Annotated in this window: 53 protein-coding genes and 1 tRNA gene; 35 read left to right on the forward strand and 19 right to left on the reverse strand. The window is 66.0% G+C overall.

The genetic code is table 11. The annotated features are described in order from the left end of the window. Nucleotides 1-288: 288 nt before the first annotated feature. Nucleotides 289-1674 (forward strand): hypothetical protein, encoded by a 1386-nt coding sequence (locus I55_RS20880; protein ID WP_044562520.1) that lies wholly within the window; start codon nt 289-291, stop codon nt 1672-1674. A gap of 152 nt (nt 1675-1826) precedes the next feature. On the opposite strand, the gene I55_RS20885 is transcribed toward I55_RS20880, so the two are convergent. Beyond that, nucleotides 1827-2033 carry a hypothetical protein gene (locus tag I55_RS20885; protein WP_044562521.1) on the reverse strand — a complete coding sequence of 69 codons (207 nt, stop codon included), beginning with the start codon at nt 2031-2033 and terminating at the stop codon, nt 1827-1829. Between the two features lie 672 nt (nt 2034-2705). Here I55_RS20885 and dnaK point away from each other — a divergent pair. The 3 genes from dnaK to I55_RS20900 all read left to right on the forward strand — a co-directional run bounded on the left by dnaK (nt 2706) and on the right by I55_RS20900 (nt 6591). Then, entirely contained in the window at nt 2706-4625 is a 1920-nt protein-coding gene (gene dnaK, locus I55_RS20890) for a molecular chaperone DnaK (RefSeq protein WP_044562522.1), read from the forward strand. Between the two features lie 164 nt (nt 4626-4789). Further along, on the forward strand, nt 4790-5932 hold the full coding sequence (gene dnaJ / locus I55_RS20895; RefSeq protein WP_044562523.1) for a molecular chaperone DnaJ: 1143 nt from the start codon (nt 4790-4792) through the stop codon (nt 5930-5932). A gap of 77 nt (nt 5933-6009) precedes the next feature. After that, entirely contained in the window at nt 6010-6591 is a 582-nt protein-coding gene (locus I55_RS20900; protein ID WP_044562524.1) for a TIGR00730 family Rossman fold protein, read from the forward strand. 79 nt (nt 6592-6670) lie between these two features. Here the strand turns inward: I55_RS20900 and I55_RS20905 are convergent, their stop codons facing one another. From I55_RS20905 to hisB, 7 genes are read right to left on the reverse strand one after another with little or no spacing between them, the layout of a single operon-like run. After that, a complete protein-coding gene (locus I55_RS20905) occupies nt 6671-7033 on the reverse strand; it encodes a histidine triad nucleotide-binding protein (protein WP_044562525.1) in 363 nt (120 codons plus the stop codon). A 34-nt stretch (nt 7034-7067) separates the two neighbouring features. Beyond that, nucleotides 7068-7385 (reverse strand): phosphoribosyl-ATP diphosphatase, encoded by a 318-nt coding sequence (locus tag I55_RS20910; RefSeq protein ID WP_252181241.1) that lies wholly within the window; start codon nt 7383-7385, stop codon nt 7068-7070. A 2-nt stretch (nt 7386-7387) separates the two neighbouring features. Next, nucleotides 7388-8149: an imidazole glycerol phosphate synthase subunit HisF gene (gene hisF / locus I55_RS20915; protein ID WP_044562527.1), complete on the reverse strand. Its 762-nt coding sequence runs from the start codon at nt 8147-8149 to the stop codon at nt 7388-7390. Continuing rightward, entirely contained in the window at nt 8149-8889 is a 741-nt protein-coding gene (hisA, locus tag I55_RS20920) for a 1-(5-phosphoribosyl)-5-[(5-phosphoribosylamino)methylideneamino]imidazole-4-carboxamide isomerase (protein WP_044562528.1), read from the reverse strand. Before hisA ends, hisF begins: the two co-directional genes overlap by 1 nt. Before the next feature lie 18 nt (nt 8890-8907). Beyond that, nucleotides 8908-9492, reverse strand: coding sequence for a GNAT family N-acetyltransferase (locus I55_RS20925; RefSeq protein WP_044562529.1), 585 nt, complete (start codon nt 9490-9492; stop codon nt 8908-8910). A gap of 31 nt (nt 9493-9523) precedes the next feature. Then, nucleotides 9524-10189 (reverse strand): imidazole glycerol phosphate synthase subunit HisH, encoded by a 666-nt coding sequence (gene hisH, locus I55_RS20930; protein ID WP_044562530.1) that lies wholly within the window; start codon nt 10187-10189, stop codon nt 9524-9526. Between the two features lie 32 nt (nt 10190-10221). Continuing rightward, nucleotides 10222-10845 carry an imidazoleglycerol-phosphate dehydratase HisB gene (gene hisB, locus I55_RS20935; protein WP_044562531.1) on the reverse strand — a complete coding sequence of 208 codons (624 nt, stop codon included), beginning with the start codon at nt 10843-10845 and terminating at the stop codon, nt 10222-10224. A gap of 307 nt (nt 10846-11152) precedes the next feature. On the opposite strand from hisB, the gene I55_RS20940 reads away from it, so the two are divergent. The 4 genes from I55_RS20940 (at nt 11153) to I55_RS20955 (ending at nt 14623) form a co-directional block, all read left to right on the forward strand. Then, a complete protein-coding gene (locus tag I55_RS20940) occupies nt 11153-11992 on the forward strand; it encodes a hypothetical protein (RefSeq protein ID WP_044562532.1) in 840 nt (279 codons plus the stop codon). Between the two features lie 176 nt (nt 11993-12168). Then, nucleotides 12169-12729 carry an ATP-dependent protease subunit HslV gene (hslV, locus tag I55_RS20945; RefSeq protein ID WP_044562533.1) on the forward strand — a complete coding sequence of 187 codons (561 nt, stop codon included), beginning with the start codon at nt 12169-12171 and terminating at the stop codon, nt 12727-12729. Between the two features lie 8 nt (nt 12730-12737). Next, the gene (gene hslU, locus I55_RS20950; protein ID WP_044562534.1) at nt 12738-14048 is read left to right on the forward strand and encodes an ATP-dependent protease ATPase subunit HslU; all 1311 of its coding nucleotides are present in this window, start codon (nt 12738-12740) and stop codon (nt 14046-14048) included. A 299-nt stretch (nt 14049-14347) separates the two neighbouring features. Then, nucleotides 14348-14623, forward strand: a complete 276-nt coding sequence (locus I55_RS20955) for a hypothetical protein (protein WP_148293879.1) — start codon at nt 14348-14350, stop codon at nt 14621-14623. Between the two features lie 151 nt (nt 14624-14774). Here the strand turns inward: I55_RS20955 and I55_RS20960 are convergent, their stop codons facing one another. The 3 genes from I55_RS20960 to I55_RS20970 all read right to left on the reverse strand — a co-directional run bounded on the left by I55_RS20960 (nt 14775) and on the right by I55_RS20970 (nt 17835). Then, nucleotides 14775-14975 (reverse strand): hypothetical protein, encoded by a 201-nt coding sequence (locus I55_RS20960; protein WP_044562536.1) that lies wholly within the window; start codon nt 14973-14975, stop codon nt 14775-14777. A 395-nt stretch (nt 14976-15370) separates the two neighbouring features. Next, nucleotides 15371-16621, reverse strand: a complete 1251-nt coding sequence (locus I55_RS20965; protein WP_044562537.1) for a dicarboxylate/amino acid:cation symporter — start codon at nt 16619-16621, stop codon at nt 15371-15373. A gap of 170 nt (nt 16622-16791) precedes the next feature. Further along, complete coding sequence (locus I55_RS20970; RefSeq protein WP_044562538.1) at nt 16792-17835, reverse strand: amino acid ABC transporter substrate-binding protein; 1044 nt, start codon at nt 17833-17835, stop codon at nt 16792-16794. Between the two features lie 536 nt (nt 17836-18371). On the opposite strand from I55_RS20970, the gene I55_RS20975 reads away from it, so the two are divergent. Together I55_RS20975 and I55_RS20980 are read left to right on the forward strand one after the other, a co-directional pair. Then, nucleotides 18372-18848: a (2Fe-2S)-binding protein gene (locus I55_RS20975; RefSeq protein ID WP_044562539.1), complete on the forward strand. Its 477-nt coding sequence runs from the start codon at nt 18372-18374 to the stop codon at nt 18846-18848. Nucleotides 18849-18850: 2 nt separating this feature from the next. Continuing rightward, on the forward strand, nt 18851-21046 hold the full coding sequence (locus I55_RS20980) for a xanthine dehydrogenase family protein molybdopterin-binding subunit (RefSeq protein WP_085940069.1): 2196 nt from the start codon (nt 18851-18853) through the stop codon (nt 21044-21046). A gap of 45 nt (nt 21047-21091) precedes the next feature. On the opposite strand, the gene I55_RS34955 is transcribed toward I55_RS20980, so the two are convergent. Further along, nucleotides 21092-21304 (reverse strand): hypothetical protein, encoded by a 213-nt coding sequence (locus I55_RS34955; RefSeq protein ID WP_252181242.1) that lies wholly within the window; start codon nt 21302-21304, stop codon nt 21092-21094. Nucleotides 21305-21323: 19 nt separating this feature from the next. Next, on the reverse strand, nt 21324-21800 hold the full coding sequence (locus tag I55_RS20985; RefSeq protein ID WP_044562540.1) for a MarR family winged helix-turn-helix transcriptional regulator: 477 nt from the start codon (nt 21798-21800) through the stop codon (nt 21324-21326). 343 nt (nt 21801-22143) lie between these two features. Between I55_RS20985 and I55_RS20990 the strand changes: the two genes are divergently transcribed. The 4 genes from I55_RS20990 (at nt 22144) to I55_RS21000 (ending at nt 25760) form a co-directional block, all read left to right on the forward strand. After that, nucleotides 22144-23235: a fumarylacetoacetate hydrolase family protein gene (locus tag I55_RS20990; protein WP_044562541.1), complete on the forward strand. Its 1092-nt coding sequence runs from the start codon at nt 22144-22146 to the stop codon at nt 23233-23235. A 108-nt stretch (nt 23236-23343) separates the two neighbouring features. After that, the gene (locus I55_RS36175) at nt 23344-24219 is read left to right on the forward strand and encodes a hypothetical protein (protein ID WP_148293880.1); all 876 of its coding nucleotides are present in this window, start codon (nt 23344-23346) and stop codon (nt 24217-24219) included. A gap of 32 nt (nt 24220-24251) precedes the next feature. After that, nucleotides 24252-24905 carry a maleylacetoacetate isomerase gene (gene maiA, locus I55_RS20995; RefSeq protein WP_044562542.1) on the forward strand — a complete coding sequence of 218 codons (654 nt, stop codon included), beginning with the start codon at nt 24252-24254 and terminating at the stop codon, nt 24903-24905. Between the two features lie 108 nt (nt 24906-25013). Further along, nucleotides 25014-25760, forward strand: coding sequence for a DUF599 domain-containing protein (locus I55_RS21000; protein ID WP_049974360.1), 747 nt, complete (start codon nt 25014-25016; stop codon nt 25758-25760). 142 nt (nt 25761-25902) lie between these two features. Here the strand turns inward: I55_RS21000 and I55_RS21005 are convergent, their stop codons facing one another. Next, nucleotides 25903-26991 carry a lysine-2,3-aminomutase-like protein gene (locus I55_RS21005; RefSeq protein WP_044562543.1) on the reverse strand — a complete coding sequence of 363 codons (1089 nt, stop codon included), beginning with the start codon at nt 26989-26991 and terminating at the stop codon, nt 25903-25905. 218 nt (nt 26992-27209) lie between these two features. Here I55_RS21005 and I55_RS21010 point away from each other — a divergent pair, with 218 nt between their 5' ends. The 5 genes from I55_RS21010 to I55_RS21025 all read left to right on the forward strand — a co-directional run bounded on the left by I55_RS21010 (nt 27210) and on the right by I55_RS21025 (nt 34501). Continuing rightward, nucleotides 27210-29234, forward strand: coding sequence for a prolyl oligopeptidase family serine peptidase (locus tag I55_RS21010; protein WP_199902666.1), 2025 nt, complete (start codon nt 27210-27212; stop codon nt 29232-29234). Nucleotides 29235-29510: 276 nt separating this feature from the next. Beyond that, nucleotides 29511-30737, forward strand: coding sequence for a DUF6538 domain-containing protein (locus I55_RS21015; RefSeq protein ID WP_044562544.1), 1227 nt, complete (start codon nt 29511-29513; stop codon nt 30735-30737). A gap of 554 nt (nt 30738-31291) precedes the next feature. After that, a complete protein-coding gene (locus I55_RS34960) occupies nt 31292-32290 on the forward strand; it encodes a ParA family protein (protein WP_083901304.1) in 999 nt (332 codons plus the stop codon). 170 nt (nt 32291-32460) lie between these two features. Next, nucleotides 32461-33015, forward strand: coding sequence for a recombinase family protein (locus tag I55_RS21020; RefSeq protein WP_044562545.1), 555 nt, complete (start codon nt 32461-32463; stop codon nt 33013-33015). A 244-nt stretch (nt 33016-33259) separates the two neighbouring features. After that, nucleotides 33260-34501: an AAA family ATPase gene (locus I55_RS21025; RefSeq protein WP_148293881.1), complete on the forward strand. Its 1242-nt coding sequence runs from the start codon at nt 33260-33262 to the stop codon at nt 34499-34501. Between the two features lie 153 nt (nt 34502-34654). Here the strand turns inward: I55_RS21025 and I55_RS36180 are convergent, their stop codons facing one another. From I55_RS36180 to I55_RS21035, 3 genes are all read right to left on the reverse strand, one after another. Further along, on the reverse strand, nt 34655-34882 hold the full coding sequence (locus tag I55_RS36180) for a hypothetical protein (protein WP_148293882.1): 228 nt from the start codon (nt 34880-34882) through the stop codon (nt 34655-34657). 222 nt (nt 34883-35104) lie between these two features. Further along, nucleotides 35105-35181, reverse strand: a tRNA-Arg gene (locus tag I55_RS21030). A gap of 76 nt (nt 35182-35257) precedes the next feature. After that, complete coding sequence (locus tag I55_RS21035) at nt 35258-35728, reverse strand: hypothetical protein (protein WP_044562547.1); 471 nt, start codon at nt 35726-35728, stop codon at nt 35258-35260. Nucleotides 35729-36081: 353 nt separating this feature from the next. On the opposite strand from I55_RS21035, the gene I55_RS21040 reads away from it, so the two are divergent. Both I55_RS21040 and I55_RS21045 read left to right on the forward strand, forming a co-directional pair. Then, nucleotides 36082-36477: a hypothetical protein gene (locus I55_RS21040; RefSeq protein WP_044562548.1), complete on the forward strand. Its 396-nt coding sequence runs from the start codon at nt 36082-36084 to the stop codon at nt 36475-36477. Continuing rightward, nucleotides 36477-36689 carry a helix-turn-helix transcriptional regulator gene (locus I55_RS21045; RefSeq protein ID WP_044562549.1) on the forward strand — a complete coding sequence of 71 codons (213 nt, stop codon included), beginning with the start codon at nt 36477-36479 and terminating at the stop codon, nt 36687-36689. Before I55_RS21040 ends, I55_RS21045 begins: the two co-directional genes overlap by 1 nt. 42 nt (nt 36690-36731) lie before the next feature. Here I55_RS21045 and I55_RS21050 read toward each other — a convergent pair whose 3' ends face one another. Then, nucleotides 36732-37604, reverse strand: a complete 873-nt coding sequence (locus I55_RS21050; protein ID WP_252181243.1) for a pirin family protein — start codon at nt 37602-37604, stop codon at nt 36732-36734. Between the two features lie 226 nt (nt 37605-37830). On the opposite strand from I55_RS21050, the gene I55_RS21055 reads away from it, so the two are divergent. Together I55_RS21055 and I55_RS21060 are read left to right on the forward strand one after the other, a co-directional pair. Further along, complete coding sequence (locus tag I55_RS21055; protein ID WP_044562550.1) at nt 37831-40275, forward strand: glycoside hydrolase family 31 protein; 2445 nt, start codon at nt 37831-37833, stop codon at nt 40273-40275. Between the two features lie 127 nt (nt 40276-40402). Continuing rightward, a complete protein-coding gene (locus I55_RS21060; protein ID WP_044562551.1) occupies nt 40403-41110 on the forward strand; it encodes a glutathione S-transferase N-terminal domain-containing protein in 708 nt (235 codons plus the stop codon). 233 nt (nt 41111-41343) lie between these two features. On the opposite strand, the gene I55_RS21065 is transcribed toward I55_RS21060, so the two are convergent. Further along, a complete protein-coding gene (locus tag I55_RS21065) occupies nt 41344-41682 on the reverse strand; it encodes a GIY-YIG nuclease family protein (protein WP_044562552.1) in 339 nt (112 codons plus the stop codon). 260 nt (nt 41683-41942) lie between these two features. Here I55_RS21065 and I55_RS21070 point away from each other — a divergent pair, with 260 nt between their 5' ends. The 12 genes from I55_RS21070 to dnaA all read left to right on the forward strand — a co-directional run. After that, nucleotides 41943-42656, forward strand: coding sequence for an SDR family NAD(P)-dependent oxidoreductase (locus I55_RS21070; protein ID WP_044562553.1), 714 nt, complete (start codon nt 41943-41945; stop codon nt 42654-42656). 20 nt (nt 42657-42676) lie between these two features. Beyond that, nucleotides 42677-43546, forward strand: a complete 870-nt coding sequence (locus I55_RS21075) for an NAD(P)-dependent oxidoreductase (RefSeq protein WP_044562568.1) — start codon at nt 42677-42679, stop codon at nt 43544-43546. Nucleotides 43547-43944: 398 nt separating this feature from the next. Continuing rightward, entirely contained in the window at nt 43945-45216 is a 1272-nt protein-coding gene (coaBC, locus tag I55_RS21080) for a bifunctional phosphopantothenoylcysteine decarboxylase/phosphopantothenate--cysteine ligase CoaBC (RefSeq protein WP_044562554.1), read from the forward strand. Continuing rightward, on the forward strand, nt 45216-45686 hold the full coding sequence (gene dut / locus I55_RS21085; RefSeq protein ID WP_044562555.1) for a dUTP diphosphatase: 471 nt from the start codon (nt 45216-45218) through the stop codon (nt 45684-45686). Before coaBC ends, dut begins: the two co-directional genes overlap by 1 nt. Before the next feature lie 18 nt (nt 45687-45704). After that, nucleotides 45705-46160: an Rrf2 family transcriptional regulator gene (locus I55_RS21090; RefSeq protein WP_044562556.1), complete on the forward strand. Its 456-nt coding sequence runs from the start codon at nt 45705-45707 to the stop codon at nt 46158-46160. Between the two features lie 17 nt (nt 46161-46177). Then, a complete protein-coding gene (gene cysK / locus I55_RS21095) occupies nt 46178-47149 on the forward strand; it encodes a cysteine synthase A (RefSeq protein ID WP_044562557.1) in 972 nt (323 codons plus the stop codon). 194 nt (nt 47150-47343) lie between these two features. Next, a complete protein-coding gene (locus I55_RS21100; protein ID WP_044562558.1) occupies nt 47344-48162 on the forward strand; it encodes a molybdopterin-synthase adenylyltransferase MoeB in 819 nt (272 codons plus the stop codon). Beyond that, complete coding sequence (locus tag I55_RS21105; RefSeq protein WP_083901306.1) at nt 48152-48574, forward strand: DsrE family protein; 423 nt, start codon at nt 48152-48154, stop codon at nt 48572-48574. The genes I55_RS21100 and I55_RS21105 overlap by 11 nt, the downstream gene beginning before the upstream one ends. Before the next feature lie 26 nt (nt 48575-48600). Then, complete coding sequence (gene mutM, locus I55_RS21110) at nt 48601-49443, forward strand: bifunctional DNA-formamidopyrimidine glycosylase/DNA-(apurinic or apyrimidinic site) lyase (protein ID WP_044562560.1); 843 nt, start codon at nt 48601-48603, stop codon at nt 49441-49443. 85 nt (nt 49444-49528) lie between these two features. Next, a complete protein-coding gene (locus I55_RS21115; RefSeq protein WP_044562561.1) occupies nt 49529-49906 on the forward strand; it encodes a hypothetical protein in 378 nt (125 codons plus the stop codon). Between the two features lie 262 nt (nt 49907-50168). Continuing rightward, nucleotides 50169-50432, forward strand: a complete 264-nt coding sequence (gene rpsT, locus I55_RS21120; protein ID WP_044562562.1) for a 30S ribosomal protein S20 — start codon at nt 50169-50171, stop codon at nt 50430-50432. A 916-nt stretch (nt 50433-51348) separates the two neighbouring features. After that, nucleotides 51349-52852, forward strand: a 1504-nt coding sequence (dnaA, locus tag I55_RS21125; RefSeq protein WP_044562563.1) for a chromosomal replication initiator protein DnaA, incomplete at its 3' end; no start/stop codon positions are given.

Below are 52852 nucleotides of genomic sequence, written 5' to 3' on the forward strand. Positions count from 1 at the left end.
CTGGTGCTGGTGGCGGTGAACGTCGTGCTGCTGGCCATCGCCGGCACGCTGCTCCACCGGGGCTATCGCCTGCGGAACTGATGCCTGTTCCCTCGGGGGGGCCGGGCCTTGGCGATCCTCGTTTTGCGCCAAGTCTTCGCCTAATGCCGTTGGTTGGGCGGGCATTTTCGCGGAATCGCCGCCCCCAGCCATGTGCTGGGGGCGCGGCTGTACTGGCTGGCCTGCTGGCGGAGGGTTTGCAACCGGGGGCCGGCTTGCCTAGAGTGCCGCGCCATGGGACAGCGGACTTTGGATATTGACCTCGCCGGCGGTGACTGGCAGTGGACGGCCGTGCATGGCGGGGCCGTGCGCATTTGCCTGCCCGCGACATGGACCCGGGTTTATCGCGATGATGGCGGCCTGGCCCTGCAATCCCCCATCCTGTGGGCTTCCACCGATGGGCGCGCCGTTGGCGGCCATCCGCTGGATCTGCTGGTCTCGGTGACCACCTACGCCAACGATTACGGCGTGGAGCCCGAGGACGCGCTGCAGTACCTGGACCGTGATCACTTGCTGCCGCCCGGCGTGACCGCCATGGCCTCGGGCGACCGGCGCTGGATCGCCTATTGCGCCTCCCTGCCCGCCGCCCCGCAGGCCGAACAGGCCACCGCCGAGGCCCTGGGCGCCGGCGCCCGCATCCCCGAGGCCCAGATCTTCGTGTGGAAGATGGCGGAGTTCCGTCCGCCGGACCGGGTGTGCGTGGCCACCCTGCAGCTGTACGTCCCGGGTGAGGAGTTCTGGGTGCCTGGCCTGGGCGCGCTGCTCGATCGCCTGGGCGACGAGATCGGGCGCATGGAGTTCGGTAACGCCGAACAGGGGCCGGTCAGCACCGTCACCATGCGCAACATCGTGCATGCCGATATCCTGCGCTTCCGCCTGCCCTGGGATTGGCGGACCAGCGACGAGGAGGCGGACGACCTGGCCGGCGGACCGGAGACCAGCCATTTCCGCCGCCCCGACGCGGGCGAGTCGGATGAATTGCTGCGGGTGGTGGTGCACGACTATCCCCCGCCCGAGGACATGGAGCCCGAGTCGGCCTTGGAAGCGGCGCTGGCCGCCGGGTTGGATTGGGAAGCCGTCACCGCCGAGGAAGGCGACGGCGTGCCCCCGGCCGTGCTGCTGCGCCGCATCGCCGCCCAGTTCGCCGACGGGCCGGACGGCCAGGTGGGACTGGGCAGCGTGGACACCCTGTCGGATGACGAGGTGCTGGCCCGCTTCACCCACACGGCGGTGGAGGATGGGCGCCGCCGGCGCTGCCATTCGTGGCTGCGTGGCGCCGTCGTCGGCGGCCGGGCCACGCTGGCGGTGTTTTCCTACGGCCTGCCGGAAGGGCTGCACGGTTCCCCCATGGCGGTGGACGCCGTGGCCATGCTGGAACGTGAAATCCGCCGCGCCCAGATTGGCGGCTATGAATCCCTGCCCGCTGGCGAGGCCTCAGGCAATGGTGACGATGGGGTGCCGCCGGTCCTGTCCGCCGACTGGCCAGCCGGCGGCTGGGGGGCGAGCGCCTGGGATGATGCCGGCGACGTCCTGGACGGCGATGACGAGGATGGGGAGGGCGATGGCCTTCCCGACTCGGATGAAGAAGACGCTGGGTACCGCCGCCGCAAGGGCGACGACCCCGCCAAGAACTGATCCGGCTTTAAAAAACAGATGAATACCAATGGCCGGGGCGGTCAGTTCAACCGCCTCGGCTATTGGTATTGACGCATGCACGGCTTAAAGGCCCGTCCCCGATCCCCCCGGGGAACGGCCTGCCGGCCGGTGGCGCGGGTCAGCAGCGCTGATCAGCAACGCCCTTGGGGGGTGCCGTCCAGCAGGGACTGCAGGCCGGCGCCACGGGTGTCGGCGCCCTTGGCGGCGTCCTCCGCGGCCAGGGAGGCCAGGCCCAGCAGGTGGACCAGTTCCCCCATGTTATTGCGGCGGGCGTCCAGCGCCAGGTTGTCCAGGCAATGCTTGATGGCGATGGCGGTAGAGCGGCGCGTGTCGGTCATGACTTTGTGCCCCAGGTGTTCGGGCGACCCCTCGCCCGGAGGTCGCGTGACCTCTGAAGTAATTACAGCACAGATCTGGGGATGCAAGTCAACAGGAAGAATAAAACCTCAACCACCGGTACGCAAAGTTGCCGTTGGCGGGGCCGATCTGGTTGTAACAGGGATTAAGTTAAATTTTTGCAGCAATAACGGTCTGTGAATTGGCTTGTTAAATCGCCGTTAATTCTAACTGGAGGTGAACACCCTGGTATTCATACGACATTCACTTGGTACCGATCAGTTCTGACAAATTGTAACTTGGCGAATGAAAGTGGCCGCCTGGCGGCGGCCCCAGCAATGGTGGTGGCATTGCCCGCCGCCCCCTATCGCTGGCCTGGTGGCAGGCTCCTTCCCATACGCGGTAAGGAATAGCGGGACGTATGCCAGGGGTGGAACGGCGCGGATTCCAGCGGCGGGATGCCTCAAAGCCGGTTGCAGCCGGCGCCGGCCCTGCCTATATCTGCGTTGCGATGCGGTCGCTCCCGCTTCCTGGTTTGGGAGGGCCGTTCCGTGGCAGGTGTCCGGAAGGGGCGCTGGGCCATGATCGTGTTGAACGTGTCTCGTTTTAACAGGGGGACCGCCCCGGTGCCGGAAGGGCCGTCGCGCGTCAGCCACATTGGAAGGGTTTGAGCTATGAGCAAAGTCATCGGTATCGATCTGGGAACCACCAATTCCTGCGTGGCCGTGATGGAAGGCACGTCGGCGAAGGTGATCGAGAACGTCGAGGGTGCCCGCACCACGCCGTCCATGACGGCCTTCACCCAGAGCGGCGAGCGTCTGGTCGGCCAGCCGGCGAAGCGCCAGGCGGTGACCAACCCCGAGAACACCCTGTTCGCGATCAAGCGCCTGATCGGCCGCCGTTACGACGACCCGCTGACCCAGAAGGACAAGGGCCTGGTGCCCTACAAGATCGTTTCGGGCGACAACGGCGACGCCTGGGTGGAAGCCCACGGCGACAAGTACAGCCCCAGCCAGGTGTCCGCCTTCATCCTGCAGAAGATGAAGGAAACGGCCGAGAACTACCTCGGTGAAAAAGTGACCCAGGCCGTCATCACCGTCCCCGCCTACTTCAACGACAGCCAGCGCCAGGCGACCAAGGACGCCGGCCGCATCGCCGGTCTTGAAGTGCTGCGCATCATCAACGAACCCACGGCCGCGGCGCTGGCCTACGGCATGGAGAAGAAGGGGTCCGGCATCGTCGCGGTCTACGACCTGGGCGGCGGCACCTTCGACGTGTCCGTGCTGGAAATCGGCGACGGCGTGTTCGAGGTGAAGTCCACCAACGGCGACACCTTCCTGGGCGGCGAGGACTTCGACGCCCGCGTCATCGACTATCTGGCCGACGAGTTCAAGAAGGAGAACGGCATCGATCTCCGCAAGGACCGGCTGGCCCTGCAGCGCCTGAAGGAAGCCGCCGAGAAGGCCAAGATCGAGCTGTCTTCCGCCATGCAGACGGAAGTCAACCTGCCGTTCATCACCGCCGACCAGACCGGTCCGAAGCACCTGAACGTCAAGCTGACCCGCGCCAAGCTGGAAGCCCTGGTCGAGGATTTGGTGGCCCGCACGGTCGAGCCCTGCAAGGCCGCCCTGAAGGACGCCGGCCTGAAGGCCAGCGAGATCGACGAGGTGATCCTGGTCGGCGGCATGACCCGCATGCCCAAGATCATCGAGACGGTGAAGCAGTTCTTCGGCCGGGAGCCGCACCGCGGCGTGAACCCGGACGAGGTGGTGGCCGTCGGCGCCGCCATCCAGGGCGCGGTGCTGAAGGGCGAGGTGAAGGACGTCCTGCTGCTGGACGTGACCCCGCTGTCCCTGGGCATCGAGACCCTGGGCGGCGTGTTCACCCGCCTGATCGACCGCAACACCACCATCCCGACCAAGAAGAGCCAGACCTTCTCCACCGCCGAGGACAACCAGACGGCCGTCACCATCCGCGTCTTCCAGGGTGAGCGCGAGATGGCGGCGGACAACAAGATGCTGGGCCAGTTCGATCTGGTCGGCATCCCATCGGCCCCGCGCGGCGTGCCGCAGATCGAGGTCACCTTCGACATCGACGCCAACGGCATCGTCAACGTCCAGGCCAAGGACAAGGCCACCGGCAAGGAGCAGGTGATCCGCATCCAGGCCTCGGGCGGCCTGTCGGATGCCGACATCCAGCGCATGGTCAAGGAAGCCGAAAGCCACGCCGCCGACGACAAGAAGCGCCGCGAGCTGGTGGAGGCCCGCAACCAGGCCGATGGCCTGATGCACTCCACCGAGCGCACGCTGAAGGAGAACGCCGACAAGCTGCCGGCCGCCGAGAAGGCCGCGGCCGAGAAGGCCGTCGCCGAGCTGAAAACGGCGCTGGAGGGCGAGGACGTGGCCGACATCAAGGCCAAGACCGAAGCCCTGGCCCAGGTCTCCATGAAGCTGGGCGAGGAGCTGTACAAGTCCGGCCAGGACGCCTCGGCCGCTGGTGGTGAAGACCACGGTGCGGCCCACGGCGAAGGGTCGGAGAAGGTCGTCGACGCAGACTTCGAGGAAGTCGACGACGACAAAAAGAAGTCCGCCTAAGTCTTTGTTAAGACGATCCGGGCAATGACTGACTAGGGAATCGGGCCCGTTCTCCGGCGAAACCGGGGGGCGGGCCTGAACCCGATCAGGGCCCCAGGCGGCCCGGTCGGACCCGTCGACAAGATCCCGGTTCCGGCAATTCCCTGAAGGGGCTTAGGGCCGACATGGCGAAACAGGATTATTACGAACTTCTGGGCGTGGCCAAGACCGCCACGGCCGACGATCTCAAAAAAGCGTATCGCAAGCTGGCCATGCAGTATCACCCTGATCGCAATCAGGGCGACAAGGCGGCCGAGCAGAAATTCAAGGAAGTCAGCGAGGCCTACGAGGTCCTGAAGGACGAGCAGAAGCGGGCGGCCTATGACCGCTTCGGCCACGCCGCCTTCGAGAACGGCGGCGGGCGCCCCGGCGCCGGTGCCGGCGGCTTCGACTTCGGCAGTGGCTTCGCCGACATCTTCGAAGAGATGTTCGGCGACTTCATGGGCGGGCGCCGGGGTGGCGGCCAAGGCCCCGGCCGTGGCAGCGACCTGCGCTACAACCTGGAAATCTCGCTGGAGGACGCCTTCAAGGGCACCTCTACCGCCGTGCGCGTGCCGACCTCCGTCGGCTGCGAGGTCTGCAACGGCACAGGCGCGGAGTCAGGGACGCAGCCCGTCACCTGCCCCACCTGCAATGGTGCCGGCAAGGTGCGGGCGCAGCAGGGCTTCTTCACCATCGAACGCACCTGCCCCGCCTGTTCCGGCGCCGGCCGGGTGATCAAGGACCCCTGCCGCAACTGCGGCGGCCAAGGCCGCGTGCGCAAGGAAAAGACGCTGCAGGTCAACATCCCGGCCGGTGTCGAGGACGGCACCCGCATCCGCCTGTCAGGCGAGGGCGAGGCCGGGGCCAGGGGGGCGCCGCCCGGCGACCTCTACATCTTCCTCGCCATCGCCCCGCACGCGCTGTTCATCCGCGACGGCGCCAACATCCAGTGCCGGGTGCCCATCCCCATGACCACGGCGGCCCTGGGCGGCACGGTCGAGGTGCCGACCATCGACGGCAGCCGCGCCCGCGTCTCCATCCCGCCGGGCACCCAGAGCGGCCACCAGTTCCGCCTGAAGAGCAAGGGCATGAGCGTGCTGCGCAGCAGCCAGCGCGGCGACATGTATGTGACCGCCCTGGTGGAAACCCCGGTCAACCTGAACAAGCGCCAGCAGGAACTGCTGCGCGAGTTCGAGAAGGCTGGCGAGGAGAAGGGCGGCACCCATCCCGAGTCGGAAGGCTTCTTCGCCAAGGTGAAGGAGCTGTGGGCCGACCTGAAGGAATAAGGTTTTGGCATCGCGCCGGCGCGCCGCCCCTCCGTTGAGGGGGACGCGCCGGCGTTTTCATTTGTGGGGGGCACCACATGCGGCGTCTGTGCGTTTTCTGCGGTTCCAGCCCCGGCTTCGAGCCGCACTTCCTTGAGGCCGCGCGCGGCCTGGGCCGGGCCCTGGCCGAGGCCGGCATCGGCCTGGTCTACGGCGGTGCCTCCGTCGGCCTGATGGGCGCCGTGGCCGACGCCGTGCTGGCGGCCGGCGGCGACGTCATCGGCGTCATCCCGGAATCCCTGAAGAAGAAGGAAATCGCGCACGCCGGCCTGACCGACCTGCGCGTCGTCGCCTCCATGCATGAGCGCAAGGCCCTGATGGCGGAGCTGTCGGACGGCTTCATCGCCCTGCCCGGCGGCATCGGCACCTTCGAGGAACTGTTCGAGGTCTGGACCTGGGCCCAGCTGGGCCACCACCAGAAGCCCTGCGCCATCTACAACGTCGCCGGTTTCTATGATGGCCTGACCGCCTTCCTGGACGGCGTAGTCACGGCCGGCTTCATGAAGCAGAACCACCGCGACATGCTGGTGACCGCCGATACCGCCGAAAGCCTGCTGGACAAGCTGCGCGCCTATGAGCCGCCGGCCGTCACCAAATGGATCAAGGCGGACGAGCGCTGACCGGCACATGGATGCCCAAATGAAAAAGGCCGCCAGGGCAACCCCGGCGGCCTTTTTTTCATTCGGAATAATCTGCCCTTTACAGCGGCGTCACCAGCCGGCCCAACTGTCGCCCGCCCAGGATGTGGACATGATAGTGCGGCACTTCCTGGTGGCTGTCGGGGCCGTGGTTGGAGATCAGGCGGTAGCCCGAGCCTTCCACGCCCGCCTCCGCCGCGATGCGGCTGACGGCACGGGTGAAGGCGGCGATTTCCGCGTCGCTGGCCGTGGCGCCGAAGTCGGCGGCGCTGACATAGGCGCCCTTGGGGATCACCAGGATGTGCGTGGGCGCCTGCGGGTGGATGTCGTGGAAGGCCAGGACGTGGTCGTCCTCATAGGCCTTCCTGCACGGGATCTCGCCCCTCAGGATGCGGGCGAAGATGTTGTTGGAATCATACGCCATGGCACTTCCTCGTCAGCGGATGGTTGAGTAGGGATCAGCCCTTGCGGTTCTTCTTCTCATCGATGCCGCTGACGCCCTGGCGGGCGGCCAGCACGGTGTAGACGTCGTCGGGCGTCAAGCCTGCGTCGGCCCACAGCACCAGCAGATGATAGAGCAGGTCGGCCGATTCCGATGCCAGCTTGTCGCGGTCGCCGCGCATGGCCTCGATCACCGCCTCCACCGCCTCCTCACCCACCTTCTGGGCGATCTTGGCGGTGCCCCGGCTGAACAGGCGGGCGGTGTGCGATTTCTCCGGATCCCCGCCCTTGCGGGCCAGGATGGTGGCGTAGAGGTCCTTCAGGGGATCGGCCACGATCACGCCCCCCGCATGGGAATGCCGGCGGCGGCCATGTGGGCCTTGGCCTCGGCGATGGAATAAGTGCCGAAATGGAAGATGCTGGCGGCCAGCACGGCCGAGGCATGGCCCTGGGTCACGCCGTCTACCAGATGGTCCAGGGTGCCGACACCGCCCGAGGCGATCACCGGCACCGGCACGGCGTCGGCCACGGCGCGGGTAAGTTCCAGATCAAAGCCGCTCTTGGTGCCGTCGCGGTCCATGGAGGTCAGCAGGATTTCGCCGGCGCCGTATTCCGCCATGCGTTGGGCCCACTCCACCGCGTCCAGCCCCGTTTCCTTGCGGCCGCCGTGGGTGTAGACGCCCCAGTGCCCATCCGGGCCACGCTTGGCGTCGATGCCGACCACCACGCACTGGGCGCCGAACTTCTGCGCCGCCTCGCGCACGAATTCCGGCCGGCTGACGGCGGCGCTGTTGATCGAGACCTTGTCGGCGCCGGCCAGCAGCAGCTTGCGGATGTCCTCCACCGTGCGCACGCCGCCGCCCACGGTCAGGGGCATGAACACCTGTTCCGCCGTGCGGCGCACCACGTCGAAGATTGTGTCCCGGCCCTCGTGGCTGGCGGTGATGTCCAGGAAGGTCAGCTCGTCCGCCCCGGCGGCGTCATACAGCCGCGCCTGTTCCACGGGATCGCCCGCGTCCACCAGGTCGACGAAGTTCACGCCCTTGACGACGCGCCCGTCCTTCACGTCCAGGCAGGGGATGATGCGGCGCTTCAGCATCACGCGTCTCCCAAGGGGCGGTTCAGCAGGCCCAGCGCCGCCACGGGGTCGATGCGGCCGTCATAGAGGGCGCGGCCGCAGATGACGCCGGTGATGCCGGTGGCCTCCTGCCGCTTAAGCGCCGCCAGGTCGGCGATGCTGGACACCCCGCCCGAGGCGATGACCGGGGTGGTGAGGTGGGAGGCCAGGTCGGCCGTCGCTTCCACGTTCACCCCGCCCAGGGCGCCGTCGCGGTCGATGTCGGTGTAGATGATGGCGGCCACGCCGGCATCCTCGAACTTCAGCGCCAGATCCAGGGCCGTGAGGTCGGAGGCCTCGGCCCAGCCCTCCACCGCCACCCGGCCCTCGCGGGCGTCGATGCCCACGGCCACGCGGCCGGGGAACAGGCGGCAGGCCTGCTTCACCAGGTCCGGGTCGCGCACGGCGATGGTGCCCAGGATCACCCGCTCCACCCCGCGCTTCAGCCAGTCCTCGATGGTGGCGAGGTCGCGGATGCCGCCGCCCAGCTGCACCGGCAGCTTCACCCGGTTCAGGATGGCGGCCACGGCGTCGCCGTTGACCGGCCGGCCGGCGAAGGCGCCGTTCAGGTCCACCAGATGCAGCCATTCGAAGCCCTGGGCGGCGAACCGCGCCGCCTGGTCGGCCGGGTCGGTGTTGAACACCGTCGCCTGGTCCATGTCGCCGCGCACCAGGCGCACGCAGTTGCCGTCCTTGAGGTCGATGGCCGGATAGATGATCATGGGGTCGCCCTGGTCCTGCTATTGGGGCCGGTCTTCGTGCCGGCTGGTCTCGGTTTCCGTCAGGTCTTTATAGAAGAACAGGCCGGGGACATCCCGGCCGTCCACCCGCGCATAGTGGGGATGGCTGCCCCATTCGATGTACCCCAGCGCGCGGTACAGCGCGATGGCGGCGTGCTGCGTCGCCCGCACGTCCAGGTTCAGGATGCGGAAGCCGGCCTTGCGGCCCTCTTCTTCGACCGCCAGGGTCAGGGCCCGGGCCAGGCCGTGGCCGCGTGCCCAGGGGGCGACGAAGCTGGTGGTCAGGGTGCAGGCGAAGCTCTGCGCCTCATTGTTGCGGGTTGGGCGCACCAGCTGGGCCGACCCGGCGATGACACCGTCCAGGCGGCCCACCACCAGCGTGCGCTCCGGCACCACCATCACGCCCTTCCAGTAGCGCTCCATGGCCTCGCGCGCCGGCGGCGTCACCCAGCCGAAGCCGCCGCCGTCGCGGATGGCCAGGTCGGCGGCGTCGCACAGGTCGTCCATGTCGCCGGCCCGAATACGCTCCACCACCTCCACGGTGACCTGGGCGCTGGGGGAGGCCGGCTGGTGGGAACCGGTCATGGGCTACCTCGGGTTGGGTGACGGGGGCGGGTCAGGGCGTCCAGGCCAGGAAATTGGCGATCAGCTTCAGGCCGGTGGCCTGGCTTTTCTCCGGATGGAACTGGGTACCCGCCAGGTTGTCGCGGCCGACCAGGGCGGGAATGGACCCGGCGTAGTCGGCATGGGCCTTCAGCAGGGCGGGGTCGCCCACCTTCAGGCCATAGGAATGGACGAAATAGACATGGGACCCGGCCGCGATGCCGGCCAGCAGGGGGTGGTCCGGCTGGTCCAGCACCAGCTCGTTCCAGCCCATGTGCGGAATTTTCAACGCGGGATCGGCCGGCGCCAATCGTTCCACCACCGCATCGATCCAGCCCAGGCCTGGGTGAACGCCATGCTCCCGGCCCTCGCGCGCCATCAGCTGCATGCCGACGCAGATGCCCAGGAAGGGCTGGCCGCGGCGGATCACCGCCTCCTCCAGCGCGTCGCGCAGGCCGTCCACGGCCAGCAGTCCGCCCATGCAGTCGGCGAAGGCGCCCACGCCCGGCAGGATGACGCGGTCGGCCTTGGCGATGGCGTCGGGGTCGGCGGTGACGGCGACCGTCAGGCCATGGTGCCCCGCCTCATGCGCCGCGCGCTCCACCGCCTTGGCGGCGGAACGCAGGTTGCCGGAGCCGTAGTCGATCAGCGCCACGGAAGCGGGGGAGGTCGCGGTCATGGGGGCGAACCCTGGCTGGCAAGAAGGAAGGATTAGAGCGAACCGCCCAGCACACCCTTGGTGGAGGGCACGGCGTCGGCCTTGCGCGGGTCGATCTCGATGGCGGCGCGCAGGGCCCGGGCCAGGGCCTTGTAACAACTCTCCACGATGTGGTGGTTGTTCTCCCCGTACAGGTTTTCCATGTGCAGGGTGGCACCGGCGGCGAACGCGAAGGCCTGGAACCATTCCTTGAACAGTTCCGTGTCCATCTCGCCCAGCTTGTCGCGGGTGAACCCGACCTTCCAGATCAGGTAGGGCCGGTTGGACAGGTCGATGGCCGCGCGGGTCAGCGTCTCATCCATGGGGATGTAGGCGTGGCCATAGCGGTTGATGCCGCGCCGGTCGCCCAGCGCCCTGGCCACGGCCTCGCCGATGGCGATGCCGGTGTCCTCGGTCGTATGGTGGAAATCGATGTGCAGGTCGCCCACCGCGCGCACCGTCAGGTCGATGAGCGAATGGCGCGACAGCTGCTCCAGCATATGGTCAAGAAAGCCGATGCCGGTCGACACGTCGTAGCGGCCGGTACCGTCGAGATCCACGGTCACGCTGATCTGCGTTTCCTTGGTCTTGCGCTCCACAGTGCTGCTGCGGGCGCCTGCTGGTTCGTTCCTGTCCATAAACACTACTTAGCAGCAAGGCTGTTACCGTGAAAGGGCCGCAAGGCCCTGTTTGGCGCATGGGTGGTCGTTGCGGGCGGTGATTTACGGCACCATTTTCGTGCAGGGGGCGCATGTGCCCGTCGAGGGGTTTGGGGCGGCCCCGAACGACGGCGTTGCCGACCCGTTCACAAACGATAGTCCATTTTATTTTTTCTCTCTTTGATGGAATGTCTTGGGCCGGATGGTGTAGCCTTTGATCGTAAAAGCTTGTGTATCGTCAACCCGATTGATCTCGATCTGAATGTCAGGGCAGAGGGATGTTGACATGACCAGTTCCGATTTATTCAGCGTGATGAATGCCGGCGCTGGTCAGTCGGTTCTCAAATTCGCGCTGGGTAAAAAAGGCCAAGCCACGATGTCCGATACGGCAAGCGCCTTGTTCCAGCCCGGCAAGGCGTCCGCCGTCGCGAAGACGTTTGGTACCGTGTCGACCCAGGGCAAGAGCGGTGTCTCCGCGGCAAGCGGCGATGCGGTGACGGTTAGCAAGTTGGGGGTGGCCTTGACCGGGCGGGCCGCGGATTTCTTCAACGTGATGGACGACAAGGCCAAAGCGAAGCTGGAGGGCTTGGTGAACAGCGGCCAGGTCAGCGCTGAAGACGCCGTGAAGGGCCTGCAATATTGGGCGGACAGCACCAGCTTCTACAAGGCGATGGAACAGGTGCCGCTGTCCAGTGATGAGAAGGTTCTGGCGACGCGGCGGGATGACCAGCAGGCGGCGGCGCAAGCCGCGTATGGGGCGGTGTTTTCAGCCGTCGAGGATACCGGTGCCATTCAGCAGCAAATCCAGAATCTGACCGACTCGGGAAAGGCCATACCCGACGACTTGATGGCACAATATCAGGCCTCTGTGACCCAGGCGTCGGCGCTGGGGGTGACGGCCGCCGCCGCCCAGGATCAAGCCGCGAACGCCCGATCCGCTAACGCTACGATCTTCCAGGATCATTTCAAAGTCGTTGCCGCCGCGAAGGCGGCTTCCGGCCACCCCGACGGTGCCGTCCTTTACAATCCCGACGATAAGGCCGCAGCCGACCGCCTCGGGGCGGCCGGGTTCACCCAGTTGGATCTGAGGGGCACCAACGACGCCTATCCGGCCATCGCGCTTTAAGCGCTCACGACCTTTCTGACGCCATCAAGGCCGGGCCCCATCCCAGGGGTCCGGCCTTTCGGTTTTGGGCGGGAGCCAGGGCGGCGACCGCCGCCCTGGCTTGACCCGCATCATCGCCATCCCACATACCGTGGGCCCTTATCCGATTTCCCGTTTTCCAACCGGAACCGCTTCCCATGTCCGACTACGGCAAGACCCACGACCCCATCCAGTGGCACGGCACCACCATCCTTTCCATCCGCAAGAACGGGCAGGTGGTGGTGGCCGGTGACGGCCAGGTGTCGGTGGGCAACACGGTGATGAAGTCCAACGCCCGCAAGGTCCGTCCCCTGGCCGGCGGGTCCGTCATGGCCGGCTTCGCCGGCGCCACGGCGGACGCCATGACCCTGTTCGAACGCCTGGAAGCCAAGCTGGAACAGTATCCGGGCCAGCTGACCCGCGCCGCCGTGGAGCTGGCCAAGGACTGGCGCACGGACCGTTACCTGCGCCGGCTGGAGGCGATGATGGCCGTGGCCGATAAAAACGCCAGCCTGATCCTGACCGGCAACGGCGACGTGCTGGAGCCGGAGGACGGCATCATCGGCATCGGCTCCGGCGGCGCCTATGCCCTGGCCGCCGCCCGCGCCCTGATCGACCTGCCCGACCTGGACGCGGAGGCCATCGCCCGCAAGGCGCTGGGCATCGCCGCCGACATCTGCGTCTACACCAACCGCAACATCACCCTGGAAAAGCTGTGAGCCCGGCGATGACCTCGTTCTCCCCCCGCGAAATCGTCTCGGAACTGGACCGCTACATCGTCGGCCAGAAGGACGCCAAGCGCGCCGTCGCCATCGCGCTGCGCAACCGCTGGCGCCGCCAGCAGCTGCCCGAAGGGTTGAAGGAGGAGGTTTTGCCCAAGAACATCCTCATGATCGGCCCCACCGGCGTGGGCAAGACGGAGATCGCCCGCCGCCTGGCCAAGCTGGCCCAGGCCCCCTTCCTGAAGGTGGAGGCGACCAAGTTCACGGAGGTGGGCTATGTCGGCCGCGACGTGGAGCAGATCGTCCGCGACCTGGTGGAGATCGCCATCACCCTGACGCGCCAGCGCCTGCGCAAGGAAGTGGCGGCCAAGGCCGAACTGCGCGCCGAGGAACGGGTGCTGGACGCCCTGGTGGGAGAGGGCGCCTCGGCCGAGACCCGGCAGAAGTTCCGCAAGATGTTGCGCGAAGGCCAGCTGAACGACAAGGAGATCGAAATCCAGGTGCAGGACAACGCCGCGTCCGCCCCGGCCTTCGACATCCCCGGCATGCCCGGCGGCAGCATGAGCATGATCAACCTGGGCGACATCTTCGGCAAGGCCTTCGCCGGCCGCACCAAGCCCCGCCGCATGACGGTGGCCGAAAGCCACACCGTGCTGATGGCCGAGGAATCCGACAAGCTGTTGGACAATGAGACGGTGGTGGCCGAGGCCATCCACGCCGTGGAGCAGAACGGCATCGTCTTCCTGGATGAGATCGACAAGATCACCGCCCGCTCCGAGAACCGGGGCGGCGGGGACGTCAGCCGTGAAGGCGTGCAGCGCGACCTGCTGCCGCTGATCGAAGGCACGACGGTCAACACCAAGCACGGTGCGGTGAAGACCGACCACATCCTGTTCATCGCCTCCGGCGCCTTCCACGTCGCCAAGCCGTCCGACCTGCTGCCGGAACTGCAGGGCCGCCTGCCCATCCGTGTGGAACTGAAGCCCCTGACCGAGGAGGATTTCCGCCGCATCCTGACCGAGCCTGAGGCCAGCCTGATCAAGCAGTACGTGGCCCTGCTGAAGACCGAGGACGTGACCCTCAGCTTCACCGACGACGCCATCGACGAGCTGGCGCGCCTGGCGGTGCAAATCAACAGCACGGTGGAGAACATCGGCGCGCGGCGCCTGCACACCGTGCTGGAACGCCTGCTGGAGGAGATCAGCTTCACCGCCGCCGACCAGGGCGGCAGCACCGTCGCCATCGATGCGGCCTATGTGCGGGGGAAGGTGTCGGACCTGGCCAAGAACGCCGACCTCAGCAAGTTCATCCTGTAAGCCATCCCCTGCGGAAGGCATAGATAAGGGCGGGGCCGCAAGGTCCCGCCCTTTTGCTATCAGGGCGGGTGTCTGTCCTTCAACCCCATCCCGAAACGGTGGTGGACGGGGCCCCATGCCTGGGGATGGACGCCAGGATGCCGCCGCGCTGCTGTGCAGCAGACAACGGTGTCTGTGCCATTTAATCCATTAACAGGTCATTTGACTTAAATTTCTCTTGGGGCCGAAGGTGTGTGATCTATGACACAGAGAATCTCTTTAATGAAAATATAGACTAACTATACCTAAAGGGGGGTTTGATGACCCCGCCGCGTAACTTTATTGTTCACGCACAGGATCAACCCAGGAAGCGGACATCCGGGGGCAAGATGAACGGCGACGCGAGCGAGACGGTGGCGGATCTGCCACTGGTGCAGATGGGACCCAGAACGGACAAAAGCGCCGGCCGCTGGCTGCTGCTGCTGCTGACCGCCGTGGGCATGATCCTTTTCGCCGCATGGTCGTCGTCTGGTGAAAGCAACGCCGCGCAGTCCAAAGTACCCGCCCAACTATCGGATGCCCCGGCTGAACGCTGAACTTGCGCAACAAGCAGGCGTTTACCGGGCGGCCTTGGGGCCGCCCTTTTCATTTGGCGATGTGCGCGACATCAGGCCGGCGCTTCATCGGCGGGATGCTGCCAGCCTGCCCACTGGCAGCTCATCCCGGGGTTAATCAACGGTCCTTGATTCAGGCATGCCCCAGCGCCGGTTCCGGCACGGGGGGCTTCACCGGTGCCGCCTTGACGGCGGGCTTGGCGGTCTTCTGGGCCATGCTGCGCATCAGCTTCAGGACATCGTCGCGGTAAACGCCATCGCGCTCCATCACCAGACGGACAACGGGGTCCTCCAGCAGGTCGGTCAGGCGGGGTTCGTGGTGCGCCATCATCATGTCTCACCCTCCCTTCTTGGGCTTGGTCCAAGCCTGTTCCAGGCTTCCGGGTTCCAGGCCCACTCCGTCTTTAAAAGCACGCGGAATGGGCCAGCCGTCGCCATGGGGCATATATGAGCATGGCAGACGGCTATGACAGGGGGATGTCGGGTTTATGGCCGCTGATGTCAGCGGCCATGCGGCATACCCTTACTGTACATGCGGTTCCACGGCGGCACCCGCCCCAAACCATCGCCCATCGAACGGGGTAGGGCACCTGGCCGCAGGCGGCCGGGGCAAGGCCCGGCAAAGCAAGGGCTTGGGCGAAGGTGCCCCAAGCAAAAACGGCGAGCCCGGAGGCTCGCCGTTGGTGGGCGCGCGCCATTCCGCCGCCCCGGGGACTTTCGAGCGCCTGGTTAGATGTCTTCTTCCCCGTCGGCCAGGTGCCCCTTGCCCAGCAGGCCCTCCCACTTGGCGATGACGGCGGCGGCGACGGAGACGCCGACCACGTTGGTGGCGCTGCGGCCCATGTCCAGCAGATGGTCGACGGCCAGGACCAGCAGCATGCCCTCCTGTGGGATGTGGAAGTAGGGCAGGGCGGCGGCGATGACCACCAGCGAGGCGCGCGGCACGCCGGCGATGCCCTTGCTGGTCAGCAGCAGCAGGCCCAGCATCTCCACCTGCTGACCGATGCTGATGTGGATGCCATAGGCCTGGGCGATGAACATGGTGGCGAAGGTGCAGTAGATCATCGAGCCGTCGAGGTTGAACGAATACCCCAGCGGCAGGACGAAGCTGACAACCTTGCGGGCGGCGCCAAAGGCCTGCAGCCGTTCCAGCGTGCGGGGGTACGCCGCCTCGGAACTGGCGGTGGAGAAGGCCAGCAGCACCGGCTGGCGGATGGCGCCCACCAGTTCGCGCACCCGGCCGCCGATGAAGGGTACCGCCGCCAGCAGCAGCAGGGCCCACAGCATCGCCATGGCGATGTAGAAGCCGCCCACGAACTGGACGTAGGTGCCCAGCACCTGCAGGCCCTGCTTCGTCACCGTGACCGCCAGTGCCGCGAAGATGGCGAAGGGCGCGAACATCATGACGTAGCTGGTGATCTTCAGCATGACGGTGGCGATCTGTTCCACCAGGTGGACCACCGCCGGCACCTTCTCCTTCACCGAGGCGATGGCGATGCCGGCGAAGATGGAGAAGACGACGATCTGCAGGATCTCGTTGTTGGCCATGGCCTCGATCACCGAGCGGGGAACCGTGTGCTCGATGAAATTCTTTAGGGTGAAGACGGCGGCATCCGGCGCCTTGCCCCCGGCGGTGGGGTCGGGCAGGGCCATGCCCACGCCAGGTTGCAGGATCTGCACCATGACCAGGCCCAGGGCCAGCGAAACGATACCGGCCAACAGGAACCAGCCCAGCGTCTTCACACCCACCCGGCCGATGGCGGCCACATCCTCCATATGCGCGATGCCCACCACCAGGGTGGAGAACACCAGGGGCGCGATGATCATCTTGATCAGGCGCAGGAAGACGTCGGTGACGATGGACAGGGTGCTGGCCAGGGCATCGCCGTCGGCCGCGGGCAGGCTGTGGCCCACCGCCCCGACCGCGATGCCAGCGACCATCGCGCCCAGGACGAACAGGGTGAAGCGCTTTTGCTGCATTGAAACCTATCCCCCGGTGGCCGGCCCGCCCCCGGGGGCGAACCCGCGGGCGCTGTTAAGGCCGGTCAAATTTTCTGTTGCTGTCTACTTGCCCTGAAACCGCTTCCGACACAATCGCCGCCTGCGGCCCATGCCCCATCCCTGTCGAAATCGCCAGCTTTTCCCGGTCCCTACCGGATGGGCATGGCATACATCAGGCCGCCCCGGTTCCAGAGGGCGTTCAGCCCCCGCTCCAGCCGCAGGACGGAGTTCCGGCCCACGTTGCGCTCGAACACCTCGCCATAGTTGCCCACCTGGGTGATGATGCGCACGGCCCACTGGTCATCCAGGCCCAGGGCCTTGCCCAGGCCAACGCCGGCGCCCACGCCCAGCAGGCGCTGCACGCCCGGCGCGCTTGAGGCCAGGTTGTCGCGCACGTTGGCCTTGGTGACGCCCCGTTCCTCCGCCTCGATCAGGGCGAACACCGTCCATTTGACGATGTCGAACCACTGCCCGTCGCCCTTGCGCACGGCCGGCGCCAGCGGCTCCTTGGAGATCAGCTCGGGCAGGATCAGATAGTCGTCGGCGCTGACCGTCTGCGCCGCCCGGGTGGCGGCCAGGGCCGAGGCGTCGGTGGTGTAGGCGTCGCAGCGGCCCTGGAAGAAGGCGTCCACCAGTTCGCGCAGGTCCTCGATGGCCAGCGGCTTGTAGCTCATGCCGGTGGACTGGAAGTAATCGGCCAGGTTCAGCTCTGTGGTGGTGCCCTGCTGCACGCAGATGGTGGCGCCGTTCAACTCACGCACGCCGCGGGCCCCGAGCGAGCGGCGGATCATGAAGGCCTGGCCGTCGTAATAGACCGGCGGGGCGAACTCCATGCCCTCGGTGTCGCGGCTCAGCGTCCAGGTGGTGTTGCGCGACAGCAGGTCGATCTCCCCCGACAGCAGGCTGCTGAAGCGCTGCCGGCCGCTGAGCGGGATGAACTGCACCTTGCGGGCGTCGCCCAGCACGGCGGCGGCCACGGCGCGGCAGATGTCCACGTCCAGGCCCGTCCACTCCCCCTGGCTGTCCGGCGCGCCAAAGCCCGGCAGCCCGGTGTTGACGCCGCAGCGCAGGGTGCCGCGCTGGCGCACCTGCTCCAGCGTGCCGGTAGTTGTGCCGGTGGTGGTTGGGGCGGCGGCCGATGCCGCGCGCGAGGCCGGCGAACCGGTCGCCAGGGCCAGGCCCAGGATCAGCATCCCCACCGGACGCGCCCACCGCTGCCGCATCATATCCCCCATGCCCGGCCAGACGCCTAACCATTTGGCGCCCAAGGCTTCACCGCCGTCACTGGGGAAGATACAAAAGGCCCGCGCGCGCGCCTAGGGTGCAATGGCTGGCGCCGGCAGGAAAGCCGCGAACGAACAATGGACCCCGCTGTTGGGAAGACGCGAAACAAACGCTATATTTGAATGGAAATAACGGGCATCGCCAAGTAAAGGCGTGGAACGATGCCGCGATTGGTCCCCATATGGGAAGAATTAGACCAATCCGCAAGTCCTCCAATTGGCCGAATTGGCCATTTCTACACCGATGTGGTAAATGCAGTTCTTACGACGGGCGTGGGGCTGCCCGCCGTCCGCATCCCGTATTCCCTGCCGCCTTCCTCTCCCGTCCGCCCGCATCGGTACTGGAACCACGAAGGCGTTCGCCCGCGCGGCCCCCGCAGGGGTGGCGTTGGCGGCGGGAAGGGGGATGTCCAACACGACCTGCCCCCAGGATTGGAATCCAACCCATGCCGCCCATCAAACTCACCCTCAATGGAAAGCCCTGGTCGGTCGACGCCGATCCCGACATGCCCCTGCTCTGGGCGGTGCGGGAAATCGCGGGCAAGACGGGGTCCAAGTTCGGCTGCGGCGCCGCCCAGTGCGGTGCCTGCACCATGCATGTCGACGGCCAGCCCGTGCGCTCCTGCTCCACCCCCATCGGGTCCATCGCCGGGTCCAAGGTGACCACGATCGAGGGCATAGCGGAAGGCCCGCAGGCAAAGGTGGCCAAGGCGGTGCAGGACGCCTGGATCAAGTTGGACGTGGTCCAGTGCGGCTACTGCCAGTCCGGCCAGATCATGTCCGCGGTGGCGCTGCTGACCGACACGCCCAAGCCCACCGACCAGGACATCGACAGCGCCATGAACGGCAACCTGTGCCGCTGTTCCACCTATGTCCGCATTCGCGCCGCCATCCACGAGGCGGCCAAGGCGCTGGAGATCTGACCATGCCCGATGGACACATGCCCGAGAATCTTGACAGCACGTCGCGCCGCCGTTTCCTGCAGGTCACCGGCGGCGCCGGGGTGGGCCTGATGGTGGGCTTCACCTGGACCGCCACCGGCCGGCGCGCGCTGGCCGCCCCGGCCGCCAAGGGCTTAGAGCCCAACGCCTTCGTCAAGGTGGCGCCCGACAGCACGGTCACCGTGCTGGTCAAGCACCTGGAGATGGGGCAAGGCGTCTTCACCGGCCTGACCGCCATCGTGGCGGAGGAAATGGACGCCGACTGGGCGCAGATGCGGGCGGAGCACGCCGCCGCCAACGCCAAGCTGTACAACAACAGCGCCTTCGGCCCCATCCAGGGCACCGGCGGATCCACCTCCACCTACAATTCCTGGACCCAGCTGCGCCAGGCCGGCGCCACCGCCCGCGCCATGCTGGTGGCCGCGGCCGCCCAGACCTGGGGCGTGTCGGCATCGGACATCACCGTGTCCAAGGGCGTGATCTCGTCCGGCACGCACAGCGCCAAGTTCGGTGAGCTGGCGGCCAAGGCGGCGGCCCTGCCCGTGCCGGCCGACGTGCCGCTGAAGGATCCGAAGAATTTCACGCTGATCGGCACCCGGCTGCCGCGCAAGGACAGCGTGGAGAAGAGCACGGGCAAGGCCGTGTTCGCCATCGACGTCGTCCAGCCCGACATGCTGGTGGCGGTGGTGCGGCGCCCGTCCAAGTTTGGCGCCAAGGCCCAGGCCGTGGACGCCAAGGCCGCCAAGGCGGTGAAGGGCGTGGTCGAGGTGGTGGAGATTCCGCGCGGTGTGGCCGTGGTGGCCACCTCATACTGGGCAGCCCACCAGGGACGCGAGGCGCTGAAGGTCACCTGGGACGAAAGCCAGGCGGAGAAGCGCGGCACCGACGCCATCATCGCCGACTACAAGGCCCTGCTGCCCAAGCCGGGTGAGCTGGTGACCAAGGAAGGCGACGTGGACGCGGTGAAGGCGGCCAAGGTGGTGAAGGCGGAATTCAGCTTCCCCTTCCTGGCCCACGCGCCGATGGAGCCGCTGACCTGCGTGGTCAAGCTGGGCAAGGACGGATGCGAGATCTGGGCCGGGGACCAGTTCCAGACGGTGGACCAGGCCAACGCCGCCCAGGCCGCCGGCCTGAAGCCGGAACAGGTGACCATCAACACCGTCTACGCCGGTGGCAGCTTTGGCCGCCGCGCCAACCTGGAATCGGATTACATCGTCGAGGGGGTCGCCATCGCCAAGGCGCTGTCGGATGCCAAGGTGCAGGGCGGCAAGCTGGCCGGGCGGCCGGTGAAGCTGATCTGGTCGCGGGAGGATGACATCCGTGGCGGCCGCTACCGCCCCATCTACGTCCACGGCATGGAGGCCAAGCTGGGCGCCGATGGCTCCCTGCTGGCCTGGAAGCATCGCATCGTCGGCCAGAGCATCATGGCGGGCAGCATGTTCGAGCAGAAGGGCAAGCCGGACAACACCTCGGTGGAAGGGGCGGCGGAGATCCCGTACGACATCCCCAACCGCCTGGTCGACCTGCACACCACCACCTCGCCCGTGCCGGTGCTGTGGTGGCGCTCCGTGGGGTCCACCCACACCTCCTTCGCCGTGGAAAGCTTCATCGATGAGCTGGCGGCGGAAACCAAGCAGGATCCGGTGGCCTTCCGCCGCAAGCTGATGGAAAAGCATCCGCGCCATCTGGCGGTGCTGAACCTGGCGGTGGAAAAGGCGGACTGGGGCAAGCCGCTGCCCAAGGGCTGGGCGCGCGGCGTGGCGGTGGCGGAAAGCTTCCGTTCCGTCGTCGCCCATGTGGCCGAGGTGTCGCAGGACGAGAAGGGCCGCATCAAGGTGGAGCGGGTGGTCTGCGCCGTCGACTGCGGCATCGCCGTCACGCCCGACGTGGTCAAGGCGCAGATGGAAGGCGGCATCGGCTATGGCCTGGGTGCGGTCATGTTCGGCGCCATCACCATGACCGGCGGCGTGGTCGACCAATCCAACTTCGACACCTATCGCTGCCTGCGCATCGATGAGATGCCCAAGGTGGAGGTCCACATCGTTCCCAGCGCCAACCCGCCCACCGGCGTGGGCGAACCGGGCGTGCCCCCCCTGGGGCCGGCCGTGGCCAACGCCATCGCGGCCCTGACCGGCAAGCGCATCCGCGACCTGCCCTTCACCGGGACGGTCAGCGTGTGAATGGTCCGGCGGCGTGGGAGAAATCCCACGCCGCCGCAACCGCATTTAGCTTGGGTAAAGGGCTGGGTCATATCTGGGATTGAAGGTGAAGCTTCCTTCGATCTTGCCGTTAAGCGCCACCTTCCATGCTCCGACGATAGCTTCGGGAGGCACGCGCTCATCAGGCCCAAAGGTACCGGCAATTCGATAAACCCATCCGCCTGGATGTTTCGCCGCTTCCTTGATTTCATCTGAATGGGGTTGCATTGCTTCTTTCACTTCCGGCCGCCAGTAAAAACTAATCCAAACCATCCGACAACGGCGTGCTGGCGGGGATCTCCTCCGCCACGCGCTGCTCCAGCTTTTCCATCAGCGACCACAGCTGGGCGCGCTCGGCCTCCGTCAGGACGGACAGCAGCCGCGCCTCCCAGGCCAAGGCCTCCGGCGCCACCTGGGCGTAGAGGTCGCGGCCCTTGGCGCTGAAGGACAGGCGCAACAGGCGCTGGTCCTTGGGGTGGGGCTTGCGGTCCAGCAGACCCGCGTCCACCAGCCGGTTCACCGCCCGGCTGACCTTGGCCTTGTCCATGGCGGTGCGGTCCACGATGTCGTTGGACGACAGCGGCTGTTCCTGGCCCAGGGTGGCGAACACCCGCCACTCCGGAATGCTGAGGCCGAATCGCTCCTGGTACCGCGCGGCCAGGGCCAGGCTGACCTTCTTCGACAGGATGTTCAGCCGATAGGGCAGGAAGCGGTTCAGCTGCAAATCGGGGGGCATGGCTGGCGAGAACCTGTAACAAGACGGTGGCGGGCGACGAGACCGGTGGCGGGCGGCTTGACAGCGGAACCCTCACAGCCTACTGTACTTATAACGTTTCATTTGAAACGATAAAACCGACCGCTGTCCATCCTGTCATTGGGGTCTCCGTAACGGGAACCGCCCCGGGGGGTGGAAGACGGGTTGGGAGGAAACGCCCCGTTCATTCGTGTGACCTCAAGGCGCCCCCGTCTTTTCCGGACGGGCTGGCCGCCTTGAGGGTGCCGCTTTTCCTGCCAACCCTGCCCACCCGCCGACGCTTTCCGGGCGTGCGGCGGGGCGGGACAGAAGGAAAGGGCTCCTCATGAAGCTGGCAACCCTGAAATCGCTGGACCAGACGCTGGATGGCGCCTTGCAGGCCAAGGTGGGGCGCGACGGCATCCTGGTCGTCGTGTCGTCCGACCTGGCGCGCTGCCGCGCCGTGCCGGGCATTGCCGCCACGCTGCAACAAGCGCTGGACGACTGGGCCCAGGTGGCGCCCCGCCTGGCCGAGGTGGCGGTGGAACTGGACGAAGGGATCGCCCCGTTCGCGGCGTTCGACCAGGCCGCCTGCATGGCGCCGCTGCCCCGCGCCTTCCAGTGGGCGGACGGCTCGGCCTACGTCAACCATGTGGAACTGGTGCGCAAGGCGCGCGGCGCCGACATGCCGCCCAGCTTCTGGACCGACCCGCTGATGTACCAGGGCGGTTCCGACAGTTTCCTCGGCCCCCGCGATCCCATCCTGATGGCCAAGGAGGCTTGGGGCATCGACCTGGAGGCGGAGGTGGCGGTGGTCACCGGCGACGTGCCCATGGGTGTGTCGGCGGATGAGGCGCGCGGCCTGATCCGCCTGGTCATGCTGGTCAACGACGTGTCGCTGCGCGGCCTGATCCCGGCTGAACTGGCCAAGGGCTTCGGCTTCTTCCAGTCCAAGCCGTCCAGCGCCTTCTCCCCCGTGGCGGTGACGCCGGACGCGCTGGGTGACGCCTGGCGCGAGGGCAAGCTGCACCTGGACCTCCTGTCCTTCATCAACGGCCAGCCGTTCGGCCGGCCCAACGCCGGCGTCGACATGACCTTCGATTTCGGCCAGCTGATCGCGCATGCCGCCCGCACCCGGCCGCTGGTCGCCGGCACCATCATCGGTTCCGGCACCGTGTCCAACCGGGGGCCGGACGGCGGGCCGGGCCTGCCCATCGCCCAGGGCGGCGTGGGCTATTCCTGCCTGGCCGAGGTGCGCACGGTGGAAACCCTGCTGCAAGGCCAGCCCAAGACGCCCTTCCTGCGCTTCGGTGACAGTGTGCGCATCGAGATGATAGACGCCCTGGGCGCCAGCATCTTCGGCGCCATCGAGCAGACGGTGGCGGAGTACCGGCCGCAACCGGTGGCGCCCGAAGCCGTCCCTGTTCCCATGCCTTAAGGACTTGCCCGCCTCGTGGCTTCAGACGGCATTAACTGGAAAGAGCATCAAGCTGCAGCAGAGCGATCCTAAGTTGGGGGGAGGAAAGGTGATCAGGGGCGGTTCGAAATGGCCAAGAGCATTGGTGCGCTTAAAATGCCGCGTCTAGTCGCAGTTGGGGCAGCGATGACGCTCATTGCCGGGCTCACGGCTATGCCATCCAACGCCAAGACAACGCGTCCAGGTTGGCAGCTAGTTCATGGCGCAGATCAGCCAGTTTGCCAGGCGGTGCAGAAAGCGCATCGGCGCTTGGCCCAGCGCCACCCTGATGTCGTTTATGGAGAGGAGTACTTGAACGATGCCTATGCGGGCACGGGCATCACTCTTCCGCGCCCCTTGGGAAGCGACGATCCGTTACTTGTCAAATATCCAGGGAAGCTATACGGCCACCCCTTAGGTGACGGAGAGCCCAAGGGTGATGGAACTCCGACGGTATTAGGTATGGTTGGTGACGCCCCTGCCTCGGCGATAGATCAGTTTTATAATTTGGATGTCGCGGGCGATGGCCAGAAACATCTCATATATCTACATTACACACCCTTCGGCCATGGCCGTGATTTCCAAACTGAACTTTGGATTTTTAGGCCAGGCGTACCTTATCGCCCAATTGCGATGTCTCCTTTAGATGAGCGATTCGGAACGCAGTTTGACGATAAGGATGTGGCGCTTCATTTTTCCGAAGAAGACGGCATTAATGTCGGCAGAAAGCACAATTACCAGAATTTATATGATCCGAATCTCCATTCAGAGGATAAAATCCTCAAATACCCAGGACAAGATGAAAAGAAGATTGGCGAATTTGCAATTTTATTGAGGAATAATCAGCACGTGATAATGTTTTTGGGAAAAATATACATCGTTGCCGGGATGTCTATCGATAATTATATCGACGTATATAGAATAATGCCCTCAAATCAGATGAGAGTTGATTGCGAGTTCAGGTGATTTTTTAGATAATAGAGAAAGACTGCCAACCCATGCTCACCCTCTACACCTACTTCCGCTCCTCCGCCGCCTATCGCGTGCGCATCGCCCTGAACCTGAAGGGCCTGACAGCGGCGCAGGTGCCGGTGCACCTGCTGCGCGATGGCGGGGAGCAGTTGAAGGCGGATTACCTGGCGCTGAACCCGCAAGGCCAGCTGCCGACACTGGCGGTGACGGACGACGCGGGGACCCACCTGCTGACCCAGTCGCTGGCCATCGTGGAGTACCTGGACGAGGTGCATCCCATCCCGCCCCTGCTGCCGGCCGACCCCATCCTGCGGGCCCAGGCGCGGGCCGTGGCCCTGGCCATCGCCTGCGACATCCACCCCATCAACAACCTGCGGGTCCAGAAGTACCTGAAGGGGGAGATGGGCGTGGATGAGGCCAAGGCCGGCCGCTGGGTGCGCCACTGGATGGAAACCGGCCTGGCGGCGGTGGAGGCCATGGTGCGCCCTCACGCGGGGCGCTTCTGCTTCGGCGACACGCCGGGCCTGGCCGACCTGGTGCTGGCGCCGCAGATGTTCAACGCCCGGCGCTTCAACGCCGACCTGTCCGCCTGCCCCACCCTGGCCGCCATCGACGCGGCCTGCCTGGCCCTGCCGGCCTTCGCCGACGCGGCACCGGAGCGTCAGGCCGACGCGGCCTGACCTCACGCGGCCTGACCTTACACTGGCGCAACCTTCCCCTCGCGCGGGCGGGGCATCCGGGGCATGATGCGCCGGTTTCCCCCGCCCCGCCCGCCTGACCCGCCCCCCATGCCCTTCGACCTGGCACCGTTGGACGTCCTGGCCCTCATCACCTTCGCGGTGCTATGGGGCGGCTATAACGTCATCTTCCGCCTGCCGGGCGCGCCGGCCAGCCTGAACCTGCACATGCGCACGGTGCGGGAGGTGTGGATGCGCAACATGCAGCAGCGGGAGGTGCGGCTGCTGGATGGCCAGCTGCTGGGCCATCTGATCCAGAGCGTGTCGTTCTTCGCCTCCACCACCGTGCTGCTGATCGCCGGCGACCTCAGCGCCCTGGTGAACGCCGACCGGCTGGCGGCCCTGGTGGAGAAGATGCACGTCACCAGCACGGCCTCGGGCGCGCTGGTGGAGGTGAAGCTGTTCCTGCTGCTGGGCGTGCTGGTCTACGCCTTCTTCCAGTTCACCTGGGCGGTGCGGCAGTACAACTACACCTGCGCCCTGATCGGCGCCATGCCGGACGCCACCAACCACCCGCCCAGCGTGGATGTGGAGGAGGCGGCGGACGCGGCGGCGGCGCTGCTGTCGCTGGCGGTGCAGAGCTTCAACGCCGGGGTTCGGGCCTATTACTTCGGCTTCGCGGCCCTGGGCTGGTTCGTCCACCCGCTGGCCTTCATGGCCTCCACCACCCTGGTGATCGTGGTGCTGGTCCGCCGCCACTTTCACTCCCGCGCCTTCCACGCCGTGCGCCGCTTCGGCACCGCCGTGCAGATGGTGCTGCCCGAACGCAGCCAGCCGCAGCCGCCCGAGGGAGCGTGACCCCAGCGGCATGGTTTTCAAATCATGCCGCTGCAGGACGCTCCTCTCGTCCGCCGGACCTTTTCGGGGAGCGTCAGCGGACTGAAAAGGGAGGATAGCCAAGTCCCCGGATGGGGCCGCCGGCGCCTGAGGGAGGCCTGATTCAGGCCTCTTCACTATAAGCGTGCCGGCCGCCGCGCGGGTCGGTGACGGTCCAGCCGCCTTCGCCGTCGGGTGCCAGGTAGTCGGCGGTCAGGGGCACCTTGCCGTGGCCGCCGGGGATGTCCAGCACGTAGGTGGGCTGGCACAGGCCGGAGACATCGCCACGCAGTTCCCGCATCAGGGCGCGGCCCTGCCGCACGGTGGTGCGGAAATGGCCGGTGCCCTTGGCCAGATCCCCCTGATGCAGGTAGTGCGGCTTCACCCGCGCCTGGACCAGGGCGCGGAAGGTGCGGGTCAGGGTCTCGGCGTCGTCGTTGACGCCCTTCAGCAGCACGGTCTGCGACAGCAGCGGGATGCCGGCGTCGACCAGCCGGGCGATGGCGTCCCGCGCCTTCTCGTCCAACTCCCGCCAATGGTTGGCGTGCAGCATCAGCCAGCTGGCGATGCGCCGGCCCTTCAGGGCGGCCACCAACTCCGGCGTCACGCGGTCGGGGTCCACCACCGGCACGCGCGTGTGGAAGCGGACGACGCCGACATGGGGGATGGCGTCCAAGCGGGTGACGATGTCGGCCAGGCGGCGGGGCGACAGGATCAGCGGGTCGCCACCGGTCAGGATGACCTCCCACACCTCCTCGTGCTCAGCGATGTAGGCAATGGCGGCATCCAGCTCGGCGCCGTCCAGGGTCTCACTGCCCGGGCCCACCATCTCGCGGCGGAAGCAGAAGCGGCAATAGACCGGGCAGACGTTGACGGCCTTCAGCAGCACGCGGTCGTGATAGCGGTGGACGATGCCCTTGACCGGGCTGTGCGGCCCGTCGCCGATGGGGTCGCCCATCTCGCCGGGCGTGGTGGTCAGCTCATCGCCGCTGGGCACGAACTGGCGGGCCACGGGGTCGTTCGGGTCGGTGGGATCGATCAGCCCGGCCATCTGGTCGGTGACGGAGACGGCGAAGCTGGCCGCCACCTGTTCCAGCCGGGGCAGGGCGGCGGCATCGGCCAGGCCGGCGTCGACCAGGCCGGCGGCGGTGCGGATGGGCTGCGTGCGGTTGGCGGCCGGATGGATGGCAGGCTGGCGAACGGCGGTGCCCATGGGGCCTCCCCACAACTCGGCAAGACGGAAACGATGGAACAGGGGCCTAGATCGGCCGATGCGGCGCGCTCGTCAAGCCGCCCGCCCCGCATGGGCCCCCCGCATCGGCGTTGGCGGCGGGCCCGGGCTTGAGGCACACTGGCGACAATGAGGACGTATTCCTTGATAAATCACGGATAAATCAGGCGGATGGGGGCGGACATATGGGGACAGGGTGCATGGGGGCGAAACGGGCCGCGATGGCGGCGTTGCTGATGGGATGGATGATGACCGAGGTGACTGCCGCTGAGACGAAGACCGCCCCCTACGGCACCTGGGCCTCGCCCATCACGGCGGCGCGCCTGGCCGGCAGCGAGATCCGCCTGGGTGACCTGGTGGTGGACGGCGGCGTGCCCTACTGGCTGGAAAGCCGGCCGGCCGAGAAGGGGCGCTACGCCGTCGTCACCCCTGACGGCGCCGGCGGCATCCGCGAACTGACGGGGCCGGAGGTCAACGCCCGCACCCGCGTCCACGAATATGGCGGCGGCGCCCTGCTGGTGTCCGGCGGCCGGATGTACTTCAGCAACTTCAGCGACCAGCGCCTGTACACGGCACCGGTCGCCGGCGGCGCGGCGGCGGCGCTGACGCCCCCCGGCTATCGCTACGCCGACTGTGTCGCCGGCGCGCCCGGCCATCTCTATTGCGTGCGGGAAGACCACAGCGCGCCGGGGGAGGCCAAGAACGCCATCGTCTCCCTGGCGGTGGACCAGCCCCAGACGGCGGACCAGCCCGGCGACGCCGGCACCGTGCTGTTCGGCGACAGCGACTTCGTGGCCTATCCGCGCCCCAGCCCGGATGGCAGGCACCTGGCCTGGATCGCCTGGTCCCACCCCAACATGCCCTGGGACACCACCACGCTGTACGTCGCCACGGTCACGGCCGGCGGGCTGACGGACGTGACCGTGGTGGCCGGGGGCCATGATGAATCGGTGATGGAACCGCGCTGGGATGCCGACGGCACCCTCTACTTCCTCTCCGACCGGAGCGACTGGTGGAACCTTTATGCCTGGTCCAAGGGCATGGTCCGCCCGGTGACGCGCAAGGCGGCGGAGTTCGGCGGCCCCTTGTGGAACCTGGGCCAGTCCAACTACGCGCTGACCGGTGACGGGCACGCCATGGCCCGCTACGGCAGCGCCGGGGTGGACACGCTGGCGGTGGTGGACCTCAAGACCGGGGCGGTGCGCGACCTGTCCCTGCCCTTCGTCGCCTATGGCGGGGTGACGCTGGCCGGGACCCAGGCGGTGATGATGGCCTACGCCGCCGACCAGACGCCGGCGGTCATCAGCGTCGACCTTGCGACCGGCGCCCACACCGTGCTGCGCCGCCCGGCGCCGGAAAGCCTGGACGCCGGCCTGGTGTCGCGGGCCAAGCCCATCGAATTCCCCACCGCCGCCGGCCCGGACGGCCAGGCCCGCACGGCCCACGCCTTCTACTACGCCCCCACCAACCCCGGCTTTCGGGCGCCGGCGGGGGAGAAGCCGCCCCTGCTGGTCAAGGTGCACGGCGGCCCCACCAGCGCCAGCAAGCCGGCGCTGGACCTCAACATCCAATATTGGACCAGCCGCGGCTTCGCCGTGGTGGATGTGAACTATGGCGGCAGCACCGGCTATGGCCGCGCCTACCGCAACCGCCTGCGCGGCAATTGGGGCGTCACCGACGTGCAGGACGCCACGGCGGTGGTGGCCTACCTGGACCAGGCGGGCCTGGCCGACGCCAATCGGGCGGCCATCCGGGGCGGCAGCGCCGGCGGCTACACCACCCTGGCGGCACTGGCCTTCACCCCCGTGTTCAAGGCGGGCGCCAACTATTACGGCGTGTCGGACATGGAATCCCTGGCCAAGGACACCCACAAGTTCGAAAGCCGCTACCTCGACAGCCTGGTGGCCCCCTACCCGGCGGGCAAGGCCGTCTATGACGCCCGCAGCCCCCTGCACCACCTGGACGGCTTCTCCGCCCCGCTGATCACCTTCCAGGGGGCGGAGGACGCGGTGGTGCCCCCCGCCCAGTCGCGCAGCATCGTCGCCGCCCTGAAGGCCAAGGGCGTGCCCGTCGCCTACATCGAGTTCGAGGGCGAACAGCACGGCTTCCGCAAGGCCGACAGCATCATCCGCGCGCAGGAGGCGGAGCTGTACTTCTACGGCCGCATCTTCGGCTTCACGCCGGCGGACACGCTGCCGGCGGTGGCGATCGATAATCTGAAGTGAGGGGGGATACCCCTGTGAAGCGATAGGGGCGTTCCCTGGGGCATATGGGGAACTGCCCCACGCCCCGCCTTGCGCACCGGAGCTGGTACACGGATCCGGTCCACCATCAAGGTGGCGGGCATCTGCTTGGGCATTGATTTTACAAAGGCGGGGGAAATGGTGTCCCCGGCGGGATGGGTGCCGCACCTGGGGTCAACCCTATGAATCCAATAATATCATGACATTGGAATGGTGTTCCTGGTACACGCACCTGGTACACACCAGACTGAAACGCCCATGCCTGATAATCGCCACCTGATCCAGAAGCATCTTACCTGGTTCTTCCGCCTCCGCGTCCCCAACGATCTGCGTGCGGTCTATGGCAGCGCTGAGATTCATAAAAGCCTACAGACCCATTCCGTCATCCAGGCCCGCACGCAACGGGATGTCCTGCTTGGGCGCTACCGTCGTGAGTTCGAGGACCACCGGCGCGGCGCCAAGATGGAAGACTTGGTGTTGTCCAACGCCCTAATCGCCAAGCGAGAGATCGCCCAGGCCAGCCCCAGCCGGATTGCTGTGGACCTCGGTGATGAGCGGTTGACGGAGCGGGAGTTGGCCGCAGACCTGGCCCGGGAGACGGCGGCACGGGTCATCCCCCAGGTCATTGGCACGGATGATCCCGATGACCCCCGATATATGGAGCAATTCGAACTCTACCACCGGGTGGCTCACGGCACGTCTGATCCATTGGCGCCGCTGCTTGAACCCTGGCTCCGCGAGACCAAGGGGGCCGTGAAGACCATCGCGGAGAAGCGAAAGGTGGCCCAGGCGTTCCTTGACTGGATGGCGACACAACGCCTGGTCCTGATCGACGACATTCCCCGCCGGGTCGCCTCGCGCTATGTGCGGGAGGAAATCGCGGGGCGCGGTGTGAAGCCCGCGACGATCAATAAGGAGATATCGCACCTGTCTTCCTGGTGGCGTTGGCTGAAAAAGCGCGGCCATCTGGAGGACAGTGAGAACCCCTGGACGGACCAGGGCTATACCGTCAATCCGGATGCCGAAGGTGAGGATGAGGAAACCAACCACCGCGCTTGGACGACAGACGAACTGTGGACCCTGTTTAACGCCGATCCTGCGGCCTGTGGGGTGCGTCCGGCCACGCGGGCTACTCTCCTGCGGTTCGCCAAGGCAGCCCTCTACACGGGCGCCCGGCGGAGCGATTTGGCCGGTCTGAAGGTCGGCGATGTCGAGACCAAGGAGGATGGTGGCCTATGGCTGATAATCCGCCGGGGCAAAACCAAAGCGGCAGTCCGCAACATTCCCGTCCACAGCGCCATTGAGCCCCTTATACGGGAGATGATCCAAGATCGCCCGGCGGACGAGTGGCTGTTCACCGGCCCAGGGATCGTTGGAAAGACCACCCGGCGCCCGTGCCAACTACGTGGGCAAGCTGTGGCGGGACATGACCAGCGAACTAAAGTTGATGCCGGTCCTGCACGGTCTCCGCGCGACCTTCATTGAACACATGGAGGCCGTCGGGGTCCCTCTTAGCACCGTGAAACTTATCGTCGGGCATCGGCGCGGCGACATCACGTTCGGCCGCTACAGCAAGGGCCACCTGGTGGACCTGCGGACGGAGATCGAGAAGGTGCAGGTGGTGGGGGTGTTCAATTGACCAAGTATCGCAAGCCCATGACCAGCCTGGGGACTACACAGCTAGCGTCATAAACGGGCCAACCTACAGAAAATAGAACCGGTATTTCATGCGGTGTTCGGGTGACATCCCCCTGGGGGTCTTTTGAAAGATTTTCAGGTAGCCTGCGTGGCTCCACGAAGTCGAACAATAACAATGACAATAAACTCCGAAGTAGGTTTGAAAGGGTCTGTTTCCAGCCCCCCTGGGGGTACCACTCAAAATGTCGACGCAAACTCGACGACTTAGTCAGCAAATTACTGTCACTTTATGATTGCCAAATCCCCTTGATCGAGAAACCAAGGGTCGCTATATGCCTTTTGTCGGGCATAAAGGAAATGTCAGCACCTTTAAAAAGTGCTGTTGTGCAGGGAGAGATTAAATGGCAAGAACTATAAGCATATTTAATAATAAAGGTGGTGTCGGCAAAACAACGTACATGTTCCATGTTGCCCATCTGTTAGCCAGCACGTCACTGACTGTTCTCATGGTCGACTGTGATGGTCAGGCGAATCTAACGGCGCATACGTTAAGAAATGCTGCAATTAGGAAATCATGGTCACCTGATGGAAATAGTATATGGAAGAATATTGAACAAGTGGCAAAGGGGGTCGGTGACGTTGGACAAAGGTCTCCAATTCAATTTAATCCGAGATATCCGACTCTTTATATTGTTCCTGGTGACCTAAGGTTAACGGATTTTGAAGATAGACTTGGTGACACATGGAGTGCAGCAAAGGGCGGCAGTGAAGCGGCTGTGCGCGTTCAAAGTGCAATACATAGATATATTAAATGGGCTGCAAATAAAATCAAAGCAGACGTAGTTTTGGTGGACCTCGGTCCGAGCTTGGGTGCTATAAATAGGGCTGTATTAGCTTCGAGTGATTATTTTATAATACCAATGGCCCCAGATTTATTTTCCATTGAGGGGACAAGAAATTTAGGAGAAAAATTGGTGCTTTGGCACCGTGAATGGGCACAGTGTCATCAGGCGTGGAACGGTAATGACGTTGAGCTTCCTGACGGAACGCCAAAATTCCTTGGGTATGTGATTCAAAGTCACAATATTAGAAACAATTCTGAAAAAATGACTCGCGGATGGAATATGTTCGGCAGGATAATTGAGCAAAATGTCCAGTCAAATATTGTAGACAAATTAACAACGATAGATCAGGTTGTTGACTGGGCTGATGGCAGTTACAATCTTGGAATGATTCCAAACTTACATAGTCTTATACCATATTCTCAAGCGGCTAGAAAACCTGTATTCGATTGTTCTTATGGGGACGGACTTCAGGGCGCGCACGTTACTAGAGCCGCTGAATCACGTGATCATTTCTCTGGTATAGTCGATATTATTCGACAAACACTGGTGTGGTGATTTCTTTGACCGATACGGTCGCGGGATGAGGCACAAATCTGTGCCAATGAACCAAGCCCATGTGAGACGTCGCAGCGGTGACGTCGCGGTGTCTCACATGAATGGCATTGCCAATTCTGAGACAGTCGTGTAGACATCTCTTAGAACCTATTGAGACATGGGGCCTAGAGATGTTGATCGGTTACGCACGTACTTCGACCTTAGATCAGACCGCCGGGCTGGAAGCCCAGCAACGGGACCTGTCGGACGCAGGGTGCGAGCGCATGTTCGTGGAACAAGTGTCTTCGGTTGACCGGGATGCTCGTACACAGTTGGCCATGGCCCTGGATTGGGCACGGGACGGGGATATCCTGGTGGTCACGAAGCTGGACCGCTTGGCCCGTTCCGTGGCGCACCTCATGGAAATCGTGGACACCCTGACGCAGAAGGGGGCTGCGCTGCGGGTGCTGTCCATGGGCATAGACACCAGCACGGCCACCGGCAAGTTGATGCTGACCATCTTGGGGGGCGTCGCGGAGTTCGAACGATCCATCATGTTGGAACGTCAGCGCGAAGGCATCGCCAAGGCCAAGCAGGATGGCAAGTACAAGGGACGCAAGCCCACCGCCATGGCGAAGGCGGATGAAGTCCGTCATCTGAAGGCCCAGGGTATGGGCGGTAGCGATATCGCCAAGGCCCTTGGGATTAGCCGGGCAAGTGTCTACAGGGCTCTTGAAGAAGTCTGAAGCGGAATGACTTGTTGTGTCAGCGAAGTTCATGACACGAACAGCTAAGTCCTTGTTTTCCATGACACTTGGTGTGGCATTCAGGATCGCTATGCCAATGCATCAACTCCAAATACAGTACACGGATGAAAGGTCATTGTCATACCAATTCAAGTGATGGCTGGTATAACCGGCGAAAACCACCATCTAATATCTTAATAATATTTTGGATGCATATCGTTAGGTCATTGATATTACTGATAATTTGTATACCTTGCAGCACAAGGTGTGGCAAAAACCTGCCAAAAATGAGTCGTGGGATTACATGGGCTATTCTTCGATACTGGCACCGGGTCGGATGGGTGACTTCCGTTGGCCCAACACATCAACAGCTATCGGAGTAGTCGTGCATCAGCACAATCCACATTTCTCAACCAACCAGCTTCGTTCCGTGCGGGCTCCAGCCGATGTCTACAAGGGGCTGGCTGGGGGGCTGTTCAGGTCCGTATCGAATGCACCTCGCAAGATTACCGCTGTCACCTACCGCGACCTTATGGCCCGCAACTTCCCTGACCGCGAGTGGGTGATGGAACCATGGTTACGTCAGGGCGAATCCGTAATGATTTGGGCGGCGTCGGGTGTCGGCAAGACCATGCTGACGCTGACCCTGGCGATTGCCATGGCTGGTGGCGGTAGCTTCGCGGGATGGGCGGCAGGACGCCCCCGCAAGGTGCTGCTGGTCGATGGGGAGATGCATGTCCAGGACCTTCAGGAACGCTTGAAAACGCTTACCCGGGCGGTGTCCGGCATCGACCATGATGCCCTTGCGGACAACTTGAAGATCATCGCCCGGCAAGGCCAAGCCCCGGACAGCGGGCCCTTTTACGATATCAGTTGCCCAAACGGCCAAGCGCAACTTCTACGGCGTGTGGATCAAGAGGAAGCGGAAGTCGTCTTCCTGGATAACTACACGACCCTTAGCGACAGCTTGGCGGACGAGAACGACGCGGTGGCCTTCAAGCCCATCATGGGGCTTCTTCTGGGATTCAAGCAGCGCAACGTGTCGGTGATGCTGGTCCACCACGCGAGTAAAGGCGGGCAAGCCTACCGGGGATCAACAGCCCTGGAGACCACTTTTGAGGTCATCATAGGCTTGAAGCGTCCGGACGACGCCCGTCCCGGGAATGCCCATTTCCGATTGGAGTTCGGGAAGTTCCGCCAGAAGGGTGGTGCCAGCACGCAGTCACGCGTGTTCGCCCTTGCGGACGATCATTGGATTGTCAGCGAGGATGAGGATGACACCTTGACCCGCATCTTGGGGGCGCTCCGATCTTGCCGTTATGGAAGTCAGAAGGAAATCGCCGTCGCCTTGGCCATCGATCCGGCGACTGTCAGTCGGCAGTTGAAACGGGCCGTGCTGGATGGGTGCGTTACCCGCAGGGGCATCAAGGAGGCACTTGGGGAGGCGACCAGCGGTGATCCGCCGGGCCCCGAAGACGACTTCTGACCCAGCTTTTGGGCGACGGGGCGTTAGCCCTTCGTAGGGATCACGGTTGTACATTGTTATGACCATATAAGGCGTGCAACGTGCAAGAGCCCCGGTTTTCCTGGGTTTCCGGGGGCCGGGGCGGTTGCAGGGCAATGGTCGTTTTTCGTTGGGTCAGTGGCCTTCTTCCTGGCCATGCTCCCGAATTACATCCGCCATCAAAGATAAATCATCAGCAAGTTGGTCGGGTAACGGATTCAGATCCTCGAGAAGACCCCAGCTAAGAGCACGAATAGCTAGTTTCATAATAGCTTCGCGAACATAGGGGTCACTGTTCATTGCCCCGAGTTCAGCGGTCAGCGCTCTACAGCGATTCTCTACAACTACGTCAAGATCAGTCATTGATACCTCGCAAAATCGGATCTCCCGGTCTGTCCCGTCTGAGGGATAGCCGTCAGAACTATAGTAGCTCTAAGGTCTGTACATCCATAAGGTGCAGCTCGTTCTAAACGGCCCGATTCTCGAAGTCGCAGCTAGCTGGTACATAGTCTGGTACACAGACCTGGTACACGCGACGCCGTGGCCTGCCGCCTAAGTCATTGATTTATATACGCATATAGGGAATGGTGTCCCCGGCGGGATTCGAACCCACGGCCCCAGGATTAGGAATCCTGTGCTCTATCCTGCTGAGCTACGGAGACGCCGGGGCGGGTTATAGCAGGTTTGGGCGGCTTGCACAGCCCCGGGGCGTGCAAGGCATGGGTGCCGGCGGGCATGTCAGCCGACCAGCAGGCTCACGATAAGGACCTCATCCACCATGGGCTTGCCTACCGCCTCGTTCGCCACTTCCATGATGCGGCCCTTCAGGGCCTGGACGTCGGCGGTGGTCAGGGTGTTGCGGGCCAGGTGGTCGACGGTCAGGGCCTCGGTCAGCTCACCATTGATGCGGGGCCTGAGGTTGGTGACGGTGTCCACCTCCTCATTCAGGTGCTTGCTCATGCGCACCACCAGCATCACCTGCAGCCGGACGTAAGAGAAGCGGTCCCGCCCCGGCAGCAGCATGGGGCTCATCTTGATCTTGCGCAGGACCTCCGGGTCCTCCGACTTCTGGCCGCCACCCCCGCCTTCGCCGGCCAGCGCCGCGTGCGGCAGGGCCGTCATCGCCATCAGCGCCAGGAAAGCGCCACCCAGCAGACCCCGCAGCGCGCGGCGGCGGTCATGGGGTTGGCGTTGATCGTCGCGGCTCATTCCGGGGCGAAATCCTGTCGGCGGGGCAGAGTTCTGGGGAAACCCAGGGGTGAATTACTGGTCGGTAACGGAGAAGCATCAAAAACCGGGCGGGAAATTAAGTCTAACACGACTGTCCACGGGCGACGCGCGAGTCTTGTCCCACCTGGTATGCGGGGATACTACGGCGCCATCCTTAAAGCTTCCTTAGCGGACCCGCCTATACGAAAGACGTGGATTTTCTACCTTATCGCGGATGTGCCGGCTTGCGACTCGGGGAAATCGCCTCAAGGGGGAGAGGTTAAAAGTCAGGTTGACCTGACACCCGGAGTGAGTCATGTTTACCTGACAAAACGTCAGGAGAACACGACATCATGTCCAGTAATGACACCTTCGCCTTGGCCACGCGCGGTTATGCCATCGGCACCGCCGCCTCCATGACCCTCTATGTCCTTTCCATCATCGTCATCAGTTGGGGCGGCTTGGACCTCCAGGGGCCGCTGCTGTGGCTGGGCGCGCTGGTGCCCGGCGCCTGCATCGCCGCCCAGCTGTGGGTGACCCTGCGGATGATGCGCCAGGCGGATGAGTTCGTGCGTGCCCTGATGGCCAAGCGCTTCATCGTCGCCGCCACCCTGGCCTTCATCGTCGCCACCACTTGGGGTTTCCTGGAAACCTACGTGAGGCTGGCGCACATGCCCGGCTTCCTGGTCTATCCCGCCTTCTGGGCCGCCTTCGGCCTCGTCACGCCCTTCATCCGGACCAGCCACTGATGCGCAACACGCTGAAAGTGCTGCGGGCCGAGCGGGGCTGGACGCAGGGCGACCTGGGGGAGCGGCTGGGCGTCTCCCGCCAGGCGGTCAACGCCCTGGAGACGGGGAAGCACGACCCGTCGCTGGACCTGGCCTACCGCATCGCCGTGCTGTTCGACCTGCCGGTGGAGGCCATCTTCCACAACCCGCACCGGCCGGCGGCCCAAACGTGATGCCGGCGAGGCCCCGATCGGGCCGCCGCCCGTCTGACGGAATTACTCGAAGAGCCCCGCCTGATAGTCACGGATGGCGGCGATGATCTCCTCCCGCGTGTTCATGACGAAGGGGCCGTGGGCCACCACCGGTTCGGCGATGGGCTCGCCATGGCCGAACAGCAGGACGGCGTCCTCCTGCGCCGTGATCTCCACCCTGTCGCCCTCCAGGCTCAGTTCGACCAGGTGGTGGGCCGGGGCCGCGCCGCCGCCCACGGTGACGGCGCCGCGCACGACGTAGAGGAAGACGTTCCGCCCGTCCGTCCCCTCGAACCGCACCGTGCCGCCGGCCGACAGGCTGACCGTGCTCATGAACACCCCGGTCAGGGAGGGGATGGGGCCGGTCACGCCGCCCCAGCTTCCGGCGATGAGGTTGACGGTGCCCCGCCCGTCATCGGTGGGCAGGGCGGGGATGGCGTCGCGCTGCAGGCCGGTATAGCCGGGCTCCGCGAACTTCAGCCGGGCCGGCAGGTTCACCCACAGCTGCAGGATCTCCAGCGGGCCGCCCTGGCGGCGGAAGTCGGCCGGCGACAGCTCCGAATGCACCACGCCTCGCCCGGCCGTCATCCACTGCACCCCACCGGCCTTGATGACGCTTTCATGGCCGGCGCTGTCGGCGTGCGTCAGCTCCCCGTCCAGGATGAAGGTCACCGTCTCGAACCCGCGATGGGGGTGGGGGCCGAAGGGCAGGCCCTGGTTGCGCGGCGGATAGACCTGGGGCCCGTGGTGGTTCAGGAACAGGAAGGGGCTCAGCTGCGGCACGGCGGGGCCGGGCAGGGGGCGGCGGGTCACCAGGTCGGCGATGTCGTCGCGATAGGCCGCGTGCAGGCGCGTCAGGGTCTTCAGGCGGGGCATGGCAGCCGGCTCATGGGTCATGGGCGATCCTCATCGGGCGCCCGCGATGGCGCCGCGTCCCTACACTTAAGACCTTGGCGGTCCCGGCGATAGGCGGCGTTGCCGGCACGCACCGTTGCCGCTGGGGAACAATCGCGGCTGTGGCACCGGGCTTTTCGGGTTGACCCTGGGACGTGCTTCACGGATGGTACCGCTATCATATGATTTATAAGAACCTCGCTTCATAAGAATTTCAGGGGGAGTCACCATGAAGATGCGCGGGCGGCCCGTAATGGGCGCCATCCGGTTCGGCACGGCCATAGCTGTGGTAATGGGCGCCATGGCGCTGGCGGCCCCGGTGTCGGCGCGGGCCGATGCCGTGAAGTCCCCCGTGGTGGTGGACCAGTCCAACAAGGTCCAGGAGCAGACCCTGGTGCTGGAGCCCTACGGCCCCAACATCATCCGCGTCACCCTCAGCCTGAAGAAGGCCGCGGCCCTGGCCGGTCCCGGCTACGGTATCATCCCCGGCGCCAACGCCGCCGGCTGGACGCAGGGCCAGGACGCGCGCGGCGACACCGTGCTGGCCTCCGGCCAGATGTCGGCCACCATCGTCGGCTGGCACCCGCCGCCGCACACCGTGGCGCCGCAGCAGACGGCCGTGGACATCAGCCGCTATTTCGGCGGCACGACCAACGGCGCCCACATCACCTTCAAGGATGCTTCGGGCAAGACCATCCTGGACTTCACCGGCTGGTCCATGGGCACGCCCAACTTCAAGGACGGCAACAGCCAGCTGCTGCACGACCGCCGGCCCACGGACGACCCGTTCTATACCGTGAACGGCGTCTTCGCCTCCCCGGCGGATGAGCACTATTACGGCCTGGGCCAGAACCAGGAGGGATTCCTGGACCATCGCGGTCATGTGGTGCGCTGCTGGAACGACTATAATGCGCCGGGCGGGCAGAGCACCTGCGTGCCCTTCATGATCACCAACTACGGCTACGGCATCCTGTGGGACAACCCGTCGAAGACGACCATCGAGCCGGGCTTCAACGAGGTCACCCGCTGGACGTCGGAGGTGGGCGACCGCGTCTCCTTCTTCGTCATCGCGGGCAAGACCGCCGATGAAATCTATGCCGGTTACCGCCAGTTGACCGGCGCCACACCCATGCTGCCCAAGTCGGCCTACGGCTACATCCAGTCCAAACAGCGCTACCGCTCGCAGCAGGAGGTGCTGGACGTGGCCAAGGGCTATCGTGAGCGGCACATCCCGGCCGACGTGCTGGTGGTGGACTGGTTCTACTACACCATCATGGGCCAGTTCGATTTCGTGCCGGAGCTGTGGCCGAACCCGAAGGCGATGAACAAGCAGCTGCACGACATGGGCTTCGAGACCATGATCAGCGTGTGGCCGCGCTTCACGTCCGACGGCCGCTACTATGACCTGCTGAAAAAGAACGGCTGGTTCCTGAGCCAGGCGGACGGCACGCCCACCAACGGCCTGCCCTATGACAAGGCGGGGTCGGACATCGACACCACCAACCCCGACGCCGCCAAGTGGTACTGGAACACCATCCGCGACAACATCCTGAGCCAAGGCTTCGACAGCCTGTGGTCGGACGAGACGGAGCCGGATTTGCCACCCAACGGCAGCTACTACCACATCGGGCCGGGCACGAAGTACTTCAACGTCTACCCGCTGTTCCACACCAGCGCGCTGTATGACGGCTTCCGCCGCGACTTCAAGGACAAGCGCACCGTCATCCTGTCGCGCGACGCCTATCTGGGCGTGCAGCGCAACGGCGCCATCGTCTGGTCGTCCGACATCACCCCCACCTGGGACGCCTTCAAGCGCCAGGTGCCCACCGGCCTGGACTTCGCCGCGTCTGGCATCACCTACTGGAGCAACGACACCGGCGGCTGGCAATACCTGCCGGAGGAGCACACGCCGGCCAAGGCGCCGCTGCTGGACCCCACGCCGGCGCGCGCCGTTGTCGGCGGCTATGACGACTATCCCGAGCTGTACACCCGCTGGTTCCAGTACGCGACCTTCCTGCCGGTGCTGCGCACCCACGGCAGCCGCCCGGCCAACGAGATCTGGTCCTACGGTCCGGACGCCCAGGCCATCCTGGAGAAGTACGTGAAGCTGCGCTATCAGCTGATCCCGTACATCTATTCCCTGGGCTACAAGACCTACCAGACGGGGGCCCCCTTCCTGCGGGCCCTGCCGCTGGACTTCCCCGACGACCCGGCCGTGACCGACATGCGGGATGAGTACATGTTCGGTCCGGCCCTGCTGGTGGCCCCGGTGACGGAGCAGGGGGCGACCACCAAGCAGGTCTACCTGCCGGCCGGTAGCGACTGGTACGACTTCTGGACGGACAAGCGCTACAGCGGCGGCCAGACGGTGACGGTGGCCGCACCCATCGACCGCATCCCGGTGTTCGTCAAGGCGGGCTCCATCCTGCCGCTGGGCTCCCCCATCGAGAATACGCACCAGAAGCAGACCATATCCCGGGTGAAGGTCTATCCCGGTGCCGACGGCCGCTTCACCCTGTTCCAGGACGACGGCTTCACCTACGCCTATGAGCAGGGCGGCGGCAGCGTCACCCAGCTGACCTGGACCGAGGCCAACCGCAGCTTCGGCCACACCGGCGCCAAGGGCTGGAGCGAGCCCGACGCCAAGGTTGTGGAGGTGGTGCAGGCCAAGTAAGGGGCGGTGGAGGAGAGGGCGGGGACCGGTGACGGCCCGCCCCTTTTCTTCCGGTTGTGACACCCGTCGTTGAAGTACTGGCGGATTGACGGTTCAATTCCCGCCGGTGCTACCCGGAGGGCTCCCCATGACCGACCTGTCCGCATTTCCCATCACCCGCCGCTGGCCGGCCCAGCATCCCGACCGCATCCAGCTCTATGGGCTGCCCACGCCCAATGGCGTGAAGGTCTCCATCATGCTGGAGGAAACCGGCCTGGCCTATGAGCCGCATCTCGTCAACATCATGCAAAACGAGAGCTGGACGCCGGAGTTCCTGTCGCTCAACCCCAATGGCAAGATCCCGGCCATCATCGACCCCAACGGGCCGGAAGGTGCCCCCATCGCCCTGTTCGAATCGGGCGCCATCCTGGTCTACCTGGCGGAGAAGACGGGTAAGTTCATCCCGGCCGGCGCCACCGCCCGCTATGAGACCCTGCAATGGGTCTTCTTTCAGATGGCGGCCATCGGCCCCATGTTCGGCCAGGTGGGATTCTTCCACAAATTCGCCGGCAAGGATTACGAGGACAAGCGCCCGCTGAAGCGCTACGCCGATGAATCCAAGCGCCTGCTGGGCGTGCTGGAGGGGCGTCTGGCCGACCGGCCCTGGATCATGGGCGCGGACTACACCATCGCCGACATCGCCATGCTGGGCTGGGTGCGCGGCCTGGTGGGCTTCTACGGCGCCGGTGACCTGGTGGACTACGCCAGCCTGACCCACGTGCCCGCCTGGCTGGACCGCGGCCTGGCGCGGCCGGCGGTGCAGCGTGGCCTCGACATCCCCAAGCGACCTGTTTGAGTTCCCTCAGGCGCCGGGCGCGGCCATCCGGCCGCTTGGCTTCCTCCCTTTCCAGTCCGCTCCGCTCCTCGGAAAGGTCCGGCGGCCGCGGTCTAAGCAGACTTTCCGAACTCCGCCCACACATGTGCGGGCTCGGAAATCTGCTGAACCATAGAGTCGGCAGGTTTCTCCAGGCCGGGCCATGTGTGGCCCGATCTGGAGGAACCTGCTTAGGGCATGAGAAATTCATGCCGCTAAATCATTTCCGCCTTCAGCATCGCCCGCCAGTGGGCGGCGCGGTCCTTCAGTTGGGCGCGGGCCAGGTAGGCGCTCTCCTCCGGCTCCAGCCGCTCCAGCACCTCGAAGGTGAAGGCGTCCGCGCCGTGGGTGGTCCAGGCGGCCTGCAGGCCCCGGTGGGTGTGGCCGCCGTGGCGCAGGCTGAACCATAGCCGGTTCTGGATGGTGTCCAGCGTCGGCGTGGGGCCGACCCAGACGGTGCCGGGCAACGCCGCGCAGCGCAGGGCGTAGATGCCGGGCTCCCCCTCCCGCTTCTTGTAGTCGGCGATGGCGGCCTTCCTGTCCTGGCCCTGCATGATGTGATCCTATTTCACCCGGGTGATATTGCTGCCCGCATATAATACCCGGGTGAAATTAGGTCAAGGCCGCGATGCCGGCTGGGCAGCGGGCAGATGACATTCTTTCAATCGCGCCTGCGGTGGCGCGGGGGCATCTTGGTCGCAGGCCCCTGACTTTCGCCGGGGCCGTCCCATATCAGGCATCTGCCTTCCCCCGGGCGCCGGCCCTGACCGCTACCGGGATGGCCGGCGTGCCCCAGCAGAAGAGGGTTTCCCCAATGTCGACTTCCCCCGCCCCCCACAGCCCCACGGCGCTCATCATCGGCGCCTCCCGCGGCCTGGGCCTGGCGCTGGCCCAGGAGTATCTGGCGCGCGGCTGGCAGGTCATCGGCACCGTCAGGCCCGACGCCCGGCCCGGTCCCCTGCACCAGGCGGCCGAAGCGTCCCAGGGCCGCCTGACGGTGGAGACGGTGGACATCGTCCACGCCGAACAGATCGCGGCCCTGCGTCAGCGCCTGGAGGGCCGCCGCATCGACGTGCTGTTCGTCAACGCCGGCGTCACCAACGATCCGCAGGAGACCGTCGGCCAGGTGTCAACCGAGGAGTTCACCCGGGTGATGGTGACCAACGCCCTGTCGCCCATGCGCTGTGTCGAGGCGCTGGACGATCTGGTGACGCCCAAGGGCACCATCGCCGTCATGTCGTCCGGCCTGGCCAGCATCACCAACAACATCAGCGGCGGGTGGGAGGTCTATCGCGCCAGCAAGGCGGCGGTGAACACGCTGATGCGCTCCTACGCCGCGCGCCAGCCGGCCCATGGCCGCACCCTGCTGGTGATCGCCCCCGGCTGGGTCCGCACCGACATGGGGGGGCCGCAAGCCATGCTGGATATCTCGGAGAGCATTCCGCGCGTGGTCGACGTGGTGACCGCCCAGGCCGGCAAGCCCGGCCTGCAATACCTGGACTACCAGGGCCAGACGGTCGCCTGGTGAGCGTGGAGGAGCATCAGGGCATGAGCAAGATCGCATTCCTGGGCCTGGGGGCCATGGGCGCCCGCATGGCCGCGAACCTGGTCAAGGCGGGGCACGCCGTCACGGTGTGGAACCGCTCCCCAGGCCCCGTGGCGGGTCTGACGGACCAGGGCGCCACCGCCGCCGCCACCCCGCGCGCGGCGGCGGTCGGGGCGGATATCGTCATCGCCATGGTGGCGGACGACACGGCGTCCCGGGCGGTCTGGCTGGACGGGCGGACGGGCGCCTTGGCGGGCTTGGCCCCCGGCGCGCTGGCCATCGAATGCAGCACCGTCTCCCCCGCGTGGGTGGCGGAGCTGGCGGCGGCGGTGGCGGCCACGGGCGCCGCCTTCCTGGAGGCGCCGGTGGTGGGTTCCCTGCCCCAGGCGCAGGACGGCAAGCTGATCGTCCTGGCGGGGGGCGAGGCGGCGGCTTATGACCAGGCCCAGCATGCGTTGGCGCCCCTGGCCGCCGCCGTCCACCACGTCGGCCCGGTGGGGCGGGGTGCGGTGCTGAAGCTGGCGGTGAACAGCCTGCTGGGCATCCAGCTGGCCGCCTGGGCGGAGATGATGGGCTTCCTGGGCAAGGCGGGGTTCGATGGCGCGTCCGTCCTCGACATCCTGACGACCTTGCCGATCGCCAGCCCGGCGGCCGCCAACTACGCCCGCATGATGCAGGCCGGCGATTTCGCCGTGCGCTTCCCCGTGGACCTGATGACCAAGGACTTCCGTTACGCCACCGCCGGCGCGGACGCGGTGAAGGCCGACACCCCCCTGGCGGATGCGACCCTGCGGGTGCTGGAAGACGCGCGCGAGGCCGGCCATGGCGCCGAGAACATCTCCGCCCTCATCCGCCTGTATGGCGGGCATTGATGCCCTCAGTCGCCGGGCGCCAGCATCCGCTGGCCCCTATGCGTGTCTTGGGGCTTCCTCGCTGCGCCCTGCGGTGCTCGCTCCGGCGGATGCAGTCGCATCCTACAGCGGCACGAGTCATAACCTCGTGCCGCTGGTCTTAGGTTCGGTCTTTGATTTGAAAGTCTCCCCGGCGGCTGTCCTTCCCAGGACTCCGCCGGGGCACTTTTTTGGGGAATTTCAAGTCCGATTCTCTGCCGCCTGTGCTGTGGTGGCGGCTTGAACTGTCGCTTGCGCAAAGCGCGTCGACTCCATATCTATTGATTTCACAACGCCTGGCCGTGCATTGATAAGATTGTCCGACCGAGCGTTCCGTTTCCCTGATATCCCTTGGGGGAACCGGTTCCCGTAGGTGCCCTTTGACCGCGACCCCAGATCACAGCGTTCTTGATGGCAAACGCGTCCTGCTGGTCATTTCCGGCGGCATCGCGGCCTACAAGTGCCTGGAACTGATCCGCCGCCTGAAGGAGCGGGGCGTGCGCGTCCGCGCCGTGCTGACGCAGGCGGCGACGCAGTTCGTGACGCCGCTGTCGGTGGCGGCCCTGTCGGAGGAGAAGGTCTACACCGACCTGTTCTCCCTGACCGACGAATCGGAGATGGGGCACATCCGCCTGTCGCGGGAGGCCGACCTGGTGGTGGTGGCGCCGGCCAGCGCCGACATCCTGGCGCGCATGGCGGCCGGCATGGCCAACGACTTGGGCACCACCGCCTTGCTGGCCACCGACAAGCCGGTGATGGTGGTGCCGGCCATGAACGTGATGATGTGGACCAACCCCGCCACACAGGCCAACGTCCGCACCCTGGAAGGGCGCGGCATCCGCCGCCTGGGCCCCGCCGCCGGCGACATGGCCTGTGGCGAGGTGGGCTCCGGCCGGATGGTGGAGCCGATGGAGATCGTGGCGGGCATCGCCGCCTTCTTCGCGGAGCAGGCGGGGCCGAGGCCGCCCATTCACAAGCCGCTGGCCGGCCGCCGCGCGGTGGTGACCAGCGGTCCTACCCATGAACCCATCGATCCCGTGCGCTACATCGCCAACCGCTCCTCCGGCAAGCAGGGCCACGCCGTGGCGGCGGCCCTGGCGGCGCTGGGTGCCGAGGTGACCCTGGTCAGCGGCCCCGTCACCCTGGCCGACCCGCGCGGCGTGCGCGTGGTGCGGGTGGAGACGGCGGCCCAGATGCTGGCCGCCAGCCAGGCTGCTTTACCGGCCGACATCGCCGTCTGCGCCGCCGCGGTGGCGGACTGGCGGGTGGTCGCGGCCGCCGGCGACAAGGTGAAGAAGGGCCCCGATGGTCCGCCCACCCTGACGCTGGCCGAGAACCCGGACATCCTGGCCACCCTGTCCCAGCCCGGCCCCCAGCGTCCCCGGCTGGTGGTGGGCTTCGCCGCCGAGACGCGCGACGTGCTGGCCTACGCCGCCGCCAAGCTGGCCCGGAAAGGCTGCGACTGGATCGTGGCCAACGACGTGGCCACGGGCACCGGCACCTTCGGCGGCGACGACAACCAGGTGCATCTACTGCGCCAGGGGACGGAGCCCGAGGCCTGGCCGCGCCTGTTCAAGACCGACGGGGCGATACGCCTGGCCCAGGCCATCGCCGACACCTTCACCACCAGCAACAGTCCGGAACCCGTTTGATGATCGAACCCGTCACCGTCGCCGTCACCCGTTTGCCCCATGGCCAGGATCTGGACTTGCCCGCCTATGCCACCGCCCAGGCCGCCGGCTTGGACTTGCACGCCGCCGTGTCGGCCCCGGTGGTGATCCCGCCCCTGGGCCGCGCCCTGGTGCCCACGGGCCTGGCCATCGCCCTGCCCGTCGGTTTCGAGGCGCAGGTGCGCCCGCGGTCCGGCCTGGCGCTCAAGAACGGCGTGACGGTGCTGAACGCGCCGGGCACGGTGGATGCCGATTACCGGGGCGAGGTGGGGGTCATCCTGGTGAACCTGGGCGACCAGCCCTTCACCATCGAACGCGGCATGCGCATCGCCCAGATGGTGATCGCCCGCCACGAGCGCGCCCGGTGGAACGAGGTCGCCAGCCTGGATGAGACCGCCCGGGGCGCCGGCGGTTTCGGGTCCACCGGCGTCACGGCCACGAAGGCGGTCTAATAAGAAATGGGGGAAGGGATGCTGCGGATTTCCAAGAAGCTGATGTTCGCCATCGAGGTGGTGCTGGACATCGCCTACAATGCCGGATCGGAGCCCGTGCAGTCGGGCGAGATCACGGCGCGCCAGGGCATCCCCAAGCGCTATCTGGAACAGGTGCTGCAGGCCCTGGTGCGGGCGGGCATCCTGGCCGGTGTGCGCGGCCCCCGGGGCGGCTACCGCCTGGCGCGCGAACGCCGCCGCATCACCGTGGGCGAGATCGTGCGCATCGTCCGCGCCCTGGAACAGGCCACCGACCCCATCGAGGACGCGGTGGGGGCGGAATTGGGGCGCCAGGTCGTCCGCCCGCTGTGGGCGGAACTGCAGGACGACTGCATGCGCCGCCTGGACCAGACCACCATTGAGGATCTGTGCCTGCGCGCCCACCGTGCCGGCATCGAAAGCGAAGCGACCCACAAGCTGGACTTCAGCATCTAACGGAACGGAACCCCACCATGGCTGACACCACCGCCTCCGCCGCTTTCCGCGGCCGTGTCTATGACAGCATCCTGGAAACCGTCGGCGCCACCCCGCTGGTGCGCCTGAAGCGCCTGGCCGAGGCCCACGGCGTGAAGGCCGACATCATCGGCAAGTGCGAGTTCTTCAATCCGCTGTCCAGCGTGAAGGATCGCATCGGCCTGGCGATGATCGAAGCGGCCGAGGCCGACGGCCGCATCTCCCCCGACCGCACCCTGCTGATCGAGCCGACCTCCGGCAACACCGGCATCGCCCTGGCCTTCGTGGCCGCGGCCAAGGGTTACCGCCTGATCCTCACCATGCCGGAAAGCATGTCGGTGGAACGCCGCCGCATGCTGAAGCTGCTGGGCGCCGAGATCGTGCTGACCCCGCCGGCCCAGGGCATGAAGGGTGCCATCGCCAAGGCGGAGGAGTTGGCGGCCGAGGCCGGCGACGCCTACATTCTGCAGCAGTTCAAGAATCCCGCGAACCCGGAAATCCATCGCCGCACCACGGCCGAGGAAATCTGGACCGACACCGCCGGCGGCGTTGATTTCCTGATCTCCGGCGTGGGCACCGGCGGCACGCTGACCGGTGTGGCCAGCGTGATCAAGGAGCGCAAGCCCAGCTTCAAGGCGGTGGCGGTGGAGCCGGAGGACAGCCCCGTCCTGTCCGGCGGCCTGCCCGGCCCCCACAAGATCCAGGGCATCGGCGCCGGCTTCGTGCCCGACATCCTGGATACCCACCTGATCGACGAGGTGCTGCGCATCTCCAACCAGCGCGCCTTCGAGACGGCGCGCCAGGTGGCCAAGCTGGAAGGCGTCGCCGTGGGCATCAGCTCCGGCGCAGCGCTGGCCGCAGCATTGGAACTGGGTGCCCGCCCGGGCAACGAGGGCAAGCAGATCGTCGTGATCCTGCCCAGCTTCGCCGAACGCTACCTGTCCACCGGCCTGTTCGACGGCCTGGATTGAGGGGCCTGGATTGAGGATCAAGCGGGCCGGTCACAGCGCCGGCCCCCTTGCCTTCGCTACGGTCATTTCTCATTTCACCTAGGCCGCGACTGCGGCCGCCGGAGCTTTCCGGGGAGCGGCAGCGGACCGGAAAGCGAGGATAAGCCAAGGGGCGGATGCCCCGCCGGCGTTTGAGGCCACTCAAGACTCCGCACATGGATTTTAATAACTCACAGATCGAGCGCTATTCCCGCCACATCATCCTGAGGGAAGTGGGGGGTGAGGGGCAGGCGCGGCTGTTGGGCGCCTCGGTCCTGGTGGTGGGGGCCGGCGGCCTGGGGGCGCCCCTGCTGCTGTACCTGGCCGCCGCCGGGGTGGGGCGCATCGGCATCGTCGATGACGACACGGTCGAGCTGTCCAACCTGCAGCGCCAGGTGGTACACGACATGACCTCGCTGGGCGTGCCCAAGGTCGACAGCGCCGCCGCCCGTATGCGCGCCATCAACCCCGACGTGGTGGTGGAGGCGCACCGCACCCGCCTGGGGCCGGGCAACGTCCGCGACCTGGTGCGCGCCTACGATATCGTGGCCGACGGGTCGGACAACTTCGCCACCCGCTTCCTGCTGAACGACGCCTGCTATTTCGAGCGCCGCACCCTGGTGTCGGCCGCCATGCTGCGCTTCGACGGGCAGATTTCCACGTTTAAAGCTTATTTGGGCAAGGCCCATGAGGGCCATCCCCATCCGTGCTACCGTTGCGTCTTTCCCGAACCGCCACCGCCGGGGCTGGTGCCGTCCTGCTCCGAGGCGGGGGTGCTGGGCGCCCTGGCGGGCACCATTGGGTCATTGCAGGCGCTGGAGGTGCTGAAGGAACTGCTGGGCATCGGCGACAGCCTGTCCGGCCGCCTGATGCTGTACGACGCCCTGGGGGCGTCCTTCCGCACCGTGCGGGTCAAGCCCGACCCGGACTGCCCCCTGTGCGGCGGCCATCCGACGATCACCGGCCTGCCGGGAGAGGATGGCCATGGGCACTGATCAGCCCGGCCTCTCCATCGTGCTGCAATCCGGCGGTTTCGACCGGGTGCACTACGCCCTGGTCCTGGCCACGGCCGCCGCCGCCATCGGCCGGCCCACCCTGCTGTTCGTCACCGGCGGCGCCCTGCCCTTCCTGCTGGCGGGCGATGGCTGGACGGGCCTGGGCGCGGCCGATGACGGATCGTCCCCGGCGGATCGGGAGCGGCAGTACGCCGCCGGCAACATCGCCACCCTGGCGGAATTGGCCGAGTCGCTGACGCCCTTGGGCGTGCGCGTCATCGCCTGCGAGATGGGCTGGCGCGTCCTGGGCCTGGATAGGCCCGCCTTGCGCGATGACGTGACGGTGGAAACGGCCGGCGTGGTCACGCTGTTGCAGGCCACCCCCCCGGGCGCCCATCTTATCCACCTGTGACCCCATCCCCCTGAAAGCGCCTCCCCATGCCTGAATTGCCCGAGGTCGAAACCGTGGCCCGGGGCCTGGCCCTGAAGATGGAGGGCCGCACCCTGGTGCGCGTGGCCCAGCACCGTCCCAACCTGCGCACGCCGTTCCCGGCGGGCTTCGTCCAGCGCCTGACCGGGCGCCGCGTGGCCGGCATCGGCCGCCGGGCCAAGTACGTGCTGGTCCGGCTGGATAACGACGACACGCTGCTGATCCACCTGGGCATGTCCGGCAGCATGGTGGTCAGCCGGGGGCCGGCCGGCGCGCCCGGCGCCCACGATCACGTGGTCATGGAAACCGACGATGGCGCCGTCGTCACCTTCAACGATCCCCGCCGTTTCGGCCTCATGGATTTGATCGCGGATGGGCAGGTGGACAGCCACCCCCTGCTGGCCAAGCTTGGGCCGGAGCCTTTGGGCAATGAATTCGATGCCGATACCCTCTCGGCCCGGCTGGCCGGCAAGATGACGCCCATCAAGGCGGCGCTGCTGGACCAGCGGGTGGTCGCCGGCCTGGGCAACATCTACGTCTGCGAGGCGCTGTTCCGGTCCGGCATCAGCCCGGAGCGGTCGGCGGCCAGCGTGGCGGGCAGGGACGCCCAGCGCCTGGTGCCTGCCATCCGGGATGTCCTGACCGAGGCCATCGCCGCCGGCGGCAGCTCGCTGCGCGACTATGTCCAGTCGGATGGCGAACTGGGCTATTTCCAGCACTCCTTCGCCGTCTATGGACGGGAGGGGGAAGGGTGCCCCGGTTGCGACTGCGACATCAATCGCACTGGGGGGGTGCGGCGGCTGGTGCAGGCCGGCCGATCCAGCTTCTTTTGCGCGCGGCGCCAGCGCTGACGCATGCGGCCTTGGGCGTTGCCCGACCCTGCTGGCTCAGGCACCCTAAGGGCTGCCGACCGCCCGCGTTATCCCGGAAGACTGAATGCGCTTCGCCCTCTCCGCCGCCTTCTCCGCCCTTCTGCTGCTGGCGGCCGGCCCAGGCCGGGCGGGGCCGGCGGAACCGGGCTTCGTGCCGGGGGTGGAGGACTTGCCCCTGATGCCGGGACTGACGGCGCCGGCCAGCGCCGCCGTCGTCTTCGACCAGCCGGGGGGCCGCATCGTCGAATCGGCGGCCCAGGGCGATGTCGGCACCGACGCCATCGTCGCCTTCTACACCCAGACCCTGCCCCAACTGGGCTGGCGGCCGGCCGGCACGGGGCGCTGGGCGCGGGAAGGCGAGCGGCTGGAGATCACGGCGACTCGGGACGGCGCCGGCCGGCAGGCGGAAACCATGGTGCGCTTCGTCCTGCGCCCGCAGTGAGTCATCACCAAAGATGACCCCCTAGGGGCGGTAGAGCATTCAAGTAAAACCCCATCATCTTGGGGGAAATCGACAGAATCGCCGGTGTTCGGCTTTAGACTCGTTGAATCCGGGGGACGGGGATGCCCAAAGCAGGGACGTGCCCGCCGGATTTTGGTCTAGTCTGGCCCGGTTTTTAGGGCCGTGCCGCTTGACGGTTTCGTGGGGAGGGGGTATAAGCCCGGCCTTCCACGGCAAGGGTCGTGTTCGAAAAGGGTTTGTCATGGCTAATCATAAGTCCGCTGAAAAGCGTATCCGTCAGACGGAAGTCCGTACCGAAGTCAACCGGGCCCGTGTGTCCCGTATCCGCACCTTCGTGAAGAAGGTTGAGCTGGCCCTGGAAGCCGGCGATAAGACCGCCGCCGCCGAGGCGTTCAAGCTGGCCCAGCCGGAAATGATGCGGGGCGTCTCCAAGGGCGTGCTGCACCGGAACACCGTGTCGCGTAAGCTCTCCCGCCTGTCCATCCGCATCAACGCTCTGGGCTGATACGCTGGCCGCCGTCGCCTTGGCGCGGGCCTTCAGCCCAGACGTCGAGGCGGTGGTTCCGCTCTTGCCCCGTGGAAATGTGCGAGGGCCGCGTCCTGCCGGAATCGGCGGGGGCGCGGCCCTTTCATTTCCGGTGCCCCGTTACTGCGTTCACATCCACCTATTCTTACAGAATAGTCCGAAGGGTGGGCGCCAGAGGGGGTGGGTGAGTATCATTCGGTCTTTTTCGTTTGTTCCCTTTTCGAGCCTATTGCGAGTCCCGGACGGCCCGACTAGCATCAGCCGATGTGCGGGGTCGTTCTCCACGATGAAGTAATCAAGCGGCGGGAACGCCTGCGCAAACCGATGGCAGATGAATATTGATGTCGACGCTTGGCGCTCTACGTCATTCTGGCACCGGTAGATTTCTGAATCTTTGAAGAAGATCATGTATCTGCGGGAGATTCTTTAAAATGAGTCCCGTAAGATGCGCGGTTTTGTTTGCGCGTTAGAGTTTTGGTCTGCCTGTTATTTCAGCGGAATGGTGCCGTGCGGGGCAGGGGTGATGCCCCGGAAGCCCGGCGCCGGTCACATTCCGGTGGGAGGAAAGGCGGTCACGGAACCGGCCGGGACAGGGCCGACGACAGGGGCTGGCGAAGCGGGGTTGGGGCGGTGTCGATAAGGAACGGACCCGGTGGGGTTCCGGTCTTGGTCACCGTCATGCCGGCTGTGTCCGGCCCATCCCCGTCTCACGCGGCCCCGGGCTGTCGCCCGAACCTCCGGCCCACAGGCTGTCGCCTGGGGGTGAACGGGGCGTCCCGCCATAAAGGTTCCGGTCCGATTTGATCCGGCTGTCAGGCCGGCTGTCGTTGGCCGGTCATGTCGTCGAGGTTGATAGTCCGGGTCCGGAAGGCGTTGGGGCAGGAGCGAAGCGGGAATGTCGGTTCAGGCATCTCTGGATCAGCAGTGGGCGCGTGTCAGCGGGCGCCTGAAGGACGAGGTGGGTGAAACCGCGTATCGCAGCTGGCTGAAGCCGCTGACCGTCGAGGACTTCATCGGCGGGCAGGTGCGCATCGTCGTGCCCACGCGCTTCATGCGCGATTGGATCCGCACCCATTACGCCGACCGCATCCGTGCCCTGTGGACGGGGGAGAACCCTGGCGTCCAGTCCGTGGAAATCGTCGTGGCCCCGCCGCGGGGCGATGCCGGCCCGCTCGGCAACACGCTGGGGGCCGGCCTGAACGGCGCCGCACGCGCCGCCGCCAGCACCGCCATGGATGCCGCCGCCCTATCGGAAACCGGCGCGGATCGCCTGCCCACCTATGACGAGGTCAACGGGGCCGCATCCCTGAACGGGGCGCCCGAGGCGCCGGCCCTGCCGGCCTTCATCGGGGGCGCCAGCCTGGGGGAGGAGCGCGACGACGTCTCGGCGCTGCTGGACCCCCGCTTCACCTTCGAGAACTTCGTGGTGGGCAAGCCCAACGAGCTGGCCTTCGCCGCCGCCCGCCGGGTGGCCGACGCCAGCGCCGTGACCTTCAACCCGCTGTTCCTGTACGGCGGCGTGGGCCTGGGCAAGACCCACCTGATGCACGCCATCGCCTGGCACATCCGCAAGAAGGACCCCGCCCGCCGGGTGATCTACCTGTCGGCGGAAAAGTTCATGTACCAGTTCATCCGGGCCCTTCGGTACAAGGACACCATGGCGTTCAAGGAGCAGTTCCGCTCCGTCGACGTGCTGATGATCGACGACGTGCAGTTCATCAGCGGCAAGGACAGCACCCAGGAAGAGTTCTTCCACACCTTCAACGCCCTGGTGGACCAGAACCGCCAGGTCATCATCTCCGCCGACAAGAGCCCGTCCGACCTGGAAGGCATGGAGGAGCGGTTGCGCTCCCGCCTGGGCTGGGGGCTGGTCGCCGACATCCACCCGACCACCTATGAGCTGCGCCTGGGCATCCTGCAGTCCAAGGGCGAGCAGATGCGGGTGCAGATTCCGCAGAAGGTCCTGGAGTTCCTGGCCCACAAGATCACGTCCAACGTGCGTGAACTGGAAGGCGCCCTGAACCGCATCGTGGCGCATGCCGAGCTGGTGGGCCGGGCCATCACCCTGGAATCAAGCCAGGAGGTGCTGCACGACCTGCTGCGCGCCAGCAACCGCCGGGTGACCATCGAGGAAATCCAGAAGAAGGTGGCGGAACACTACAACATGCGCCTGGCGGACATGAGTTCCGCCCGCCGTGCCCGCGCGGTCGCCCGCCCGCGACAGGTGGCGATGTACCTGTCCAAGCAGCTGACCGCCCGCTCCCTGCCCGAGATCGGCCGCAAGTTCGGCGATCGCGACCACACCACGGTGATGCACGCCGTGCGCAAGGTGGAGGAGCTGTGCGCCACCGACCCCACCTTCTCCGAAGACGTGGAACTGCTGCGCCGCATGCTGGAAG

Origin of the sequence: Azospirillum sp. B4 (assembly GCF_000333275.1) — a bacterium.
Lineage (GTDB): Bacteria > Pseudomonadota > Alphaproteobacteria > Azospirillales > Azospirillaceae > Nitrospirillum.

Excerpts from the sequence above, each read along its gene's own strand:
- rpsT (WP_044562562.1), top strand. The coding sequence starts at position 50,169 with ATGGCTAATCATAAGTCCGCTGAAAAGCGTATCCGTCAGACGGAAGTC.
- I55_RS20980 (WP_085940069.1), top strand. The coding sequence starts at position 18,851 with ATGCCCGATGGACACATGCCCGAGAATCTTGACAGCACGTCGCGCCGC.
- I55_RS20960 (WP_044562536.1), bottom strand. The coding sequence starts at position 14,975 with ATGATGATGGCGCACCACGAACCCCGCCTGACCGACCTGCTGGAGGAC.
- I55_RS20940 (WP_044562532.1), top strand. The coding sequence starts at position 11,153 with ATGACCAGTTCCGATTTATTCAGCGTGATGAATGCCGGCGCTGGTCAG.
- I55_RS21035 (WP_044562547.1), bottom strand. The coding sequence starts at position 35,728 with ATGAGCCGCGACGATCAACGCCAACCCCATGACCGCCGCCGCGCGCTG.
- I55_RS20970 (WP_044562538.1), bottom strand. The coding sequence starts at position 17,835 with ATGCTGATCCTGGGCCTGGCCCTGGCGACCGGTTCGCCGGCCTCGCGC.
- hslV (WP_044562533.1), top strand. The coding sequence starts at position 12,169 with ATGTCCGACTACGGCAAGACCCACGACCCCATCCAGTGGCACGGCACC.
- I55_RS20985 (WP_044562540.1), bottom strand. The coding sequence starts at position 21,800 with ATGCCCCCCGATTTGCAGCTGAACCGCTTCCTGCCCTATCGGCTGAAC.
- I55_RS21075 (WP_044562568.1), top strand. The coding sequence starts at position 42,677 with ATGAGCAAGATCGCATTCCTGGGCCTGGGGGCCATGGGCGCCCGCATG.
- I55_RS21010 (WP_199902666.1), top strand. The coding sequence starts at position 27,210 with ATGGGGGCGAAACGGGCCGCGATGGCGGCGTTGCTGATGGGATGGATG.
- dnaK (WP_044562522.1), top strand. The coding sequence starts at position 2,706 with ATGAGCAAAGTCATCGGTATCGATCTGGGAACCACCAATTCCTGCGTG.
- hisA (WP_044562528.1), bottom strand. The coding sequence starts at position 8,889 with ATGATCATCTATCCGGCCATCGACCTCAAGGACGGCAACTGCGTGCGC.
- I55_RS21020 (WP_044562545.1), top strand. The coding sequence starts at position 32,461 with ATGTTGATCGGTTACGCACGTACTTCGACCTTAGATCAGACCGCCGGG.
- I55_RS21050 (WP_252181243.1), bottom strand. The coding sequence starts at position 37,604 with ATGACCCATGAGCCGGCTGCCATGCCCCGCCTGAAGACCCTGACGCGC.
- I55_RS21100 (WP_044562558.1), top strand. The coding sequence starts at position 47,344 with ATGGATTTTAATAACTCACAGATCGAGCGCTATTCCCGCCACATCATC.
- I55_RS21090 (WP_044562556.1), top strand. The coding sequence starts at position 45,705 with ATGCTGCGGATTTCCAAGAAGCTGATGTTCGCCATCGAGGTGGTGCTG.
- I55_RS20905 (WP_044562525.1), bottom strand. The coding sequence starts at position 7,033 with ATGGCGTATGATTCCAACAACATCTTCGCCCGCATCCTGAGGGGCGAG.
- I55_RS20955 (WP_148293879.1), top strand. The coding sequence starts at position 14,348 with ATGACCCCGCCGCGTAACTTTATTGTTCACGCACAGGATCAACCCAGG.
- I55_RS21055 (WP_044562550.1), top strand. The coding sequence starts at position 37,831 with ATGAAGATGCGCGGGCGGCCCGTAATGGGCGCCATCCGGTTCGGCACG.
- I55_RS20900 (WP_044562524.1), top strand. The coding sequence starts at position 6,010 with ATGCGGCGTCTGTGCGTTTTCTGCGGTTCCAGCCCCGGCTTCGAGCCG.
- I55_RS20965 (WP_044562537.1), bottom strand. The coding sequence starts at position 16,621 with ATGCAGCAAAAGCGCTTCACCCTGTTCGTCCTGGGCGCGATGGTCGCT.
- cysK (WP_044562557.1), top strand. The coding sequence starts at position 46,178 with ATGGCTGACACCACCGCCTCCGCCGCTTTCCGCGGCCGTGTCTATGAC.
- mutM (WP_044562560.1), top strand. The coding sequence starts at position 48,601 with ATGCCTGAATTGCCCGAGGTCGAAACCGTGGCCCGGGGCCTGGCCCTG.
- I55_RS21040 (WP_044562548.1), top strand. The coding sequence starts at position 36,082 with ATGTCCAGTAATGACACCTTCGCCTTGGCCACGCGCGGTTATGCCATC.
- I55_RS21005 (WP_044562543.1), bottom strand. The coding sequence starts at position 26,991 with ATGGGCACCGCCGTTCGCCAGCCTGCCATCCATCCGGCCGCCAACCGC.
- I55_RS21000 (WP_049974360.1), top strand. The coding sequence starts at position 25,014 with ATGCCCTTCGACCTGGCACCGTTGGACGTCCTGGCCCTCATCACCTTC.
- I55_RS21060 (WP_044562551.1), top strand. The coding sequence starts at position 40,403 with ATGACCGACCTGTCCGCATTTCCCATCACCCGCCGCTGGCCGGCCCAG.
- I55_RS36175 (WP_148293880.1), top strand. The coding sequence starts at position 23,344 with ATGGCCAAGAGCATTGGTGCGCTTAAAATGCCGCGTCTAGTCGCAGTT.
- maiA (WP_044562542.1), top strand. The coding sequence starts at position 24,252 with ATGCTCACCCTCTACACCTACTTCCGCTCCTCCGCCGCCTATCGCGTG.
- I55_RS21015 (WP_044562544.1), top strand. The coding sequence starts at position 29,511 with ATGCCTGATAATCGCCACCTGATCCAGAAGCATCTTACCTGGTTCTTC.
- I55_RS36180 (WP_148293882.1), bottom strand. The coding sequence starts at position 34,882 with ATGACTGATCTTGACGTAGTTGTAGAGAATCGCTGTAGAGCGCTGACC.
- hslU (WP_044562534.1), top strand. The coding sequence starts at position 12,738 with ATGACCTCGTTCTCCCCCCGCGAAATCGTCTCGGAACTGGACCGCTAC.
- hisF (WP_044562527.1), bottom strand. The coding sequence starts at position 8,149 with ATGCTGAAGCGCCGCATCATCCCCTGCCTGGACGTGAAGGACGGGCGC.
- I55_RS20990 (WP_044562541.1), top strand. The coding sequence starts at position 22,144 with ATGAAGCTGGCAACCCTGAAATCGCTGGACCAGACGCTGGATGGCGCC.
- I55_RS20975 (WP_044562539.1), top strand. The coding sequence starts at position 18,372 with ATGCCGCCCATCAAACTCACCCTCAATGGAAAGCCCTGGTCGGTCGAC.
- dnaJ (WP_044562523.1), top strand. The coding sequence starts at position 4,790 with ATGGCGAAACAGGATTATTACGAACTTCTGGGCGTGGCCAAGACCGCC.
- I55_RS21070 (WP_044562553.1), top strand. The coding sequence starts at position 41,943 with ATGTCGACTTCCCCCGCCCCCCACAGCCCCACGGCGCTCATCATCGGC.
- I55_RS21065 (WP_044562552.1), bottom strand. The coding sequence starts at position 41,682 with ATGCAGGGCCAGGACAGGAAGGCCGCCATCGCCGACTACAAGAAGCGG.
- hisB (WP_044562531.1), bottom strand. The coding sequence starts at position 10,845 with ATGGACAGGAACGAACCAGCAGGCGCCCGCAGCAGCACTGTGGAGCGC.
- I55_RS21115 (WP_044562561.1), top strand. The coding sequence starts at position 49,529 with ATGCGCTTCGCCCTCTCCGCCGCCTTCTCCGCCCTTCTGCTGCTGGCG.
- I55_RS21045 (WP_044562549.1), top strand. The coding sequence starts at position 36,477 with ATGCGCAACACGCTGAAAGTGCTGCGGGCCGAGCGGGGCTGGACGCAG.
- I55_RS20925 (WP_044562529.1), bottom strand. The coding sequence starts at position 9,492 with ATGACCGGTTCCCACCAGCCGGCCTCCCCCAGCGCCCAGGTCACCGTG.
- I55_RS20885 (WP_044562521.1), bottom strand. The coding sequence starts at position 2,033 with ATGACCGACACGCGCCGCTCTACCGCCATCGCCATCAAGCATTGCCTG.
- hisH (WP_044562530.1), bottom strand. The coding sequence starts at position 10,189 with ATGACCGCGACCTCCCCCGCTTCCGTGGCGCTGATCGACTACGGCTCC.
- dut (WP_044562555.1), top strand. The coding sequence starts at position 45,216 with ATGATCGAACCCGTCACCGTCGCCGTCACCCGTTTGCCCCATGGCCAG.
- I55_RS34960 (WP_083901304.1), top strand. The coding sequence starts at position 31,292 with ATGGCAAGAACTATAAGCATATTTAATAATAAAGGTGGTGTCGGCAAA.
- I55_RS21105 (WP_083901306.1), top strand. The coding sequence starts at position 48,152 with ATGGGCACTGATCAGCCCGGCCTCTCCATCGTGCTGCAATCCGGCGGT.